The 52,882-nt window shown below is 67.6% G+C and carries 43 protein-coding genes, 3 tRNA genes and 1 pseudogene; 16 read left to right on the top strand and 31 right to left on the bottom strand.

The genetic code is table 11. The features are described from left to right. Positions 1-130 precede the first annotated feature (130 nt). The 4 genes from ACE3RX_RS03555 to ACE3RX_RS03540 all read right to left on the bottom strand — a co-directional run bounded on the left by ACE3RX_RS03555 (position 131) and on the right by ACE3RX_RS03540 (position 4,888). Positions 131-1,345, bottom strand: coding sequence for an RtcB family protein (locus tag ACE3RX_RS03555; protein ID WP_374480383.1), 1,215 nt, complete (start codon positions 1,343-1,345; stop codon positions 131-133). 27 nt (positions 1,346-1,372) lie between these two features. Then, positions 1,373-2,599 (bottom strand): hypothetical protein, encoded by a 1,227-nt coding sequence (locus tag ACE3RX_RS03550; protein ID WP_374480381.1) that lies wholly within the window; start codon positions 2,597-2,599, stop codon positions 1,373-1,375. A gap of 42 nt (positions 2,600-2,641) precedes the next feature. Then, positions 2,642-3,079 (bottom strand): hypothetical protein, encoded by a 438-nt coding sequence (locus tag ACE3RX_RS03545; RefSeq protein ID WP_374480379.1) that lies wholly within the window; start codon positions 3,077-3,079, stop codon positions 2,642-2,644. A 90-nt stretch (positions 3,080-3,169) separates the two neighbouring features. Beyond that, entirely contained in the window at positions 3,170-4,888 is a 1,719-nt protein-coding gene (locus tag ACE3RX_RS03540; RefSeq protein ID WP_374480377.1) for a methyl-accepting chemotaxis protein, read from the bottom strand. A 292-nt stretch (positions 4,889-5,180) separates the two neighbouring features. On the opposite strand from ACE3RX_RS03540, the gene ACE3RX_RS03535 reads away from it, so the two are divergent. Both ACE3RX_RS03535 and ACE3RX_RS03530 read left to right on the top strand, forming a co-directional pair. Continuing rightward, positions 5,181-7,868, top strand: coding sequence for a cation-translocating P-type ATPase (locus tag ACE3RX_RS03535; protein ID WP_374480375.1), 2,688 nt, complete (start codon positions 5,181-5,183; stop codon positions 7,866-7,868). Between the two features lie 97 nt (positions 7,869-7,965). Continuing rightward, positions 7,966-8,988, top strand: a complete 1,023-nt coding sequence (locus ACE3RX_RS03530; RefSeq protein WP_374480373.1) for a zinc-dependent alcohol dehydrogenase family protein — start codon at positions 7,966-7,968, stop codon at positions 8,986-8,988. 56 nt (positions 8,989-9,044) lie between these two features. Here ACE3RX_RS03530 and ACE3RX_RS03525 read toward each other — a convergent pair whose 3' ends face one another. Next, positions 9,045-9,974 (bottom strand): LysR family transcriptional regulator, encoded by a 930-nt coding sequence (locus ACE3RX_RS03525; protein ID WP_374480371.1) that lies wholly within the window; start codon positions 9,972-9,974, stop codon positions 9,045-9,047. Positions 9,975-10,092: 118 nt separating this feature from the next. On the opposite strand from ACE3RX_RS03525, the gene trxA reads away from it, so the two are divergent. Beyond that, entirely contained in the window at positions 10,093-10,419 is a 327-nt protein-coding gene (trxA, locus tag ACE3RX_RS03520) for a thioredoxin TrxA (protein ID WP_374480369.1), read from the top strand. 158 nt (positions 10,420-10,577) lie between these two features. Here the strand turns inward: trxA and ACE3RX_RS03515 are convergent, their stop codons facing one another. Together ACE3RX_RS03515 and ACE3RX_RS03510 are read right to left on the bottom strand one after the other, a co-directional pair. Beyond that, a complete protein-coding gene (locus ACE3RX_RS03515) occupies positions 10,578-10,820 on the bottom strand; it encodes a hypothetical protein (protein ID WP_374480368.1) in 243 nt (80 codons plus the stop codon). Positions 10,821-11,048: 228 nt separating this feature from the next. Continuing rightward, positions 11,049-11,933, bottom strand: a complete 885-nt coding sequence (locus tag ACE3RX_RS03510; RefSeq protein WP_374480366.1) for a tetratricopeptide repeat protein — start codon at positions 11,931-11,933, stop codon at positions 11,049-11,051. A gap of 349 nt (positions 11,934-12,282) precedes the next feature. Here ACE3RX_RS03510 and ACE3RX_RS03505 point away from each other — a divergent pair, with 349 nt between their 5' ends. From ACE3RX_RS03505 to ACE3RX_RS03495, 3 genes are all read left to right on the top strand, one after another. Then, positions 12,283-14,670 (top strand): penicillin-binding protein 1A, encoded by a 2,388-nt coding sequence (locus tag ACE3RX_RS03505; RefSeq protein WP_374480364.1) that lies wholly within the window; start codon positions 12,283-12,285, stop codon positions 14,668-14,670. Positions 14,671-14,675: 5 nt separating this feature from the next. Further along, positions 14,676-15,569: a ketopantoate reductase family protein gene (locus ACE3RX_RS03500; protein ID WP_374480362.1), complete on the top strand. Its 894-nt coding sequence runs from the start codon at positions 14,676-14,678 to the stop codon at positions 15,567-15,569. 178 nt (positions 15,570-15,747) lie between these two features. Then, positions 15,748-16,059, top strand: a complete 312-nt coding sequence (locus ACE3RX_RS03495; protein WP_374480360.1) for a BON domain-containing protein — start codon at positions 15,748-15,750, stop codon at positions 16,057-16,059. A gap of 453 nt (positions 16,060-16,512) precedes the next feature. On the opposite strand, the gene ACE3RX_RS03490 is transcribed toward ACE3RX_RS03495, so the two are convergent. The 3 genes from ACE3RX_RS03490 to ACE3RX_RS03480 are packed head-to-tail and all read right to left on the bottom strand — an operon-like array spanning position 16,513 to position 17,599. Further along, a complete protein-coding gene (locus ACE3RX_RS03490; protein WP_374480358.1) occupies positions 16,513-16,923 on the bottom strand; it encodes a response regulator in 411 nt (136 codons plus the stop codon). Positions 16,924-16,936: 13 nt separating this feature from the next. Beyond that, on the bottom strand, positions 16,937-17,200 hold the full coding sequence (locus ACE3RX_RS03485; protein ID WP_374480356.1) for a hypothetical protein: 264 nt from the start codon (positions 17,198-17,200) through the stop codon (positions 16,937-16,939). A gap of 60 nt (positions 17,201-17,260) precedes the next feature. Next, positions 17,261-17,599 (bottom strand): BON domain-containing protein, encoded by a 339-nt coding sequence (locus tag ACE3RX_RS03480; protein WP_374480354.1) that lies wholly within the window; start codon positions 17,597-17,599, stop codon positions 17,261-17,263. Between the two features lie 214 nt (positions 17,600-17,813). On the opposite strand from ACE3RX_RS03480, the gene ACE3RX_RS03475 reads away from it, so the two are divergent. Then, on the top strand, positions 17,814-18,449 hold the full coding sequence (locus ACE3RX_RS03475; RefSeq protein WP_374480352.1) for a response regulator: 636 nt from the start codon (positions 17,814-17,816) through the stop codon (positions 18,447-18,449). A 28-nt stretch (positions 18,450-18,477) separates the two neighbouring features. Here ACE3RX_RS03475 and ACE3RX_RS03470 read toward each other — a convergent pair whose 3' ends face one another. Beyond that, entirely contained in the window at positions 18,478-19,902 is a 1,425-nt protein-coding gene (locus tag ACE3RX_RS03470; RefSeq protein ID WP_374480350.1) for a CHASE3 domain-containing protein, read from the bottom strand. A 123-nt stretch (positions 19,903-20,025) separates the two neighbouring features. On the opposite strand from ACE3RX_RS03470, the gene ACE3RX_RS03465 reads away from it, so the two are divergent. Beyond that, on the top strand, positions 20,026-21,951 hold the full coding sequence (locus ACE3RX_RS03465; RefSeq protein ID WP_374480348.1) for an AsmA family protein: 1,926 nt from the start codon (positions 20,026-20,028) through the stop codon (positions 21,949-21,951). An 8-nt stretch (positions 21,952-21,959) separates the two neighbouring features. On the opposite strand, the gene ACE3RX_RS03460 is transcribed toward ACE3RX_RS03465, so the two are convergent. From ACE3RX_RS03460 to ACE3RX_RS03440, 5 genes are all read right to left on the bottom strand, one after another. Beyond that, positions 21,960-22,457, bottom strand: a complete 498-nt coding sequence (locus ACE3RX_RS03460) for an Lrp/AsnC family transcriptional regulator (protein WP_374480346.1) — start codon at positions 22,455-22,457, stop codon at positions 21,960-21,962. Beyond that, positions 22,454-22,945 (bottom strand): Lrp/AsnC family transcriptional regulator, encoded by a 492-nt coding sequence (locus ACE3RX_RS03455; RefSeq protein ID WP_374480344.1) that lies wholly within the window; start codon positions 22,943-22,945, stop codon positions 22,454-22,456. The genes ACE3RX_RS03460 and ACE3RX_RS03455 overlap by 4 nt, the downstream gene beginning before the upstream one ends. After that, complete coding sequence (locus ACE3RX_RS03450; RefSeq protein ID WP_374480342.1) at positions 22,942-23,931, bottom strand: Lrp/AsnC family transcriptional regulator; 990 nt, start codon at positions 23,929-23,931, stop codon at positions 22,942-22,944. The genes ACE3RX_RS03455 and ACE3RX_RS03450 overlap by 4 nt, the downstream gene beginning before the upstream one ends. A 141-nt stretch (positions 23,932-24,072) precedes the next feature. Beyond that, a complete protein-coding gene (locus ACE3RX_RS03445; protein WP_374480672.1) occupies positions 24,073-25,251 on the bottom strand; it encodes a cytochrome D1 domain-containing protein in 1,179 nt (392 codons plus the stop codon). 2 nt (positions 25,252-25,253) lie between these two features. Then, positions 25,254-25,601 carry a cytochrome c gene (locus ACE3RX_RS03440; protein WP_374480340.1) on the bottom strand — a complete coding sequence of 116 codons (348 nt, stop codon included), beginning with the start codon at positions 25,599-25,601 and terminating at the stop codon, positions 25,254-25,256. Positions 25,602-25,845: 244 nt separating this feature from the next. On the opposite strand from ACE3RX_RS03440, the gene ACE3RX_RS03435 reads away from it, so the two are divergent. Continuing rightward, positions 25,846-26,436: a YigZ family protein gene (locus ACE3RX_RS03435; RefSeq protein ID WP_374480338.1), complete on the top strand. Its 591-nt coding sequence runs from the start codon at positions 25,846-25,848 to the stop codon at positions 26,434-26,436. A gap of 80 nt (positions 26,437-26,516) precedes the next feature. Here ACE3RX_RS03435 and ACE3RX_RS03430 read toward each other — a convergent pair whose 3' ends face one another. Together ACE3RX_RS03430 and ACE3RX_RS03425 are read right to left on the bottom strand one after the other, a co-directional pair. After that, complete coding sequence (locus ACE3RX_RS03430) at positions 26,517-26,831, bottom strand: c-type cytochrome (RefSeq protein WP_374480336.1); 315 nt, start codon at positions 26,829-26,831, stop codon at positions 26,517-26,519. 62 nt (positions 26,832-26,893) lie between these two features. Next, a complete protein-coding gene (locus ACE3RX_RS03425) occupies positions 26,894-28,615 on the bottom strand; it encodes a cytochrome D1 domain-containing protein (protein ID WP_374480334.1) in 1,722 nt (573 codons plus the stop codon). A 152-nt stretch (positions 28,616-28,767) separates the two neighbouring features. On the opposite strand from ACE3RX_RS03425, the gene cobA reads away from it, so the two are divergent. The 6 genes from cobA (at position 28,768) to ACE3RX_RS03395 (ending at position 41,995) form a co-directional block, all read left to right on the top strand. Further along, positions 28,768-29,673, top strand: coding sequence for a uroporphyrinogen-III C-methyltransferase (gene cobA, locus ACE3RX_RS03420; protein ID WP_374480332.1), 906 nt, complete (start codon positions 28,768-28,770; stop codon positions 29,671-29,673). 288 nt (positions 29,674-29,961) lie between these two features. Then, on the top strand, positions 29,962-33,342 hold the full coding sequence (locus tag ACE3RX_RS03415; protein WP_374480330.1) for a DUF2126 domain-containing protein: 3,381 nt from the start codon (positions 29,962-29,964) through the stop codon (positions 33,340-33,342). Positions 33,343-33,481: 139 nt separating this feature from the next. After that, complete coding sequence (locus ACE3RX_RS03410) at positions 33,482-36,010, top strand: circularly permuted type 2 ATP-grasp protein (protein ID WP_374480328.1); 2,529 nt, start codon at positions 33,482-33,484, stop codon at positions 36,008-36,010. A 7-nt stretch (positions 36,011-36,017) separates the two neighbouring features. Beyond that, positions 36,018-36,935, top strand: coding sequence for a transglutaminase domain-containing protein (locus tag ACE3RX_RS03405; RefSeq protein WP_374480326.1), 918 nt, complete (start codon positions 36,018-36,020; stop codon positions 36,933-36,935). Between the two features lie 153 nt (positions 36,936-37,088). Next, on the top strand, positions 37,089-38,153 hold the full coding sequence (locus ACE3RX_RS03400; protein WP_374480324.1) for a diguanylate cyclase: 1,065 nt from the start codon (positions 37,089-37,091) through the stop codon (positions 38,151-38,153). Between the two features lie 53 nt (positions 38,154-38,206). Next, positions 38,207-41,995 carry a PAS-domain containing protein gene (locus ACE3RX_RS03395; protein WP_374480322.1) on the top strand — a complete coding sequence of 1,263 codons (3,789 nt, stop codon included), beginning with the start codon at positions 38,207-38,209 and terminating at the stop codon, positions 41,993-41,995. Between the two features lie 40 nt (positions 41,996-42,035). Here ACE3RX_RS03395 and ACE3RX_RS03390 read toward each other — a convergent pair whose 3' ends face one another. From ACE3RX_RS03390 to ACE3RX_RS03375, 4 genes are all read right to left on the bottom strand, one after another. Beyond that, complete coding sequence (locus ACE3RX_RS03390; RefSeq protein ID WP_374480320.1) at positions 42,036-43,268, bottom strand: DUF4382 domain-containing protein; 1,233 nt, start codon at positions 43,266-43,268, stop codon at positions 42,036-42,038. A gap of 87 nt (positions 43,269-43,355) precedes the next feature. Beyond that, positions 43,356-43,886 carry a YkgJ family cysteine cluster protein gene (locus ACE3RX_RS03385; protein WP_374480318.1) on the bottom strand — a complete coding sequence of 177 codons (531 nt, stop codon included), beginning with the start codon at positions 43,884-43,886 and terminating at the stop codon, positions 43,356-43,358. A gap of 128 nt (positions 43,887-44,014) precedes the next feature. Beyond that, entirely contained in the window at positions 44,015-44,491 is a 477-nt protein-coding gene (locus tag ACE3RX_RS03380; RefSeq protein ID WP_374480316.1) for a hypothetical protein, read from the bottom strand. A gap of 130 nt (positions 44,492-44,621) precedes the next feature. After that, positions 44,622-45,440 (bottom strand): alpha/beta fold hydrolase, encoded by an 819-nt coding sequence (locus ACE3RX_RS03375; RefSeq protein ID WP_374480314.1) that lies wholly within the window; start codon positions 45,438-45,440, stop codon positions 44,622-44,624. Positions 45,441-45,698: 258 nt separating this feature from the next. Here ACE3RX_RS03375 and ACE3RX_RS03370 point away from each other — a divergent pair, with 258 nt between their 5' ends. Further along, positions 45,699-47,339, top strand: a complete 1,641-nt coding sequence (locus tag ACE3RX_RS03370) for a SulP family inorganic anion transporter (protein ID WP_374480312.1) — start codon at positions 45,699-45,701, stop codon at positions 47,337-47,339. 51 nt (positions 47,340-47,390) lie between these two features. Here ACE3RX_RS03370 and ACE3RX_RS03365 read toward each other — a convergent pair. The 9 genes and pseudogenes from ACE3RX_RS03365 to ACE3RX_RS03325 form a co-directional block, all read right to left on the bottom strand. Then, positions 47,391-47,466: transfer RNA gene (locus tag ACE3RX_RS03365), tRNA-Lys, on the bottom strand. Between the two features lie 12 nt (positions 47,467-47,478). Continuing rightward, positions 47,479-47,554, bottom strand: a tRNA-Gly gene (locus tag ACE3RX_RS03360). Between the two features lie 9 nt (positions 47,555-47,563). Then, positions 47,564-47,639, bottom strand: a tRNA-Asn gene (locus ACE3RX_RS03355). Between the two features lie 129 nt (positions 47,640-47,768). Continuing rightward, on the bottom strand, positions 47,769-48,209 hold the full coding sequence (locus ACE3RX_RS03350) for a hemerythrin domain-containing protein (protein WP_374480310.1): 441 nt from the start codon (positions 48,207-48,209) through the stop codon (positions 47,769-47,771). A gap of 54 nt (positions 48,210-48,263) precedes the next feature. Then, positions 48,264-48,770 (bottom strand): flavin reductase, encoded by a 507-nt coding sequence (locus tag ACE3RX_RS03345; protein WP_374480308.1) that lies wholly within the window; start codon positions 48,768-48,770, stop codon positions 48,264-48,266. A 118-nt stretch (positions 48,771-48,888) separates the two neighbouring features. Next, positions 48,889-50,070 (bottom strand): OmpP1/FadL family transporter, encoded by a 1,182-nt coding sequence (locus ACE3RX_RS03340; RefSeq protein WP_374480306.1) that lies wholly within the window; start codon positions 50,068-50,070, stop codon positions 48,889-48,891. Positions 50,071-50,148: 78 nt separating this feature from the next. Beyond that, positions 50,149-51,378, bottom strand: a complete 1,230-nt coding sequence (locus tag ACE3RX_RS03335; RefSeq protein ID WP_374480304.1) for a styrene monooxygenase/indole monooxygenase family protein — start codon at positions 51,376-51,378, stop codon at positions 50,149-50,151. A gap of 160 nt (positions 51,379-51,538) precedes the next feature. Next, a complete protein-coding gene (locus ACE3RX_RS03330) occupies positions 51,539-52,516 on the bottom strand; it encodes an AraC family transcriptional regulator (protein ID WP_374480302.1) in 978 nt (325 codons plus the stop codon). 103 nt (positions 52,517-52,619) lie between these two features. Next, a pseudogene (locus ACE3RX_RS03325) lies at positions 52,620-52,882 on the bottom strand (4-hydroxy-2-oxovalerate aldolase); the annotation flags it as partial.

Raw genomic sequence — 52,882 nt, 5'->3', positions numbered from 1 at the left:
TTGCGGGGGCCATTGTGGGGCTATGGCCCGGTTGGGGTGTCTGGTCGTGGGGGGGCTATTACATCCCCCCCCGGGTCGGGCGGCCTCCCGTGGGGGCGAATGAATTCGCCCCCACAGAGCGGCTCCTCGCTCAGCCTTTCACGCACACCACCTGGCGCAGGGTGTGGACCACCTCCACCAGGTCGGACTGGGCGGCCATCACCGCGTCGATGTCCTTGTAGGCCATCGGGATCTCGTCGATCACATCCTTGTCCTTGCGGCACTCCACGCCTTCGGTGGCGCGCACCTGGTCGGCGACGGTGAAGCGCTTTTTGGCCTGGGTGCGGCTCATCGTGCGGCCGGCGCCGTGGCTGCAGGAGCAGAAAGCTTCCTCGTTGCCGAGGCCGCGCACGATGTAGCTGCGTGCGCCCATCGAGCCGGGGATGATGCCCAGCTGGCCCTTGTGGGCGGCGACGGCGCCCTTGCGGGTGACCAGCACCTCGCGGCCGAAATGGCTTTCCCGCTGCACGTAGTTGTGGTGGCAGTTCACCGCTTCCACGTCGGCGGTGAAGGGCTTCGGAATCTCCTTGCGGGCCGCGGCTACGACCGCCTGCATCATCAGAGCCCGGTTGCGGCGCGCGTAGTCCTGGGCCCAGCCGACCGCCTCCACGTAGTCGTCGAAATGGCGGCTGCCCTCGGTGAAGTAGGCCAGGTCCCGGTCCGGCAGGTTGGCGATGTGCTGGCGCATGTCTTCCTGGGCCAACTGGATGAACAGGTTGCCGATCGCGTTGCCGACACCCCGCGAGCCGGAATGCAGCATGAACCACACGTGGCCGGCCTCGTCCACGCAGACTTCGATGAAGTGGTTGCCGGTGCCCAGCGTGCCCAGATGCAGGCGGTTGTTGGTGCGCGCCAGCGTCGGGTACTTGGCGACGAGGCGGTCGAAGCCCCGGGCCAGTTCGCGCCACATGGCATCCACCGCCGGCGGAGCCTCCTGCCAGGCACCCGTGTCGCGCCGCCCGAAGGTCTTGCCGTGGGGCACTGCGGCCTCGATGGCGGAGCGCAGGCGGTGCAGGTTGTCCGGCAAGTCGGCGGCGGTCAGGCTGCTGCGCGCAGCGATCATGCCGCAGCCGATGTCCACGCCCACCGCCGCCGGAATGATCGCGCCGACGGTGGGGATCACGCTGCCTATCGTCGAGCCCTTGCCCAGGTGCACGTCGGGCATCACCGCCAGGTGCTTGAAGATGAAGGGCAGCTTGGCGGTGTTCATCAGCTGCTGGCGCGCCTCGTCCTCAACCGGGACGCCGCGTGTCCACAGCTTGATCGGCGCGCCGCCGGGGACGTCGAGAATGTCGTGGGGGCTCATGGCCGGATTATGGCCGGCCCCCGTCGATCAGAACACCACGTCGTAGGTGGCGGTCAGCAGCCGCGCGTTGCCGAAGCGGTTGAAGCCATCCACGGTGTAGTTGGGGCCGCTGCGGTCCTTCTGGAAGTCGAGCTGCACCTTGACGGCGCTGGAGGTGGTCAGGTCGTAGCGCAGGGTGAGGGACTCGGTGCGATGGGCTTCCTGGCCGTCCGGATCGGCGCCGGCGGAAATCTCGGCCTGGCTGCGGTAGTTGGACACAGTGACCATCGGCGTCCATTTGCCGAGGCGGTAGCCGACGCCGAGGATCTGCGCGCGGTCGGTGTAGCCCATCACGTCGTTGTGGGCGATGCGGATGAACTCGCTGCGCACCAGCACGTTCTCGTAATCGACGTTGAAGCTCACGCCGTAGATCTGCTGCTTGCCGGCCGGCGAGCTGAAGGACGTGTCGGCGTCGATGTAGCTGCCGAAGGTCGGCGAGCTGGGATCAGCGTCGAGGGAGCCGCTGACGTTCTTCTGGCGGACCTTGGACTGCAGATAGACGACGCGCGTCTCGAACCAGTCCTTGGTGAGGGTCAGGTCGCCGCCGACGATGTTGTCCCAGCGCACGTCGGTGCGGTTGTTGCGGCCGCGGTAGACCTTCCAGTAGCCGCTGCGGTCCTTGGCCTCGTAGCCGGCGAGCAGGTTGGCGTTGGCGTCCCAGCCGCTCCACTGGCCGCGGTAGGCCAGGTTGACGCCGTTGTAGTTGACCGCCTCCCAGCCGTACAGCTGCGGCGGCAGGTGGGTCCACGGCAGGGCCACGCCGATGTCCTGGGTGTCCGAGTAGTAGAACATCGGGATGCGCTTGCGGCCGGCCTGCAGCGTGAAGCTGTCGTTCACCTTGAAGCTGGCGTACAGCCATTCGAGGTTGATGGCCCCTTCACGGGCGCCGCGGGACACCAGTTGGCCGGTGACCGAGAAGCGCCGGTCGGGGAAGGTGGCGACGCCCTGCACGCCGACCTTGGAGTCGGGCTTCCACTGCACGCCGCCCTTGCCTTCATAGACGCCGCCCTGGGCGTAGTCGGAAATGAAAACTGGCTTCTTGAAGTCGCTGACGGTGCCCGGGGTGCCGCCCAGCATGTGGCCGAGGCCGAGGGTCATGAAACCGGAGCCGGCGAAGTCGACGCCGCCCACTTCGACGGCCGAGGCCGGCGCGCTTGCGCACAGCAGTGCCGCCACGGACAGGGCCGCGGCGCAGGGGATGTTACGGAAAGACATGGAACCTCCAGATGCGAATTCGGTAAGGGACGCGGCGCGGCCTCAGTGGACGGTCAGGACGACCTTGACGGTGGCGTCGGCAGCGGCCTTCTCGACGTAGCCGATGCCGCCGGGGGCGGCCGCGACGGCTTTCTTGACCGCCGCGCTGTTGGCCGCCTCGGGGGGCGGCGTGCCCTTGCCGGTGAAGGCCAGCTTGGACCAGTAGGCCTTGGCCTGGGCGGCGGACTTGCCGGTCATCTTGGTGTAGAACTCGTCGCGCAGCGGGCTCGCCTCGGGCTGGTCCTGCGGGGCGGCGGCAGCGCCGCCGGGCAGGCTGGCGGCCTTGCCGAGGAACACGTCGGCAACCTGCTCCTTGGTCATCGCATCGGGGCCGCCCTTGCCGACGATCACCACCATTTCGGCTGCGGCGCCGTGGGCGGCAAGAACGCCCAGCAGGCACAGGCCCGTCTGCAGCTTGCGCTGCAATCCGTCTAGAAACATGACACTCCCTTGTTTGCTTTGTTGTTGCCCGCGCGGGCGGGCTGGATGCTGAAATTGATGTTCTTCTGAGGCTGCCACCGCAGTCGCCTGTCAGCGGGGTGCCGCACTCCGGCTGGGCGCGCGATCCGGCTCGTACGCGGCGCCGCCGCTGAAACTGAAGCTGGCCATGATGTCGGTGAGCCGGCTGGTCACGTCGCGTAGTTCCTCGCCGATGGTGGCGGTGGTTTCGACCTTGGTGGCGCTCTCGCGCAGCGTCGAGAAGAGGGTCTCGGTGGTCGATTCGAGCAGCGAGAAGCGGTCGAGCTGCTGGTGGCTGGACGACGCGATGCCCTGGATGGCCTGCGCCGAATCGACCGCGTTGCTGGCCATGCCTTCGATGGAGCCGCTGGTCTTGTGCGCCTCGTCCTGGGTCAGGGCGACCTGCTGGACGACATTGTTCATCGTCTCCGTCACCTGCTGGACCTTGGTGGACAGCTGGTCGATGATCAGGCCGACCTCGCTGGCCGAGGTGGTGGTGCGTTCGGCCAGCTTGCGTACCTCGTCGGCCACCACCGCGAAGCCGCGTCCCTGCTCGCCGGCACGGGCCGCCTCAATGGCCGCGTTGAGGGCCAGCAGATTGGTCTGCGCGGCAATGTCCTTGATGGTGTTGACGATGGAATGGATCTGGCGGGCCGACGCTTCCAGTTCGAGGATCTCGCCGGCGGCCCGGCTGACCTGCTCGGTGGTCTGCTGCATCGAGTCAATGTTCTGGCGCACGCTGGCCAACCCGTCGCGGGACAGGGCTTCGACCACCGAGGCGCGTTCGGAGGCCTGACTGGCCTGGCTGCGCACTTCGGCGGAGATCTGGTGCAGCTGCAACATGGCGCCGGACACTTCGTCGGAGCGGCTGCCCTGCTGGCGGCTGACGCCAGAGATCTCGTTGGAAATTTTGGAAATCTGGTGGGCCGACTGGCCCATGTGGCGGCTGCACTCCTCGATCTCGCGCAGGATGCCGGCCAGCCGGTCGCGCATGGTCTTGATCGCGAACAGCAGGCTGCTGCGGTCGTCACGGCGGATCTGCACGTCCACGCCCAGCTGGCCTTCCGAGATGCGGCGGGCGATTTCCGCCGCGTAGGCGGGTTCGCCACCCATCTGGCGCAGGATACTGACCGTTACCAGGGCACCGAGGACCAGCACCGCCAGTGTCGCCGCGACGCCCACCCCGAGCATGCCCTGCTGGGCCAGTTCGGTGGATTGTTCCGCCGATTCGGTCTGGCTGGCGACATTGCGGGCGTTGATGTCCACCAGCTGCATCAGGTTTTTCTCGGCGGCCAGGTAAGGCTTCCGCTGGGCGCCGCCGAGCAGGTAGTACTTCTGGAACAGTTCCTTCTGGCGCGCCGCATCGTGGTTGGCAGCGAGGGCTCGGATCAGCTCGATGATGTCCTGGTCCACCTTCTTCCAGGCCGTCCATTCCTTCACGAAGGCCTGCCACAGGGCTTCTTCCTCTGCGCTGCGGGGAATCGCCTCGTAGCGTTTCCACACCCCTTCGACGGTGGCCCACAAGGCCTGCTTGTCGCGGGCGATGGCTTCGAACTGGTCTTGCGCGTCGGGATCGCTTTCCCACAGCGCGACTTCATACGTGCTCGACTTGAGTGCGACCTGGACTTCCCGCAGGCCCTGGATGGCGATGACTGCCGGCAGGCGTTTGCGGCCGAGCTCCTTGACGCCGCTGACCCCCTCGCGAATGCCCATCAGGCCGCTCAGGACGGCGATGACCAGGGCCACGATGGCCACGGCCCCGAGCGTCAGCAGTTTCTGACGCAGACTCATTCGTGCAAGCATCGTATTGTTCTTTCTATGTTGTCGGCGTGCCTGTCGCTACGTGGCGAATTCCTGTCCCCTACAGGAATCTGCGGCCGGATCACCTGCCGCAACGTCACTGCCCGGCGCTTTTTCGGCAGCGCAACTGCCACCTTTAGCATTTCCTTCATATTTATCGGAAATTCACGCGGCCCCGGAATATGCCCCAGGGCAGTCCTTGCGGTGTTGACGCAGGTCGTGTTGGCGGGATGCGGCCAGTCGTAAAGTAAGCGCTGGTCCGCTCCCGCCCGGTGCGCCTGCGATGAAGATCCATCAACTGTCCGTTTCCGATGCCCTCGCCAGCGTGCGCAGTGCGGCACAGGGGCTGGACGCGGCCGAGGCGGCGGCACGGCTGGCCGAATACGGCCCGAACCGGGTCGAGCCGCTGGCGGGCGAGCCGGCCTGGCTGCGCCTGCTGAAGGAATTCACGCACCTGTTCTCGATCATCCTGTGGGTCGCCGCTGGTCTGGCCTTCCTGGCCGACTGGTTCGACCCGAGCCAGGACATGGCCCGCGTCGGCTGGGCGGTGGTGATGGTGATCCTGGTGTCCGGGCTGTTCTCCTTCTGGCAGGAGCTGCGCGTCGAGCGCACGCTGGCGGCGCTGCAGGGCCTGTTGCCGCAGCAGGTGGACGTGCTGCGCGGCGGGCAGCTGGCCCGCGAGCCGGCCGAAAACCTGGTGCCCGGCGACGTGATCGTCCTCGCCCAAGGCGACAACGTGCCGGCCGACTGCCGCCTCATCGAAGCCTTCGGCCTGCGCCTCAACCGCGCCACGGTGACCGGCGAGTCGCGCCCGCGCAGCTGCGAGCCGGGGCCGTCCGCCGAGGAGCAGGCTTTCGACGCACGCAACATCCTGCTGGCCGTGACTTCCGTGGTGGCCGGGCAGGGGCGGGCGGTGGTCTATGCGACCGGCGCGCACACCGAGTTCGGGCGCATCGCCCACCTGACCCAGTCCGGTGCTGGCGGCGACTCCCCGCTGCGCCGGGAGATCGCCCGCCTCAGCCGCAGCATCGCGCTGCTGGCGCTGGCCATGGGAGCCGGCTTCTTCGCGGTTGGGCGCGTCACCGGCGTGCCTTTCTGGCGCGACACCATTCTGTCCCTCGGCATCATCATCGCGCTGGTGCCGGAAGGCCTGCTGCCGACGCTGACCTTGTCGCTGGTGCTGGCAGCCCAGCGCCTGGCGCGGCGCAATGTGCTGATCCGCCACCTGCCGTCAGTGGAAACGCTGGGTTCGGTGACGGTCATCTGCACCGACAAGACCGGCACCCTGACCGAGAACCGCATGCGGGTCGAGCGCCTGTACCTCGGTGGGCAGATCGTGCCGCTGGCTGGGCTGACGCCTGGACAGGTGGCGGAACATGCCTTGTTCTTCCGCGTGGCACGCTGGTGCAACGATCTGGGCGAAAGCCGCGCGGCGGGCACGCCGGCCTTCGATGGCGATCCGCTGGAGGTTGCGCTGGCCGAGCTTGCGGAACGCCACGCATCGCAGCCCGCGGCGCCGCCGCGCAGCGACGAATGGCCCTTCGACTCGGAGCGCATGCGCCAGTCGGTGCTGTTCGATGCGCCGGAAGGTTGCCTGCTGGTCTGCAAGGGGGCACTCGAAAGCGTGCTGCCGCGCTGTTCGATGATTCACACGGCCGCGGGCGGGCAGCCCCTCGACGATGCCGTCCGCGCCACCATCCAGCGCGCCCAGGAGGCCCTGGCCGGCGACGGCCTGCGGGTTATCGCGCTGGCCTTCCGCCGGCCGCCGGCGGATTGCCCGCGGGACGCGATGGAGAGCCAGCTCGTCTTTGCGGGCCTGGCTGGCATTGCCGATCCGCCACGGGCCGACGTGGACAGCGCCATCGCCACCTGCCACGCGGCGGGCATCAAGGTGATCATGGTGACCGGCGACCATCCGTCCACCGGCCTGGCCATCGCGCGGCGCATCGGCCTGGTGCGCGGCGATGCGCCGCGGGTGATCACCGGCGCCGAGCTGCGCCGCCTGCACCGGGCCCAGCTGCAGCTGGCCCTCGATGCGCCGGAGATCCTGTTCGCCCGCGTTGCCGCCGACCAGAAGCTGCGGATCGTCGAGGCTCTGAAGGCCAAGGGCCAGGTGGTGGCGGTGACCGGCGACGGCGTCAATGATGCGCCGGCCCTGCGCGCCGCCCACATTGGCATCGCCATGGGGCGCAGTGGGACCGACGTGGCCAAGGAGGCCGCCGACATGGTGCTGCTCGACGACCACTTCGCCAGCATCGTGAATGCCATCGAGGAAGGCCGTGCGGTGTTCCAGAACATCCGCAAGTTCCTCACCTACGTGCTGGTGCACAACGTGGCCGAGCTGGTGCCGACGCTGGCCTTCGCGCTGTTCCGCATCCCGCTGCCGTTGACGCCGGTGCAGGCGCTGGCGGTGGACATGGGGACCGACTCGCTGACCGCGCTGGGCCTTGGCGTCGAACGCGGCGACCCGCTGCTGATGCAGCGCCCGCCACGCACCCGCAGGGAACGTCTGCTGAGCCTGGCGGTGGCGCTGCGCGCCTACCTGTTCCTCGGCCTGTTCGAGGCGGCGGCGGTGCTGGCGGTGTTCTTCCAGGTCCTGCACAGCGGCGGGTGGACCTACGGCGTCGAACTGCCGGCGGGCAGCCTGCTGTATCGCCAGGCCACCACCGCCAGTCTGGCGGCCATCGTGCTGCTGCAGATCGTCAACGTCTTCCTGTGCCGCAGCGCGGTTCGTTCGGCGTGGGCCACCGGGCTCGGTGGCAACCCGCTGATCCTGGGGGGCGTGGCGCTGGAGATCGGCCTGCTGGCGCTGATCGCCTACACGCCGTGGGGCAACACGCTGTTCGGCACCGCGCCGTTGCCGTGGCCGGTGTGGCTGGATCTGCTGCCCTGGGCCGCCGGCATGCTGGTGGTGGAGGAGGTCCGCAAGTTCGTGGTCCGCCGCCGGCTGGCGGGGTGGGCGCGACGATGAGCGGAATCTCTGTGTGGGCGAATTCATTCGCCCCTACAGGCCCAGCCTACAGGCTGTCCGGCTCGTACATTCCCTTCACTATCCGGAGGTCATTGCCATGACTGATTCGATCCCCGCGACCATGCGTGCGATGGTCCTGCACCGTCCCGGCGAAGCGCTGCGTCTCGAGAGCCGCCCGGTGCCGCGTCCCGGTCCGGGGCAGATCCTGATCCGCGTGGAGGCCTGTGGCGTGTGTCGCACGGATTTGCACCTGATCGACGGCGAATTGCCGGAGCCGCGCCTGCCCATCGTGCCGGGCCACGAGATCGTCGGCCGGGCGGCGCTGACCGGCGACGGCGTGACGGGCTTCCAGGCGGGCCAAAGGGTCGGTGTGCCGTGGCTGGGGTGGACCTGCGGCACCTGCCGCTACTGCACCAGCGGCCGGGAGAACCTGTGCGACGCGGCGCGCTTCACCGGCTACCAGATCGATGGCGGCTACGCCGACTACACGGTGGCCGACGCCCGCTACTGCTTCCCGCTGGCCGACACGGCCGTGCTGCCGGCGGCGACCGACCTGGCGCCGCTGCTGTGCGCAGGCCTGATCGGCTATCGGGCGCTACGCCTTGCTGGCGACACGGAGAGGGTCGGTATTTACGGCTTCGGTGCGGCGGCCCACATCATCGCCCAGGTGGTCCGCCACCAGGGGCACCGGTTCTATGCCTTTACCCGCCCTGGCGACGTGGACAGCCAGGCCTTCGCGCGCCAGCTCGGCGCCAGCTGGGTCGGTGACGCGAGCCAGATGCCGCCGGAGCTGCTGGATTCGGCGTTGATCTTCGCGCCGGCCGGGCCGTTGGTGCCGGCGGCGCTGCGCCACCTGGAGAAGGGCGGCCGGCTGGTGTGTGCCGGCATCCACATGAGCGACATCCCGGGCTTTCCGTATGCCGACTTGTGGGGTGAGCGGATCATCCGCTCGGTGGCCAACCTGACCCGCCAGGACGGCCTCGAATTCCTCGAACTGGCGCCGCGCATCCCGGTTAAGACGGCGGTGACGGTGTTTCCGCTGGAGGAGGCCAACACGGCGCTGGAGCGCCTGCGCCGTGGCGAATTGCAGGGCGCCGCGGTGTTGTCGCCGGAGGGCTGAGGCGGAAGGGCCGGCCTGCTGCGTGGCGGGCGCCAGCCGTCGCGTTCCCCGCCGTTTCAGGGCCGGCGCAGCGTGGAGCGCAGCTGGATACCGTCGTGCTCGCCGAAGAGTTCGGCGATCCAGTCTACGAAGACGCGGATCTTGCCGGACAGGTGGCGGTTTTGCGGATAAACCAGGTTGAGCGGTACCGGCTCCGGAAACCAGTCGGCCATCACCAGTTCCAGGCTGCCGCGTTCCATCGCGTCTTTCAGCACAAAGGCTGGGATCTGAGCGATGCCCAGCCCGGCCTCGGCTGCCGCCACGTAGCTGTTCTCGTCGTCGAGGGCGATATGGCCTTCGAGGGACACCTGGATGCGCTGGCTGCCCTTGGCGAAGACCCAGTCGACGATTTTGCCGGTGCGCGGCAGGAAGTGGTTGATGCAGCGGTGCTGCGTCAGCTCGTCCGGATGGCGGGGCGTGCCGTGTCGGGCCAGGTAGGACGGCGCCGCGCAGGTCGCGAAGTAAAGCTCGCCGATGCGCCGTGCGACGAGGCTGGAATCCTCTAGCTCGCCGGTCCACAGCGCGCAGTCGATGCCTTCCTCGATCAGGTCGGCGCGGCGTTCGCTGCAGCCCAGCTCGAGCTCGATCTCCGGATAGCGTTCGAAGAAGCCGGGCAGCGCCGGCACGATCACCGAGCGTGCGATCAGCGTCGGCACGTTGACGCGCAGCTGCCCGCTTGGCGTGGCGTGGCGCTGGGCCAGGGATTCCTCGGTCTCGCGCACGGCGGCGAGGATCGCCACGCAGCGTTCGTAGTAGGCCGCGCCGTCCGGCGTCACGCTGATCTGGCGCGTCGTGCGGTTGAGCAGCTTGACGCCGAGGGCCGCTTCCAGCTTCTGGATCAGCGTCGTCGCTGTCGCCTTGGGCAGGCGCAGGCTGTCGGCGGCGCGGGTGATGCCGCCGCTTTCGACGACGCGAACGAAGACTTCCATCGCTTGTAGCTTGTTCATTGTTCGGTATTTTGAATGATCAATTCGGGTTTTGCCTGTTGAATCGATAAAACGCGAACAATAGACTGGGGGCCTTCCGGTTCAAGACACCGGTTTCCCCTCTTCAACGGAGTACAGCATGAGCGACGCAATCAAGCACGTTACCGATTCTTCCTTCGAAGCCGATGTTCTGCAGTCGGCAAAGCCGGTTCTGGTCGATTACTGGGCCGAATGGTGTGGCCCCTGCAAGATGATCGCCCCGGCGCTGGACGACGCGGCCGTGACCTTTGCCGACCGCCTCAACGTCGCCAAGATCAACATCGACGAAAACCAGCAGATTCCCAGCCAGTACGGCGTGCGCGGCATCCCGACGCTGATGCTGTTCAAGGAAGGCCAGGTCGTGGCGACCAAGGTCGGCGCGCTCTCCAAGTCCCAGCTGGCTGCCTTCATCGAAGCCAACCTGTAAGACTGGTTGACGGCGGGCGATGGCCCGCCGGTGGTGGCTATGCGCATCGGTGGCCGCCGGCAGCACAAAAAGCAAAGGCCCGTCGCAAGGACGGGCCTTTGTTCTTCCTGCGGGGCTTGTCGGGATGTTCTCCCGCAAGACCCGCGGCACAAGCTGTCTTACTTGGCAGCTTCGGCGGGAGCGGCAGCAGCGGGAGCAGCAGCTTCAGCCTTCTTCGCAGCAACCTTCTTGTGCTTCTTCTTGGCCGGGGCCTTCTTGGCCGGGGCCTTCTTGGCGGGCGCCGGGGCAGCAGCCGGAGCGGCGGCGGCAGCGTCGGCAGCCGGGGCGGCGGCGGGGGCTTCAGCCAGGGCGACGGAAGAGAAGGCAGCGGCGATAGCAAGAGCGACGAGCTTGTTGATCATGGAAGTTCTCCTTGAACGGTTGATCTTTTGTGGCACCGTCGAAATGCGGTGCCTGCCTGTTCAAACGCGCCCGGAAGGCTGGCGTTGACACGAATGTGGCCGTTTTTCCATTGAAATGGCAGATCGCGTCATAAGCCGGTCGCATGCCTCTCGGGGAAACGCTGGGCCGCTCCGGTTTCCTTGTCCCCCGTAGGGAGGCGGGCGGGGTGCGGCCTGGCCCGGTGGGAATCAGTTCCAGTCGCTGTCGCCGCCCGAGCTGTCGTCCCACGACGAATTGTCGGAAATCCCGAAGTCAGTGCCGCCCATGTCGTTGCGGTCCACCTCCGGCGTGCCCAGGTCCAGCGAGCCCAGGTTGCCGTTATCTGGAGAGCTGGCCGTGTCGCGCGGGGCGGGTTTGCCGTCCTTGTCGAGGAAGTGGTGCATCAGCGCCTGGCCGGCCACCATACCGGCACCGACCGCCGCGCCGGTGGCGAGGCCGCCCATCACCTGCGAGCCGAGTCCGGGCTGGCCGGGGGCCGGGGTGTTGCCGTAGCCGCCAGCATAGCCTCCACCACCATAGGGGGCGCCACCCGCGCCATACGGTTGCAAGCCGCCACCGCCGTAGGACGCACCGCCCATGGCAGGTTGCGCATTGCGTCGCGTCATGAAGCGGGCCACAAAGGCGATGAAGGCGATCAGCCCGACGCCGGTCAGCAGCAGCCCCCACGGGACGGAGGACTGGGCGACGGCGGGTGCGGCCGGCTGAAACGGGGCGGCGCTGGCGCCACCTCCCGTCCTCTTGTGGCTGCCGCCGAGGATGTTCTTCAGCTCCTGCACCGCCTGGGGCTTGGCGAAGGGCAGGCCGGGGGCCAGCTTCTCGGCGCTTTCCAGCTCGCTGGCGGCCTTGCCCAGCTGGCCTTGCTTGGCGAGCAGCTCGGCCTCCACGTAGTGGGCCTTGCCGCTGTTGGGGTGGGCCTGCAGGACTTCGCGCATCATCGACTGGGCTTCGTCCAGCTTGCCCGCTTCGGCGGCCTGGTAGACCTGGTGCAGGCTGGGTTCGGCGGCGAGGACGGTGCCACTCATGAAGGTGGTGGCGGCAAGCATCATCAGGCCGATCAGGGTTTTTCGGGACATCGAGGTTTCCTTCCTGTCGTTCCGGGTTCGCGGGGGCGCGGCGTGGCGCCCGAGGGCATCGTCGACCGACGGTGCCGTGCACGCCAGAAAATAGGGATGCGCCGCGCTGGACTCAAGATGGGTTTTGCAACAAAACATTTGTGCCCTGGCCGTTCCACTGGCTTGGCAACGACACCCCGTGGGGGCGAATTCATTCGCCCTCTGTCGGTTGAGCGCAGTCCGCGGGCGAATGCGTTCGTCCCCACAAGGCTGCTGTGCTGGCACATTTCCGCCACACATGGGCGGCGAGGGGCTGCCCGATCTGTGTTAAAACGCGTTCCACCGGAACACAGTCCGTGATTCGTCCCTGATGCCCTTACCCGCTCTTTCCGCCTTGCTGACGCAGCTCGCCGCCCGCGTCCGACCCCTCCTCGAACGTCTGCGCCACCCCACCCGCCGCGGCGTGTTGCTGGCCGTCGCCGCACCGCCGGCGCTGCTGCTGGCGTACGCGCTGATCCTGATTCCCTTCACGCCGGGCATCAGCGACATCCGCAAGGCGAAAGTGGAGCAGCCGGCGCGGGTGCTGTCGGCGGACGGCAAGGAGCTGGCGGTGTTCAAGTGGGCCAACCGCCAGTGGGTGGGGCTGGCCGACATCTCGCCGCAGGTCACCGCGGCGCTGATCTCCACTGAGGATCACCGCTTCTACGAACACCACGGTATCGACTTCTACCGCCTCGGCGGCGCTGCGCTGCGGACCTTCTCCGGCGACAAGCAGGGCGGCTCGACGCTGACCCAGCAGCTCGCCCGCAACCTGTTCCCGGACGATATCGGCCGCGCGCCGACGCTGACCCGCAAGCTGAAGGAAGCGATCACCGCGCTGAAGATCGAGGCCTTGTACTCCAAGGATGAGATCCTCGAGACCTATCTCAACACCGTGCCCTTCCTCTACAACGCGTGGGGCATCGAGATGGCGGCGCGGACCTACTTCGACAAGTCGGCCAAGAACCTCGACGTGCTGGAGAGCGCCACGCTGGTCGGCATGCTGAAGGGCAACAGCTACTACAACCCGGTGATCAACCCGGAGCGTGCGGCGACCCGCCGCAACACCGTGTTGGCACAGATGGCCAAGCACGGCAAGCTCGACGAGAACCGCCTGGCCGGGCTGCAGAAGAAACCCCTGCGCCTCGACTTCGAGCGCCAGCTGGAGGCGCCCGGCGCCGCGCCGCACCTCGCCCAGCAACTGCGCAAGTGGCTGATCGCCTGGGCCGATCGCAACGACTACAACGTCTACGCGGATGGCCTGGTGGTGCGCACCACCATCGATTCCCGCCTGCAGGCCCAGGCCAACCAGGCCGTGCAGCGCCGCGGCCGCCAGCTGCAGGCGCTGGCCGACCAGGCGTGGAGCGGCCGGCGTGGCTGGACCGGCAGCCCGGAACTGGTGGATGCTTTCATCAAGGAATCGAAGGAATTCCGCAGCGCGCTGGCCGCCGGCCAGACGCTGGAGGACGCCCTCAAGCGCCTGCGTGCCGACCGCGCCTTCATGGACGCGCTGCGCCGCGACAAGACCCGCGTACAGGTCGGCTTCATGGCCCTCGACCCGCGGGACGGCCAGGTGCGTGCCTGGGTTGGTAGCCGCGACTTCGTGCAGGACCCCTTCGACCACGTGGCCCAGGCGCGTCGCCAGCCCGGCTCGACCTTCAAGCCCTTTGTGTATGGCGCGGCCTTCGACAAGGGCATGAGCCCGGACGACACCATCGTCGACCAGGAGGTCGAGATTCCGCTACCCGGCGGCGAGGTGTGGCGGCCCAGCGACGACGGGGCGCCGAGCGGGCGGGCGATGAGCCTGCGCGATGGCCTGGCCTATTCGAAGAACACCATCACCGCCCAGCTCATGCAGAAGGTCGGCCCGGCCCGCGTCGCCAAGCTGGCCAAGGCGATGGGCGTGCGCCAGAGCCCGCTGGAAGAGGTGCCGTCGCTGGCTCTCGGCACCAGCCCGGTGACGCTGAAGGAAATGGTCACCGCCTACGGCAGCATCGCCAACGGCGGCAGCTTCATCGAGCCGATGCTGGTGATCCGCGTCGAGGACAGCAAAGGCAAGGTGTTGGAGGAGTTTGCGCCGGCCAAGCCGCAGGAGGTGTTGCCGCCGGCCACCGCCTACACCTTGATCGACGTGATGCGCGGCGTGGTGAACCGTGGCACCGGCGTCGGCATCCGCAACCAGTTCGGCATCCGCGCCGACGTGGCCGGCAAGACCGGCACCACCCAGGACAACACCGACGGCTGGTTCATTCTGATGCACCCGCAGCTGGTGGCTGGAGCCTGGGTCGGCTTCAACGACAACCGGGTGACGCTGCGCAGCGACTACTGGGGGCAGGGCGCCCACAGTGCGTTGCCGATCGTCGGCGACACCTTCAGCTACGCGCTGCGCACCCGCCTCATCGATCCCAAGGAGCGCTTCGAGTCGAAGGCCCAGCCGGGCCTGTTGGCGCGCGCCTGGGAGTGGCTGTCGACGGGGCTGCGTGACTGGTGGCAGGGCTTGTTTAAGCCGTCTGAGCCAGCGCCTGAGGCGCCAACCCGACGCATCAAGCCGGTCGAGCCTGAGGCGCCGCCGCCGGTGCCTGTGGTGCCTGGGCCCGATGAGCCGCTGCCGGTCCCGGCGCTGCCGGAGCCGTCGCCGGATAGCGCACCGCCCGCGCCTCCGGCCGACACGCCGCCGCAGCCGACGGTGCCCGTGCTCGATCCGTCATCGGGGCACTGAGCGGCATGGGAACATTCCGCCCACTCCGTTTTCCCATCGCGATCATCGGCGCCGGTGCGCTGGGCCTGCACTTCGCGGCCCGCCTGGCTGCGCAGGGCCCGGTCGCCGTCATCGCCCGCAACCCAGAGCGGGCGGCCGTGCTGCGGGTCGGCGTGGCCATCGGCGCGCAGCGTTACGTGCCGGACGTTTTCGCGCCGGAGGACGCGCCCGACGCCGACTGGGTGCTGGTCCTCGTCAAGGCCGCCGACACTGCGGACGCAGCTCGTACGGCGCAGGCGATGGCGCCGCGCGGCGTGCTGTCCCTGCAGAACGGCTTGATCGGCGACATGCTGGCCGCCGGTTGCGGCGCCATCCCCGTCGACCAGGGCATCACCACCGAAGGCGCTTTCCGCGACGGTGCCTGCGTGGTGCCGTCCGGCGCGGGGGAAACCCTGGTGCCGCCGGGCTTCGAGGCCGTCGCGGCGGCCTTGGCGGCAGCCGGCTTCCGCACCCGCGTCGAGCCGGACATCGCCGCGGCGCGGCTCGCCAAGCTGCTGGTGAATGTGGCCATCAATCCGCTGGCGGCCCTGTTCCGGGTGCCCAACGGGGCGCTGCTGGAGGTACCCCACCGGGGGCTGCTCGATGCGCTGGTGGAGGAGGCCTGGCCGGTGCTGCGTGCTGCTGGCCTGCAAGTCGATGCCGACGCAGCGCGGGCGCGGGTGCACGCCGTGGCGCTAGCCACCGCCGGTAACAGGGCCAGCATGCTGCAGGACGTGCTGGCCGGCCGGCGCACCGAGATCGACGCGATCACCGGCACGCTGCTGGACATGGCGGCCGCGCAGGGCGCCGAGCTGCCGACGCACCGGGCGGTGTTCACGCTGGTGAAGCGCCTCGAAGGCTGCCCGTCGGTCTCCTCCTGAGACTCGCTTATCGCGGCCGGCCGCCGCGCAGGCAGGATTTCTCCTACAGCGTTATCGGCTGCGTCGGACAGGGCACCGCCATGCCGGGGGCCTATATTCAAGTCACCCTGACCGACATCGCGCGCCGGCTACATCCGGTTCCCGGCGTTCCGCGATGCCGCACTCCAAGGAGGCAGCAATGAAGCACACCATCGCCACGCTTGCACTGTCCGGCCTGCTGGGTATTACCGCCGTGGGTTGTGCGGTGACGCGCGAACAATCCACCGTCGGTGAATACCTGGACGACGCGACGATCACCACCCGCGTCAAGGCCAAGTTCGCCGAGGATCCGAAGGTGAGCGGCATGGCCATCGGCGTGGAAACCCTGAAGGGTGTGGTCCAACTGTCCGGCTTCGCCAAATCCGCGGCCGAGAAGGGCCGTGCCGAAGAGATCGCCCGCACGACGGCCAGCGTGAAGGGCGTGATCAACGATATCGTCATCAAGCCCTGACGGTTCCGGGGGCGGCCTGGCCGCCCCGGGGGCGAGGACGGTACGAGGCGCCAGCGTCCGATGAGTCGCTGGCGTTTTTTTGTGGACAGGGCGTACGGCGACGAAAGAGTGGAGGCGAATTTGTGTCGTGGGGGCGAATTTAATACGCCCCCCGAGGGGGAAACCCGGCCCAGGGGGGAAGTAATAACCCCCCCCCCCATATGGGGCGGGATTTTTGGGGTGGGGGGGGCTTTTTCAGGCGCCCGCTGTCGGCACCCCCCCGCCCTGGGGCTAATCAATTCGCCCCCACAGAGATGGGCCAGAGATGGGCTCCGTTCCGCTGTGGGGGCGGATCTGCATTTGTTTGAGCGGAGACGCGGGAATGCGCTCCGCAGGCGAAGACAATCGCCGCCACGAGGGGGGATTCACAGGGCTGAGGCATGCCCCCCTCAGGCCGGCACATCCCCGTATCGATCAGCCAGGGTGGCCGCCAGACTCGTCGGTGGTGGCGTGGACGTAGGCGAGCAGTTCGTCGAGCTGGAAGGATTTGTCGAAGAAGGCCTGCGCGCCGAGCATGCGGCAGCGTTCGCGGACGATGGGATGAGTGTGGTTGGAGAAGACCACCGCCCGCGGCGTGGCCGCGCAAGGCGGCATGTCCTGGAGGGCGGCGAGAACCTTCAGTCCGGTGCCGCCCTGCAGTTCCAGGTCGATGATTGCCAGGTCGGGGTGAAGCTGGCGCAGGAGCTCGATGGCCGCCGCCTCGTTGTCGGCGGCGCCGACGATCTCGACGCCGCCGGCATCCGCCAGCATCTCGGCGAGCAGGTCGCGCAGGGCGAGCGAATCCTCGATCAGCACGATCCGCACGGGATGGTGGGCGCTGGCCATGTCGCGGGCCCGGCTAGTAGAGGGGAAGGGCTGCGGGCGGGGGGCATTCCTGCAGCACGCCCAGCGCCGAGGGGCCGAGCACGCGGTACACCTCTTCGAGGCTGCGCACGCAGGGGGCGGGCCGGCTGGTGGCGGACACATGGCGGGTGGTGCCGAACAGCATTCCGCCGCACAGCAGCAGGCTGCCGAGCAGGCAGGCATGCACGGTCCAGTCCCATTCGCCGGGCGGAGCCCAGGTGTGGCTGCGCTCGAGGCGTGGGAAAGTGGCGTGGGTCATGGTCGTCTCCTGGGGGTTCGGGACGGGTGCTGCGGCGGCCGGGTTGGCCGGCCGCCGTGTTTAACGCTGGATGATGATGTCGTTCCTGACGTCCTTTACGCCCTGGGTCGTCCGGGCGATTTCCTCGGCGCGCATCTTCTCCTTCGCCGACGGGGTGAAGCCGGACAGCTGGACGACGCCGTTGTGGGTCTCGACGCCGATGGCGGTGACCCGCACGGTCTTGTCTTCGGCGTGGCGGGCCTTCACGTTGGCGGTGATCGAGGCGTCGTCGATGAACTGGGCGGCGGCGGACTTGTCGGTCTCGTGGGGCACCGGCTGGGGCTCGGCAGCCTGGGCGAGGCCGGCGGCCGCCAGGCTCAGGGTGGTGGCGACGAGCAGTCGGGTGAAGGGCTTGTGCATGGTGGTTCTCCTTGAGGCGGTTGTCGGTATGCCGGGGCGCGGCGCATGCCGCGCTTCCATGCTTCCCACTCTATGCGGCGGGCGGGCGGCGGGCTGTCCGACAAGGGCGGAACCGCGTGTAGGACTGCGCTGGCAGGAATGTCGGACTCCACGGGCTTTGCCGCCGGAGCCGGCTGGCTACAATGAAGACTGTTGAACGTGCGGAAAGGACTCCATGCTGCGTCTGGCCATCGTCGATGATCACGGCATCGTGCGTGCCGGTTTCCGGGAAATGCTGGTGGATGAGCTGGGCATCCGCATCGCGTTCGAGGCGGCTTCCGGCGAGGAGGCGCTGGACAAGCTGCGCGAGCAGGCCTGCGACGTGCTGTTGCTCGACCTGTCCCTGCCGGGGCAGAGCGGCATCGATGTGCTGCGGATCGTGCGCCAGCGCTATGCCGACCTGAAGGTGCTGGTGCTCAGTGGCTTTCCGGAAGAGCGCTACGCGCTACCGATGCTCCGCCACGGGGCAAACGGCTACCTGTGCAAGGATTGCGAGCGGGACGAGCTGCTGAAGGCCATCCAGACGGTGGCGCGGGGGCGGCGCTACATCTCGGGCCGCACCGCCGAACTGCTCGCCGACGACCTGGCCGGGGAGTCTGCCGCGCCGGCCCACGAGAGCCTGTCGGAGCGGGAGCTGCAGGTCTTCCTGCGGCTGGCCCGCGGCGAATCGGTATCGGGCATCGCCGAGGCGCTGAACCTGAGCGTGAAGACGGTCAGCACCTATCGCTCGCGCCTACTCGAAAAACTGGCCCTGGCCAGCAATGCGGAACTGGCTGCCTACGCCCTGCAGCACGGCCTGATGGTGGCCTGACGGGCCGCGGCGGCGGCATGCGGCCGTATCAGGCCGGGCGGGGCTGCAGCGGCATGCTGGCCTCTATCGTGCAGCCCTTGCCGGGTGCCGCCGTCACCGTCAGCCGGCCGCCAAACATCTGCACCCGGTGCTGCATGCCGGCCAGGCCGTGGCGGCTGAGCATCGGCGAGTCGGCATCGAAGCCGACGCCGTCGTCGCGGATCCACAGCTGCAGCTCGCCGTCGGCCAGGTCGAGACCGAGTTCCACGTGGCTGGCGTGGGCGTACTTGCGGATGTTGGTGAAGGCTTCCTGTGCGATGCGGAACACCGCCAGGGCCTGGTCCTCGGTGGGCTCCGGGTCGCTTCCGGGCAGAAGCAGCTCGACCGGGACCTCGCGGCTGAAGTCGTCGGCGAGGGCGCGCAGGGCCTCCACCAGGCCGAGCCCCTGCAGCAGCGGTGGGCGCAGGTCGTCGATGAGGCGCCGCTTGAGGGTGATGCCGGAGCCGATGGTATCGATGAGGCGCTTGAAGCGGTCGCGGATGTCCTGCCCGGTGCCCGGGCCGAGGCTGCGCAGCAGCCAGGCTGCGTCCATGCGGGCGGCGGTGAGGAGGGCGCCCAGCTCGTCGTGGAGCTCGCGCGCCAGCCGGCCACGCTCCGCCTCGCGGGCGTTGGTGAGGTAGCTGGCCAGGTCGCTCAGTTCGCGGGTGCGCTGGCTGACCGTCGATTCGAGCCGGCTGTTCTCGTCGGCCAGCAATGTCGCGACGCGGGCGCGCAGGTGGGCCCGCTGCTGCTGGACGCCGAACAGCACGATGAGCAGCCCGAGGGCGCCGACGGCGAGGGCCGTGACGGCCGTCTGCATGTGCTGCAGGCGCTGCAGGGAGTCGCGGGTCAGCTGCGCGTTGCTGGCCGCGCGGCGCTCGTGCAGCGCGGTGATCGACAGGCGGATCTGGTCCATGAAGGCCTTGCCGGGGCCGGCCTGCTCCGGGCTGCCGCTGTCCTCGATGTCGCCGGAGGCAACGGCCCGGGCCAGGTGCCGGCGCTTGAGGGTGACCAGTTTCTTGAGCACCTCGAACTCGTCGCGGTCGGCGCTGCCAGCCGGAAAGTCCTCTTCCATGGCGGCCAGCAAGTGCCCGACACGGGCTTCGCTGTCCCGGTAGGGTTCCAGATAGTCGTTATTGTGGGTCAGTATGTAGCCGCGCACGCTGCTTTCCGCGTCCACCACGGTCAGCAGCAGGGCGTCCAGGCGGTCCAGCCGGGCGCGGTTGTCCTGCACGGTATGGACGGCTTCCAGGCCCAGGCGGGAGTTGTCCCGGCTCGTCGCCAGCAGGGTCAGCACGATGGCGCAGCCGGCGAGCAGCAGCACGTAGGGCCAGTAGCGCAGCGCGCGCAGGTGCGCACGGAGGTCGGCGAAACGGGATTTTCCGCTGGAAAGGGGATTGGGCATGCTGTCCACGGCCGGCTGGAGGAGGCGCATGGCGGGCTTTCCCGCCATGCTGTGCGTGGCTGTCGGACAGCGGTGGCGGCGTGACGGTTCCTGCCGCGCCGTCGTGGTGCCAGGCTTGGCGTGGTTGGCCGGAGCAGGACGGAAGGAGTTGCGATGAAGGATGCAGGACGTGAGGATCCGCCACCGCGCCAGCGGCGTCGCTGGCGCGTGCTCGTGGTGTTGGCCCTGGCGGTGCTGGGGGGGCTCCTGTTCGACTGGAACATGCTGCGCGGGCCGCTCGGCGAGATGGTGTCGGCCCGCCTGGAGCGGGGCTTCCGCATCGCCGGGCCGCTGGACGTGCAGCTGTGGAGCCTGACGCCGTCGCTGTCGGCTGGCGACGTGCAACTCGACAACGCGAGCTGGGGCAAGGCGCCGCAGCTCCTGACGGTGCGGGAGCTGACGGTCAGCGTGGACCTCATCCGCCTGCTGCGCGGCGAACTGGTGCTGCCGCGGCTGGAGATCGACGGACCGCGCCTGCAGCTGGAGGAGGATGAGCACGGGCAGGGCAACTGGCTGCTCGGCGCCCATGCCGAGGCCGCCCCGGTCGCACCGCGGTTGCGCGTCGGCACCTTGCTGGTCCGCGATGGCGAGGTGTCGGCCAATCTGCCGTCACGCCAGACCGACCTGCAGCTGAGCATCGCCTCCGACGTGGTGGCCCGCCGGGTGCGCTTCGGCCTGGCCGGCCACTGGCGCGGCCAGGCTGTGCAGGCCGACGGCCAGGCCGGCAGCCTGCTGGACCTGGAACGCGCCGACCAGCCCTACCCGGTCGAAGCCAAAGGCACGGTGGGGGCGACCCGCTTCACGCTCAATGGCCGGGTCGCCAACCTGCTGGCGCTGGCCGGGCTGGATGTGGATTTCAGCCTGTCTGGGCGCAGCCTGGCGGAGCTGTATTCACCCACCGGGGTGCCGCTGCCTGCCACGCCGCCGTTCCGGCTGGCAGCGCGCCTGTTCCATCAGGAGCAGACCTGGACTTTCCGTGACATCGATGGGCGCGTCGGGCGCACCGACATGGCCGGCACGCTGAACATCAATCGCCGCGCGCCGCGCCAGCTGATCGCCGGTACGCTGCGTTTCCGCCGCCTGGACTTGGCCGACCTGTCCGGCTTCATCGGCGCCCGCCGCGAATCCGGGCAGGCCGTCGCGCCGCGGCCGGGCAAGGTTCTGCCGTCACGGCCGCTGGGCCTGGAGAAGATTGCCGCGGCGGACGTGGACGTGGAATTTGTCGCCGACGAGATCCGCAACAGCGGCCTGCCCCTCGATACGGCGGCGGGCCGGCTGCGCATCGATGACCGTCTGGTCAGCCTGTCGCCCCTCAAGCTGGGGCTTGCCCACGGCCGGGTGGACGGCTCGCTCGAGCTCGACACCCGTCAGGCCGTGCCGGCGGCCCGCCTCGACATGCAGGCGGCGCGCCTGCGCCTGCGCGACCTGATGCCGGCGGAGGATACCCGCAAGCTCACCACCGGCCTGCTCGGCGGGCGGGCCAAGTTGGCCATGCGCGGCGTGTCGGTGGCCGAGTTGCTGGGCAGCGCCGACGGGGAGGCGGCTGTCGTGATGAACGGTGGCAGCACCAGCCTGCTGCTGGTCCGCCTGGCCAACCTGGATGTGGCCAACGGGCTGATGGCCTGGCTGGCCGGTGGGCAGCGGGAGGACATTCGTTGCGTGATCGGCGACTTCCGCGCCCAGGCCGGCGTGCTGAAGACCCAGAACCTGTTGATGGACAGCCAGCGCATGCTGATCCGCGGCGAGGGCACGATCAGCCTGCGTGACGAGGCCCTCGACCTGCGCCTGCGCGCCGCCGGCAAGGACGGCAGCCTGCTGGCCCTGCGCGGGCCGTTGAAGGTGGAGGGCAGCTTCGCCGCGCCGTCGGTGGTGCCGGAGCCGCTGCCGCTGGGCGGCCGCATCGCGGCCAGCGTGGGGCTCGGCCTGGTGTTGCCCCCGCTGGCCCTGCTGCCCCTCGTGCAGATTGGCGATGGCGGCACCGGCGACAGCCCCTGCGGGACGATGCTCGCGCGGGTCGGCGCGAAAGTGCGCCAGCCCTGACGGCCGCTTCAGCCGTCGCCGCCGATGCGCAGCCCGGTCTTCTTGAGGATGGCGGTGGAGAACAGCACGTCGCGGGCGCGGCAGGCATCACCGAGCAGCGCGGCGATCTCCTCCACGTGGGCCAGCACGGTGTCGCGGTCGCGCCCGTGCACCATCGCGAACAGGTTGTAGGGCCAGTCGGGCAGGGCGCGGGGGCGCTCGTAGCAGTGGGTCACGAAGTCGAGGTGGCCGACGGCTTCGCCCAGCTCGCCGATGTGGGCGTCGTCCACGTCCCACACCGACATGCCGTTGGCGGTGTAGCCGAGGGCGTAGTGGTTGGGCACCGCGCCGATGCGGCGGATGCGGCCGCCCTGCAGCATGGCGGCGAGGCGCGTCTTGACTAGCGCCGCGTCGACGCCGAGCTCTTCCGCCAGCGCGTCGTAGGGGCGGGGCACCAGCGGCAGGCCGGCCTGGGTGGCGATGATCAGGCGGCGCTCGAAATCGTCCGGCGGTAGCGTGTCCGTCATGCCTTCAGCCTCATGTCCACGAAGAACTCCCGCAGTTTGGGAAAGGCGAACACCGGCAGGCCGGTGGCGGCCTCGATGCGCGCCGTGGCGGCGGCGATGCCGTCCGGCGTCTCGGTGGCAAGCACGAACCACATGTTGAGGCGGTGCTCGCGCCGGTAGTTGTGGGCCACCTCGGGCAGCGCGTTGACCGCCGCGGCGACCTCGTCGAAGCGCTCTTCCGGCACGGCCAGCGCGGCCAGCACGAAGCGGCCGCCGAGGCGTTCGATCTGGAACATGGGCCCGAAGCGGGTCAGTACGCGGGCGTCGAGCAGGCGCTGCAGGCGGGCGATGAGGTCGGCCTCGGTGGTGCCGAGCTGGGCGGCGACTTCCCGGTAGGGCTCGTCACTGATCGGAAAGCCGCCCTGCAGTGCGTTGATGATGCGCCGGTCGAGCTCGTCGAGGACGGCCGGTGGCGGGCGGCGGGATGGGGCGCTCGAAGGGGCGTTCATGCGGCGGCGAGCCCCTGCGGCCCTTGGTAGCGGGCGCCGCACTGCTTGTAGCAGTCGGTGGAGAACAGCACCGCATGCGGGAAGGCGGCCAGGCCGACGGCGTCGGCCAGCTCGGCGCGGCGCGCTTCGACGGCGGGGCGGGATTGGCCGTGGATCATGCAGAACAGGTTGTAGGGCCAGTCGGGGGCGGTGCGCCGACGGTAGCACAGGCTGACCCCGTCCTGGCCGGCGAGGGCATGGCCGAGGGCGCTGACCTGCGCTTCCGGCACCGCCCACACGCACATCGCGTTGGCCTGCCAGCCCAGGTCCCGGTGCCGCACGACGACGCCGAAGCGGCGCAGCGTGCCGTCGGCGAGCCAGCGTTTGAGCGTGGCGAGCACGGCGTCTTCGCCGAGGCCGGCGGCGTGGCCGAGGGCGCGGAACGGCCGGGCGACCCACGGCAGACCGTCGTGCAGGGCGTCCACCAGGCGCCAGTCGGCGTCGCTCAGCGGCTGGCGCGGGCCGGCGGATGTCGCGTGGCGGGTGCGCCGGCCGTTGGCCAGGTCGAAGCCCAGGTCGATGTGGAATTCCTCGAGCAGCGGCAGGGCGATCGGCGGGCAGCCGGTGGCGGCGCCCATCTCGTCCAGCAGCGCGGCCAGCGCGGCCTCGTCGTGGGCGCTGGCGACAAACCACAGGTTGTAGCAGTGCTCGCGCCGGTAGTTGTGATTGACGCCGGCGAAGGCGCTGACGATGCGTGCCACGCGGGGCAGTTCGTCGACCGGCACGGCCATCGCGGCGAGGGTGCTGGCGCCCAGTCGGCGTGGCGCGAAGACTGCGCCGACCCGACTGATCTTGCCGGCGTTGCGCAGACAGGCCAGGCGCGCCATGGTCTCTTCGGCGCTGCAGCCGACCTGGGCGCCGACCGCCGCCCAGGGTTCCGGGGCGAGCGGAAAGCCGCGCTGGAAGTCGTTGAGGAGCTGGAAGTCACGCGGGTCGGCGGCGATCATGGCCAGGCTCCTTTCATGGAGGGATTCCCTGTGGGGGCGAATTCATTCGCCCACGGACTTTGGTAAGCCGACCGAGGGCGAATGAATTCGCCCCTACAGGGTGGTGACCAATGTCCGCCGAAGTACGAGGGCTGCTTCATCTCAGAAACCGATCCGCTGTGCACGCGACGTGAAGAAAATGCCCGACGGCGCGTCGGCCGGCAGTTCCTTGCGTACCGCGAAGCTGGCGGTGTCCACCACCGTGACCCGGTTGCTGTCCCGCGAGGACAGCCACACTTCCTCGCCGCGCGGCGTGAATTCCAGGTGCAGCACCGCCTTGCCGGGGCTGAAGGTGTGGATCACGCGCTTTTCGACGGTGTCGATGACCTGCACCCACTCGTTGTCGGGGAAGGCGAAGTTCACCCACACCTGGCGGCCGTCCGGGCGCGCCATCACGAACACCGGCTGGCCCTTGACCGGGATGCGTGCCGTTTCCTGCCAGCTGCGGGCGTCGGCGACCAGCACCTCGTGGTGGCCAACGGCGGGCAGCCAGGCCTGCCCGGCGGCCAGGGACCAGCCGCGCAGGTGGGGCATCTTGAAGACCGGCAGCTTCTCCTCGCCGCGGCCGTAGCCGGACAGGATCTTGCGGCTGCCGGCTTCCGGGTGCCACAGGTCGAGCAGGGAGATGCCGTCCTCGCCGAACAGGCCGGCCAGGAAGTAGCGCCCATCGGGCGTGACCAGGCCGTCGTAGGGCTGCTTGCCGGCCGGGTAGCGGGTGGTGACCGGCTTGCGCGGGTCGCTGAAGTCGCTGACCCAGATCTCGTTGGCGTCGAACAGGGCGTAGGCGAAACGCTGGCCCGGCACGTCGGCCAACCCGACGACGCGGGAGAACTTGCCCGGCGCGTATTCGGCGGGGACCTCGGCGAGCAGTTCCAGCGTGTCGGCGTCGAAAGCCTTGATGCCGCCCGGCTCGTAGTTCTGGGCGACGATCAGGCGGCCGTCCTGGGACACTGAGCCGCCGATGGAATTGCCGGCCTGGATAATGCGCTTGGCGATGCGGCGGGTCAGCAGGTCCACCTTGGTCAGCCCGCCGTCGCGGCCGAACACGTAGGCGTAGCGGCTGTCGCGGGAGAACGCCACGTGGGCGTGGGACAGGTCGCCGAGGCCGTCCACGCTGCCGAGGCTGCTGTCGTGGCTGTGTTCGACGATCTGCACGCGGCCGGCGGCACGCTCGATGACCACGCCGAGGTCGCCGGTGCCGCGCAGTTCGGCGGGGGCGCTGGCACAGGCGCTAAGGGCAAGCGCGGCCGCGAGGGTGCTGAGGGAGGTGAGGAGGCGCATGGTCATTGCAGGCTCGGGAAGCCTTCCTTAAGGCGGGCGACGATCCAGCCAGCCTCGGCCTCGTCCATGAAGCGGTTCCAACCGGGCATCGCGGTGCCGGGGCGGCCGTTCAGGATGGTGGCGACCAGGGCTTCATCGGGCAGTTCGGCTAGCCGTTCCGGCAGCAGGGCCGGACCGAGGCCGCCAGCCAGGCGCATGCCGTGGCAGGAGCCGCAGTCCTGGCGGACCATGTGTACCAGCGTCTGCTGGCGCTCCGGCGTCGGTGCCGGCTCGGCGGCGGGGGCGGCGCTCACCGCCAGGGCGGTCAGGCCGAGCAGCACGGCCACGTGGATCAACAACGAGCGGTCCATCGCAGAACTCCTTTTGACGACGCCCTCACAGTAGGTTGACCCGCCGGCAGGGTCATTGATGGGCATCAAGAAGGCCGGGCCGGTGGAGTTGGGGTGAGGCGCTTGAACGAGTGCTCGGGGGGATTTTGGTGGGGGCGAATTCATTCGCCCCCACAGGGACATTCTCCAGGGGGGGCCAGGGTCTTCCCCAGCCCGGGCTGGCTTGGCCTTATCCTTGCGCCCTCGTCCCCGCACCCCTTGTCCGATGCCCCAGACCCTCGCTGCCGCAGCCCATAGCGAACTGCTGATCAAGAAGAGCCGCTTCCTCGGCTGTGTGCAGCCGATGGCCGACCGCGCCGAGGCCCAGCGCCTGGTGGCGGCGCTGAAGGCGCAGCATCCGGGGGCGGCCCACGTGTGCTGGGCCTTGCTGGCGGGTGGGCAGTCGGCCGCGGTGGACGATGGGGAGCCGAGCGGCACGGCCGGGCGGCCGATGCTCGACGTGTTGCGCCATCAAGATCTGGAAGGTGTGCTGGCTACGGTGGTGCGCTACTACGGGGGCGTCAAGCTGGGGGCCGGCGGCCTGGTGCGGGCTTATACGGACAGCGTGGCACAGGCGTTGCTGGCGGCGGAGAAGGTGGCCATCGTGCGCAGCACCGTGCTGCGCTGCGCGGTGCCCTATGCGCAGGAGGGCCTGGTGCGGCGGGCACTGGACGGCGCCGGGGCAGTGCTGCAGGGCGTGAGCCACGGCGAGCAGGTGGAATTCGCCTTCAGCCTGCCTGTGGATGCGGCGGCGGAGCTGGTGGCTCGTCTCGACGAGGCCTGCCACGGGCGCTTGGTGTGGCTGGGGGAGGATTAGGAGTACGAACCGCGAATGAATGAGGGGGACGCATGCATGCGTCCCCCTCGCATAACCTCATCCCCAGGTTACGAGACTGCTCAGCCCTTCAGGATCCAGCCCAGCACGTCCTTCAGCTCGGCGTCGCTGATCTTCTCGGCCGGGTTGGGGGGCATCGGGATCTGGCCCCAGTTGCCGGCGCCGCCCTTGCGGACCTTGTCGGTGAGCTTGGCGACGGCGTCACCCTGGCCCTTGTACTTCGCGGCGACGTCCTTGAAGGCCGGACCGACCAGCTTCTTGTCCATCGAATGGCAGGCCAGGCAGCCGGCCTTCTGGGCCGATGCGGCCGGGTCGGCGAAGACGCTGCCGCTGGCGGCGGTAGCCATCAGGGCGAGCAGCAGGAAGCGTTTCTTCATTTCTTGTCTCCTTGGCGAAGGCACCGCCCCTCGGATGCTCCGGGGGCGGTGAGGCACGATGCTCAGTAGATGTCGTGCTGCGTGTTGTAGAGGTTGAAGTGGCCGGTCGGCGTGACGATGCGCGGATCCTTGATGACGTTCTTCAGCTTCAAGGTCTTGTCATCCACGACGACGATCGCCGATTCCTTGTTCTTGGCGCTCCACACCGAGAACCACACTTCGTCGCCCGCCTTGTTGTACTCGGGCTGGACCACGCGCTTGGCGCCGTCGTCCTTCAGGCCGGCCCACTCGCCGATCGGCAGCGTCTTGTAGCCGGCGGCCAGGTTGTTGACGTCATACACCACGATGGACTGGGAAATCGCCGGATCCGGGTTCAGCGGGGCGTCGGAGTACAGGTGCTTGGACTTCGGATGGCTCTTGATGAACAGCGCGCCTCCGCCCGGGCCCTTCAGCGATTCGACCATCTTCCAAGCGTACTGCGGGTGCTTGGCCGGGTCGGTGCCGATCAGCGCGATGGTGTCGTCGCCGAGGTGACCGGTGGACCACACCGGACCGTACTTAGGATGGATGAAGTTGGCGCCGCGGCCCGGGTGCGGGATCTTGCCCACGTCGATGAGGCCGGCCAGCTTGCCGTCCTTCATGTCGATGGCGCCGATCTTGTTGGACTGGTTGGCTGCCACCATGAAGTAGCGCTTGCTGCTGTCCAGGCCGCCGTCATGCAGGAACTTGGCGACCGGAATTTCCTTGGTGGAGATGGTGTTGAGGTCGGTGTAGTTGACCAGCAGGGTCTTGCCGGTTTCCTTCACATTGACCAGGAACTCGGGCTTGTAGTGGGACGCCACGATGGAGGCGACGCGCGGCTCCGGGTGGTATTCCTGGTCGCCGACGGTCATGCCGCGGGTGGCCATGATCTTCAGCGGCTCGAGGGTGTCGCCGTTCATGATCACGTACTGGGGCGGCCAGTAGGAGCCGGCGATGGCCAGCTTGTCTTCGTAGCCCTTGAACTTGGAGGTCTCGACGGAGCGGGCCTCGAGGCCGGTGCGGATCTCGGCGACGTTGTCCGGCTTCTCCATCCACAGGTCGATCATGTTGATCTTGGCGTCGCGGCCGATCACGAACAGGTAGCGGCCGGAGGCGGACACGCGGGAGATATGCACCGCGTAGCCGGTCTTGACCACGTTGATGATCTTCTTGGTGTCGCCGTCGATGAGCGCAATCTCACCCGTGTCGCGCAGGGTGGTCGAGAAGATGTTCTCGATGTTGTAGTTGTTCATCTTCTTCTTCGGCCGCTGCTCGGGCGGCACGATGACCTTCCAGGTCGCCTTCATTTCCTTCAGGCCGTATTCCGGCGGCTGCGGAGGCGTCTGCTGGACGTAGCGGGCCATCAGGTCGACGGTGTCGTCGTCGAATTCACCGGAGGTGCCCCAGTTGGGCATGCCGGCGGGAGAGCCGTACTTGATGAAGACCTTCAGGTAGTCGGTGCCGGCGGCGAGGGTCTTCTCCGGCGTCAGCGGCTTGCCGGTGGCGCCCTTGCGCAGCACGCCGTGACAGCCGGCGCAGCGTTCGAAGTAGATCTGGCGTGCCTTGTCGAATTCCGCCTTGGTCATCGGCGGGGCCTTCGGGTTGATGTCCTGGTACATCTCCACATTGGCCAGCGGTGATCCGGCCGCCTGGTACTTGGCAGCGGGATCGTTCGTCGATGTCTTCGGCTCTTCGGCGAAGGCTTGCGACAGGGCCAGCGGCAGCAAGGCCGCGGCGATCGCTCCGGTTTTCCACATACTCATCGTGCATCTCCCTTTATGAACCCAACGAGCGGCCTATCCCGCTTGCGGCGAAGAGTGCGCTTCGGGGGTATTCCCCTTCCTTGACTCGGGTCAAGTTCGAAAAAGGTAGTCGGCTGATAGATTGCGGTCGTCATGATTCCGGGAGTTCCGCCATGCCTCCGTCCGCCACCGCCAGCTTCGGCCTGCCTGCCGCCGGCACCCTGCGTGCCTTTGTCGATCAGCTTGTCGGTGGCCGCGGCAGCGCCCCGGCCGAGACCTTCAAGCCGCTTGCCAGCGGTATCCGCCCGCCGGGGCGGGTGGCGCTGGTCGGCGCCGGGCCCGGCGACCCCGAGCTGCTGACGCTGCGCGCTGCGCGGCTGATCGGCGAGGCCGATGCGTTGGTCGTGGATCACCTGGTTGGTGATGGCGTGCTGGACTTCGCCCGGCCCGACGCGGAGCGCATCTATGTCGGCAAGGAGGCCGGTCATCACACCTTGCCGCAGGAAGACATCAACCGTCTGCTCGTCGAACTGGCCCGTGACGGCCGTCGGGTGGTCCGCCTGAAGGGTGGCGACCCCTTCATCTTCGGGCGCGGGGGCGAGGAGTTGGAAGAGCTGCTGGCCGCCGGCATCCCCTTCGAGGTGGTGCCGGGCGTCACCGCCGCCTGCGGCGTGGCGGCCTACGCCGGTATTCCGCTGACTCACCGTGATTACGCCCAGTCGGTGGTGTTTGCCACCGGTCACCGCCGTGCTGGGGAATCGGCGCTCGACTGGACGGCGCTGGCGCGCCCGCACCAGACCGCGGTGATCTACATGGGCGTTGGCATGTTGCTGTCCCACTGCGCGGCGCTGATCGCCCACGGCCGCGCCCCGCAGACCCCGGCGGCGCTGGTCGAGAACGGCACCACGCCGCGCCAGCGCATCGTCACCGGAACCCTCGAGACCTTGCCGGACAAGGCCACCCTGGCCGGCATCCGCCCGCCGGCGCTGCTGATCGTCGGCGAGGTGGTCAGCCTGGCTGGCAAGCTCGCCTGGTTCGACGGCGCGGCCGCAGGGGCTGGGGCGGCGGTGATGGCGTAGCCCTGCGGGGCTGGTTTCTGGGGAATCCGTGGGGGCGAATGAATTCGCCCCCACGGATTCTTGTGGGATATGCACATCATTGGTGCATATTCCGGTGTTCATTGTGGTGCATGGCGTACGGCATGCTGTCTGGCCGGTAGGCCCGATCCCTCTTTTGATACTCCCAAAGCCCTTCTTTGGCGCCGGATTGCAACATCCGAGCAATGGGCGCGGCGTAAACCGCTTGGCGTGAAGTTTGCTACGTCAAGCAATGATTCTGAAAACCGCGCCCCAAGAACGGAGTATCCAGTGACCATCCATGTCGCCCTCAATCACCTGACCTCCTACAAGTACGACCGGCCGATCAATGTCGGCCCGCAAGTCGTCCGTCTGCGGCCCGCTCCCCACAGCCGCACGCGCATCCTGTCCTACTCCCTGAAGGTGCTGCCCAAGCCCCATTTCATCAACTGGCAGCAGGACCCGCAGTCCAACTACCTGGCGCGCCTGGTCTTCCCGGAGAAGGTCACCGAGTTCAGCGTGGAGGTGGATCTGGTTGCCGAGATGTCGGTGATCAACCCGTTCGACTTCTTCCTGGAGCCGGAGGCCGAGAACTTCCCGTTCGAATACGCCGGCGCCCTCAGCCACGAGCTGGCCCCGTACCGTCTGAAGGACGAGGCCACGCCGGAGTTCAAGAAGTACCTGGACGGCATCTCCCGCGACAAGACCCGGGTGGTGGACTTTCTGGTCAAGCTCAACGCCGACCTGCAGCAGCACATCGGCTACGTGATCCGCATGGAACCGGGCGTGCAGACGCCGGAAGAGACGCTGACCAAGCGTACCGGCTCGTGCCGCGATTCGGCCTGGCTGCTGGTCCAGCTGCTGCGCCACCTGGGCCTGGCGGCGCGCTTCGTGTCCGGCTACCTGATCCAGCTGAAGGCCGACGTGAAATCCCTCGACGGCCCGTCCGGCACCGAGGTGGACTTCACCGACCTGCACGCGTGGACCGAGGTCTACCTGCCCGGCGCCGGCTGGGTCGGCCTCGATCCGACCTCGGGCCTGTTCGCCGGCGAAGGCCACATCCCGCTGGCCGCCTCTCCCGACCCGTCGTCGGCAGCGCCGATCTCCGGCCTCATCGACGAGTGCGAGTGCGAGTTCGAGCACCTCATGAAGGTCACCCGCGTGAAGGAAGCGCCGCGGGTCACCAAGCCCTACACCGAGGAGCAGTGGGCCGAGATCGAGGCCCTCGGCCATCGCATCGACGCCGACCTCGACGCCAACGACATGCGCCTGACGATGGGCGGCGAGCCGACCTTCGTGTCCATTGACGATCCGGACGGTGCCGAGTGGAACACCGAGGCGATGGGCCCGACCAAGCGCATCCGCGCCGAAGATCTCTACCATCGCCTGCGCGAGAAGTACGGCCCCAATGGCCTGGCCCACTTCGGCCAGGGCAAGTGGTATCCGGGCGAGCAGCTGCCGCGCTGGTCGCTGACCTGCTTCTGGCGCAAGGACGGCGAGCCGATCTGGACCAACCCGGACCTGATCGCCGACGCCTCCGCCCCGGGCGAAGTGGATGCTGCCCAGGCCAATGCCTTCCTCGCCGGCATCGCCGAACGGCTGGCGCTGGACCCGCGGCGGGTCTTCCCGGCCTACGAGGACGCCTTCTACTACCTTTGGCGGGAACGCCGTCTGCCGGGCAACGTGGATCCCTTCGACGCGCGCCTCGACGACCCGCTGGAGCGCGACCGCATCCGCCGCGTCTATGAACATGGCCTGCCCAACCCGGTCGGCTACGTGCTGCCGGTCAGCCTCAACAGCTACACCGGCGACTGGCAGACCGGCCCGTGGTTCCTGCGCGATGAACGCTGCTACCTGATCCCCGGCGACTCGCCGCTGGGCTACCGCTTGCCGCTGGATTCCCAGCCGTGGGTGGCGAAGGGCGACTACCCCTACGTCAATCCGCCCGACCACCACCAGGTTTTCCCGCCGCTGCCCGAGTACGCCGCGATCCGCCGCCAGCTGCCGGGCGGCCAGACCGCCGTGCTCAACGCGCTGAAGGACGGCGAGGCCGGCTTCGGCTCGTCCGCCGCCGCGCGTGCCGCCGCTGCGCTGAAGGCCGCCCGCGACGCCGAGAAGCTGAGCCCCACCGACCGCCAGCCGGAGCCCTTCAAGTCCGCCGACTGGATCGTCCGCACCGCCATGTGCGCCGAGCCGCGAAACGGCACGATGCACATCTTCATGCCGCCGCTGGCCAGCCTCGAGAAGTACCTGGAACTGGTCGCCGCCATCGAGGCGACCGCCGAGGCCCTCGGCACGCCGGTGGTCATCGAGGGCTACGAGCCGCCATCCGACCCGCGCCTGACCCACTTCCGCATCACCCCCGACCCCGGCGTGATCGAGGTGAACATCCACCCGTCGCGCAACTGGGAAGAGCTGGTGGACCGCACCACCCACCTCTACGAGGCGGCTCACTACTCGCGCCTGACCACCGAGAAGTTCATGGTGGACGGTCGCCATACCGGCACCGGCGGCGGCAACCACTTCGTGCTCGGCGGCGCCACTCCGGCTGATTCGCCCTTCCTGCGCCGGCCGGACCTGCTGCGCAGCCTGATTTCCTACTGGCACAACCATCCGAGCCTGTCCTACCTGTTCTCCGGCCTGTTCATCGGCCCGACCAGTCAGGCGCCGCGCATCGACGAGGCGCGCAACGACTCGGTGTACGAAATCGAGACGGCCTTCCGCCAGTTCCCGAAGGTCGGCGAGGAGGTGCCGCCGTGGCTGATCGACCGCCTGCTGCGCAACCTGCTCATCGACGTGACCGGCAACACCCACCGTTCCGAGTTCTGCATCGACAAGCTGTACTCGCCGGACGGCCCCACTGGCCGCCTCGGCCTGCTCGAACTGCGCGCCTTCGAGATGCCGCCCCACGCGCGCATGTCGCTGGCCCAGCAACTGCTGCTGCGCGGCCTGCTGGCACGCTTCTGGGACAAGCCCTATGCGCCGGAGCGCCTGGTGCGCTGGGGTACCGAGCTGCATGACCGCTTCCTGCTGCCGCACTTCGTTGAGCAGGACTTCAACGACGTGATCGAGGACATGCAGGGTCACGGCCTCGATTTCAAGCCGGAGTGGTTCGCGCCGCACATGGAGTTCCGCTTCCCGAAGATCGGCGACTTCGCGGTGCGCGGCATCGACGTGGAGCTGCGCGGTGCCCTCGAGCCCTGGCACGTCATGGGCGAAGAAGGGGCGATCGGCGGCACCGTGCGTTTCGTCGATTCGTCGGTCGAGCGCCTGCAGGTGAAGGTTTCCGGCATGTCCGACGACCGCTTCCTGCTGGCGGTCAATGGCCGCACGATCCCGCTGCAGCCCACCGGCACCGTCGGCGAGCACGTCGCCGGTGTGCGCTACCGGGCCTGGCAGCCGCCGTCCTGCCTGCATCCGACCATTCCGTCCCACGCGCCGCTGGTCTTCGACCTGGTCGATACCTGGACCGGCCGCTCCCTTGGTGGTTGCCAGTACCATGTGTCGCACCCGGGTGGTCGCAGCTTCGAGACCTTCCCGATCAACGCCTTCGAGGCCGAGAGCCGCCGCCTGGCGCGCTTCTTCCGCATGGGCCACACGCCGGGCGAACCGGCGGTGCAGGTCTCGCCGGTGGAGAAGGAGTTCCCGTTCACGCTGGATCTGCGGCGCTGACGGCAATGCCGGCCTCCCCGGGGGCCGGCCTTGGCTGGGGGCTCCTCCCTCCCGGGAAGCCCCTGCGCTTAACCAAAATCAACAACTTCCGTGCCGTCTGCGGCACGGTCGTGCGTGCGGTGTGTGCTAGTTTCGCAAGATGCCCAGCTCCATCCTTGCCCATTACCCCTATCGACCCGACAGCTACGACGAGCTGTTCGGTGAGGAAGGGGTGCGCCCGCACTGGCAGGAATTCCTCGATCACATCGACGAATCCAGCGCCGATACCCTGAAGGTGCGTGCCGCCCAGCTTTCCCGTGGCATCCAGCAGAACGGTGTCACCTACAACGTGTATGCGGACCCCCGTGGTGCCGACCGCCCGTGGTCGGTGGACCTGCTGCCACTGATCTTGCCCGCCGACGAATGGCGCGGCATCTCGGCGGCGATCACGCAGCGGGCGCGCCTGCTCAATGCGCTGCTCAGTGATCTCTACGGTGCCCAGACGACCCTCTCCGAAGGCCTGCTGCCGCCTGAACTGGTGTATGGCCACAAGGGCTTCCTGTGGCCGTGCTCCGGCCTCAAGCCGCCTGGCGGCGCCTACCTGCACCTGTACGCCGCCGACCTGGCCCGCTCGCCGGACGGCCGCTGGTGGGTCATCGCCGACCGTACCCAGAGCCCGTCGGGCGCCGGTTACGCGCTGGAGAACCGCCAGCTGGTGTCGCGGGCCTTCCCCGACCTGTTCCGCGACCTGCAGGTACGCAGCCTGTCGGGCTTCTTCCGCGGCCTGCAGCGCAGCCTGGCCAGCCAGGCGCCGACCGACGGCGAGCCGCCGCTGACGGTGCTGCTGACGCCCGGCCCTTTCAACGAAACCTATTTCGAGCACGTCTATCTGGCCCGCAACATGGGCTTCCCGCTGGTCGAGGGGCAGGACCTGACGGTGCGCAACGACACGGTCTTCCTCAAGACGGTGTCCGGCCTCAAGCGCGTGCACGCGATCCTGCGCCGCCTTGATGACGACTTCTGCGACCCGGTCGAGCTGCGCGCTGACTCCGCCCTCGGTGTGCCGGGCCTGCTCGGCGCGGTGCGTGCCGGCAAGGTGCTGGTGGCCAATGCATTGGGCAGTGGCTTGCTCGAATCGGCCGCGCTGCCGGGTTTCCTGCCCGGCATCTGCCGCCACCTGCTCGGCGAGGAGCTGGCGATGCCGTCGGTGGCCACCTGGTGGTGCGGCGAGGAGCCGGCCCGCAAGGAGGTGCTGGAGAACCTGCGCAGCCTGGTCATCAAGCCCACCTTCCCGGGTGGTTCCAGCGAGGTGATTTTCGGCGACCAGCTCGGCGAGGACCAGTTCGACGAGGTGGCCCGGCGCATCGAGGCCGAGCCGTCGGCCTTCGTCGCCCAGGAGCTGGTCAAGCTGTCCCGCGCGCCGGCCTGGGGCGGCGGCCAGCGCCGCAAGCTGCTGACCCGCTCGATGGGCCTGCGGGTCTACGCGGCGATCACGCCGGAAGGCTACAACGTGCTGCCCGGCGGGCTGGCACGGGTCGCCGGGGTGGACAACACGCGCATCCTGACCATGCAGAAGGGCGGCAGCAGCAAGGACACCTGGGTGCTGTCCGACGGCCCGGTGGCCAGCTTCAGCCTGCTCAACAACAACATCCGCGTCAGTGACCTGATCGAGGAAACCGGCACCCTGTCGTCGCGCCTGGCCGAGAACCTGTTCTGGTTCGGGCGCTACGGCGAGCGCTGCGACTCCGTTGCCCGGCTGGCCCGGCTGGCCTTGTCGCGGCTGTCGGAGGGGCGGCGCTCGGAGCGTGCCGGTGCCCTGACGATCATGCTCGAACTGGCGGCGGGCGCGGGCTTGGTGGAGTCCCGGGTGGGGAACCTGCCGATCGCCAAGGCCGAGCTGGACCTGTTCCGCGCGGTGCTCGACCGTCGGTCCGACAGCGGCCTGGCGGCCAACCTGCAGCGCCTGACCTGGTGCGCCACTCAGGCCCGCGAGCACCTGTCCCTCGACCACTGGCACGCCCTCAAGCGCCTGTCCGCCGAGCTGGAGGAGGCCCGCGCGACCGTCACCGACGTATCGGCGCTGCTCGAATTCCTCGACGGTGCGCTGACCACCTTTGTGTCCCTGTCCGGATTCGCGATGGACAACATGACCCGCGACACCGGCTGGCGCCTGCACATCGTCGGCCGCCGCGTCGAGCGCCTGGACAACCTGGCGCGCACGCTGGCGCGCTTCCTGCGCAGCTACGGCGACATCAACGGCGCGTTGCAGCGTGAGCTGGCGGTGGAGGCGCTGCTCGAGTTGTGCGACTCGATCATCACCTACCGTACCCGCTACCGCGCCCAGCCCGAGTTACTGCCGGCGCTGCACATGCTGACCACCGACGACGCCAACCCCCATGCGCTGGCCTTCCAGGTGCGGATGGTCAGCAATTACCTGGCCCGCTTCGAGGCCGACGAGAAAGTGGATCTCGGCGTGGCCGAGCTGGAAGCGAGCTTCGCCGCGATCCGCAGCTTCCCGTGGGGACGCCTCGAGGCGGTCTGCCCGGCCCTCGAGCGGGTGGATGCGAGCCAGCAGCTCGCGGCACTCTTCGATCGCCTGGGCGCTGCCGGCCGTACGCTGTCGGATCGCCTGGCGATGCGCTTCTTCAGCCACGTTGGCCAGACTGGCCAGGCCACCTTTGCCGCCTGAAGGCTCCATGACCCGGTCCGCCGCCTACACCATCCTCCACGAAACCGAATACGCCCCCTGCGGCGTGCCGGTGTCCCTGGCCCAGCACCTGCTGCACCTGATTCCCCGCGAACTGCCGTGGCAGAGCCGGGAGTCCGGACGCATCGTCATCGAGCCGGATCTGGCCCACCTCAGCGAGGGCGAGGACGCCTTCGGCAACCCGGTGGCCTGGCTGTCCCTCGACACGCCCCACGACGGCCTGCTGGTGCGCGCCGAAAGCCACGTCACGGTGAGCAGCCGGGTGCTGCCCGACTCCGATGAATCGCCGCCGTGGGAAAGCGTGCGCGACAGCCTGCGCTATCACCCGGAGCCGCGCTGCGCGGATTCCCTCGATGCGCTGCGCTACCTGTACGCCTCGCCGCGGGTGCCCTGCAGCGCTGCGCTGGCGGCCTTCGCCCGCGAAGCCTTCCGGCCCGGCGAGCCGCTGCTGGCCGGCGCTCAGGCGCTGATGGAGGTGATCTTCAAGACCTTCACCTTCGACGCCAAGGCCACCGAGGTGAACACCCCGGTCCACGAGGTGCTCCAGCGCAAGCGCGGCGTGTGCCAGGACTTCGCCCATCTGATGATCGCCGCGCTGCGCTCGGTTGGCCTGCCGGCCCGCTACATGTCCGGCTACCTGCTCACCGACCCGCCGCCGGGCAAGCCGCGGCTGGTCGGTGCCGATGCCTCCCACGCCTGGGTGGCGGTGTGGTGCCCGACGAACGGCTGGGTCGAGTATGACCCGACCAACGGCATCCAGCCCGACCTGCGCCACGTGACCCTCGGCTGGGGGCGTGATTTCCAGGATGTGTCGCCATTGCGTGGGGTGATCCTCGGTGGCCTGGCCCAGGCGCCGGAAGTGCGCGTCACCGTGATGCCGGACGCCGAGCGGGCCGAGCCTGCCTGATCGCGGTGGTGGTCGAGTACTGAGGCAGTGCATCGGTGGCGGTGGCCGATGCAGTCAGACTGGGCGAATGAATTTGTCCTCACGGCATCCGGAATCGCCATGGTCATGCCGGGAGCGGCGGCTTCCGCTACGATATGACAGACACCGAGCCAGATGAGACCTCCTGTCGTGGATGCCCAGAATCCGGACCCCGCCGAGCCCCTGCAACGCCTGCTGGTGGTTGATGACGACCCCAGCATGGTGCGCCTGCTGAGCCGCCTGCTGGTAGGCATGGCGCGCATCCACTTCGCCACCAGCGGCGAGGATGCGCTGCTGCAGATCCGCCAGAACCCGCCGGACCTGGTGCTGCTCGATGCCGAGATGCCCGGCCTGGGCGGCTACGAGACCTGCCGCCAGCTCAAGGCCGACCCGGCGCTGGCCCATGTGCCGGTGATCTTCGTCACGGCCCACACCGACACCGCCTCGGAAACCCATGCCCTGACGATCGGCGCAGTGGATTTCATTCCCAAGCCGCTCAACCCGCCGGTTGTCCAGGCGCGGGTTCGCACCCACCTGGCCCTCAAGCGCCAGAGCGACGAACTGCGCCGCCTGACCGCCACCGATGCGCTGACCGGCATCGCCAACCGGCGCGCCTTCGACGAAGGCCTGCAGCTGGAATGGCGGCGCGCCATGCGCAGCCGCGCACCCTTGTCGCTGCTGATGGTGGACGTGGATTACTTCAAGCGCTTCAACGACACCTACGGCCATCCGGCCGGCGATGCCTGCCTGCGCACGGTGGCCCGCGTGCTGGTGCAGACCGCCCGGCGGGCCGGCGACCTGGTGGCGCGCTACGGCGGCGAGGAGTTCGCGTTATTGCTGCCGGCTACCGCCGCCTTCGATGCCTTCCACCTCGGCGAGAGCCTGTGCCAGGGCGTTGCGGCGCTGGGGGTTCCCCATGCCGCGTCATCGGCCGCGGCGCATGTCAGCATCAGTGTCGGGGTCGCCACGCTGGCGCTGCCCTGTGAAGGCGTCGAGCCGCCCCGCGGGGCCTGCCATGACTGCGACCAGGCGCCGCGTTGCCTGGCGGGTCCGGAGGCCTTGCTGGCCCTTGCCGACGAGGCGCTGTATGCGGCCAAGGCCATGGGCCGCGCGCGCGTGGTGGACCGGATCGGCATCGTTGCACCGGGCCACGATGCCGACCACCTGTTCGAGCCGCGTGACGGCGGAGCGCCATGCTGAGATCATGGACGGCGTGATCGTCGGCTCGTCGCGCCTTTCCTTTCCGGAGCACCATGCCCGCCTGGCTCTATTCCTTCCGTGCCCGTCTGACCCTGCTGTTCGGCGGTTTGTCCCTGGCCGTTGCGCTGGGGCACAACCTCTATCTCGAGCAGCTCACCACCGCGGCCCTGACCCGCGAGCGGGGCGCTGCGCTGCGCGACCTGGCCCACGCGATCGCCGTCCAGCTGGATAGCAACGTGCAGGAGCGGGCGCGGGAGATCACCCTGCTGGCCCAGTCGCCGGCGCTGACCCGCGGCAGCCTCGGGGCGACCGAATTGCGCGGCGTGCTGGAGCGCATGAAGCACTCCCATCCCCAGTACGCCTGGATCGGGGTTGCCGGATCTGACGGCCTGGTCCTCAATTCTGCCGACGGTGTGCTGGTCGGCGCTAAGGTGCAGGAACGTCCGTGGTTCATCGAGGGCCAGAAGCGTCCCTACATCGGCGATGTCCACGAAGCCGTGCTGCTGGCCAAGCACTTGCCTCGGCCGAGTTCCGGCGAGCCCTTGCGCTTCGTCGACTTCGCGTCGCCGATTTATGACGAGCAGGGCGGTTGGCGCGGCATCCTGGCCAGCCACTCCCACTGGAGCTGGGTCGAGCACATCATTGCGACGGCCCTGCCGGCGGAGGCGCTCGGCGACCAGGTCGAGGTGTATGTTCTCAACCGCAGCAATGCGGTGCTCTACCCGTACAAGGCCGTCGGTAGCGGTGAAGTGCCGCTGGAGTTGCCGCGGGATGTGGGCTACGCGCAGGTGGCGTGGGGCCAGGAAGGGCAGTTCTTCACCGCGGCGGCGCGGCTGCCGAGTTCCGCAGCGGCGGCCCTCGGCTGGCGGATCGTGGTGCGAATGCCGGTGGACAAGGCCTTCGCGCCAATTGCCGCCCTGCGCCAGACCCAGCTGCTGCTGGCCGTACTGACCACGCTGATTCTCGGGGCCGTTGCCTTCCTGTTCGCCCGCCGTCTCAGCAAGCCCCTCGAACAACTGGCGGAAGCCGCCCACCGGGTGCAGCAGGGCGCCGAAGAGCGGCTGCCCGAGGTCCGCTCGCGTACTACCGAAGTCCGGGATCTTGCCGCCGCGCTGCAGGCCATGACCCACAGTCTGCTGGCCCGGCGGGAAGCCCTCCGCGAGGCGGCGGCGGGGCTGGAGACGCGGGTTGCCGAACGGACCGGGGAGCTGGAGGCGGCGCGTAACCGCTTCCGCAGCTTCATCCGACATGCCCCGATTGCCATCGGCGTGATCGAGGACGAGCGGATCACCATGCGCAACGAGCAGTTCGTGCGCTTGTTCGGTTATACCGAGAGCCAGCTGCGCAGCCTCGACGACTGGTGGCGCCACGCGGTGCCCGCCCCCGATTACCAGGCCTGGGCCAAGGCGAAGTGGGCGGCCGCCGTGCAGCAGGGCCTGGTGGAGCAGTGCGCTACCACGTCGCTGGAGATCCGCGTGCGTTGCCAGGACGGCAGCGAGCGCGACGTGGAGATGTCGGGCGTGTCGCTGGACGGGGTCTTTTTGGCGACCTTCTTCGACGTGACCGACCTGAAGCGCATCCAGCAGGATCTGGAAGCGGCGAATGGCGAACTGCGCGTGCGCAGCCTCGAGACGGAAAACGCCAACCGCAACCTGGAGCGGCAGACCAGCCTGCTGCGCGGGGTGATCGAGAGCATCCCCTTCGGCCTCGTCGTCTATGACGAGCAGCGCAACCTGGTGCTGCACAACCGCCTCTTCATGGTGCTGCTCGACTACCCGCCGGAACTGTGCGGGCGCGCTGGCGTGCGTTTCGACGATTTCGTGCGCTTCAACGTGGCCCGCGGCGACCACGGCGACGCGAGCGCAGAACAGGTCCTGGCGGGCTTCGTGAAGGCCATGGAGGACGCCAAGCCGGTGGCCTTCGAGCGCACCCAGTTCAATGGCGTGACGCTGAAGATCCAGGGCACGCCGCTGCCCGACGGGTGGACGCTGCTGACCTACACCGACATCAGCAGCCACCGGGAAGCCGAACGGGTGTTGCAGGAGGCGCGCCACCAGGCCGAGAGCGCCAACCAGGCGAAGAGCGATTTCCTCGCCAACATGAGCCACGAGATCCGCACCCCGCTCAACGCCATCGTCGGTACCGTGCAGGTGCTGGCGCGCGGCCGCCTCGACGCCGAGCAACGCCACCTGGTGCATACCGTGCAGACCGCCAGCCGCGGCTTAGTGGCGGTCATCAACGACATCCTCGACTTCTCCAAGATCGAGGCCGGCCACTTCGAGTTGGCGCCGGAACCCTTCGTGCTGGCCAACGTGATGAGCCACCTGGTGGACGTGCTGACCGCTTCGGCCGCCGCCAAGCGGCTGAGCCTGCGCCTCGAGCCGCTGCCGGCCGATGTGCACGCGCTGGTCGGAGATGCCCAGCGCCTGGCGCAGATACTGCACAACCTGGCCGGCAACGCGATCAAGTTCACCCCCGCCGGCGAGGTGGCGCTGGCGGTGCAGGTCGTAGGTGGGGATGCTGACGCGGTCCGCCTGCGCTTCTCGGTGCGGGATACCGGCATCGGCATCGCCCCCGACAAGATCACTCGCCTGTTCGATGCCTTCGTGCAGGCCGATGCGTCCACCAGCCGCCGCTTTGGAGGTACCGGCCTGGGCCTGGCGATCTGCCGCCAGCTGGTCGGCCTGATGGGGGGCGAAATCGGCGTGAACAGCAAGCTTGGCGAGGGCAGCGAATTCTGGTTCGAGCTTTCCTTCGAGCGGGCCGACATGGCGGAGGTGCTGGAAGTCCACGCCGCCGGGGGCGGGGACCGTGCCCGCCTGGTCGGTATCCGCGTGCTGGTGGTCGACGACAGCGCCGTCAATCAGGACGTGGCCCGCCGGCTGCTGGAGTTCGAAGGGGCAACGGTGGAGCTGATGGACAACGGCGAAGCCGCCGTCGCGTCGCTACGCCTCGAGCCTGGGGCCTTCGACCTGGTTCTGATGGACGTGCAGATGCCGGTCATGGACGGCCTGGAGGCCACCCGGCGGATCCGCGGTGAGCTGGGGCTCGTTGAGCTGCCGATCATCGCCCTCACTGCCGGCGTGTTGCCCAGCCAGCGTGAACGGGCTTTCGCGGCCGGGATGTCGGGCTTCCTGACCAAGCCCTTCGAGCTGGATACGATGGTTGCGACGATTCTGCGCCATGTCGGTGACAAGGCACGCCGCGCCCGGTTGCTGCCTACGCCCAGTGTCCTGCCGGCGAGCGGCGAAGCCTTCCCGGCCATCCCGGGAATTGACGCCGAGGAAGCCAGGGAGCGCTTTCTGGATGATCGCACCCTGTTCCTGCGGGCCCTGCGCGGCCTGCGCGACGAGTTCTCAGAAGTGGCCGCCCAGATGCGCGCCGATCTGGCCGGCGAGGGCAGGGAGGCGGCGGCCCAGCGGGCCCACAAGCTGAAGGGTCTGGCCGGCAATGTTGCTGCCGGCGAAGTGTTCGGACTCGCCGGCCGCCTGGAAGCCGCGTTTGCCGGCGCATCCGATACCGACCCGGCGCCGTTGCTCGATGCGCTGGAGACGGTGATGGCAAGGTTGCGGGCTGACCTGGCGCCCTTGCTGGATGCCCCGGCGCAGGCTGCCGACGAGGCGGAGAAGCCTCCCGCCGAGCTTGATCGCGCCGCGCTGGAGGCCCTGCTTGCCGCACTGGCGGAGCAGGACGTGGACGCCCTGCGGATCTTCGAGGGCCTCCGTGCCGGCCTGGCCGCCCGCTTCGGGGCCGACGAGGCCGACGCGCTCGGGCAGCTCATCGACACCCTGCATTTTGCCGCTGCAGAGGCGCGGCTACGGGGTCGTTACGCGGAGTTGTGAAAACGCGGGGCGGGCCGTAGTGGCGCCCACCCCGGCGTGGTCAGGGCACCAGTATCAGGTTCTTGACCGTGGTGCTGCCTGGTGCGCCAAGGATGACCCCCGGTGCGGTGCTCTGACCGGTGTAGCCGTTGGCCGTTGCGGTCACGTTGTAGGCGCCGGGCGCCACCGCATCCGTCGTGAAGCTCAGCGCGTTGCCGCCTGCATAGGTGGCTTTCAGCGGAGCTGCCAGCGGCAGGGTCAGGTTGTAGCCGGCGGACAGCGGATCGACCGCGGTCCACGCCACATCGAGGATCTGGCCGGAGGTGAGTGCCTGCCGCACTGATACCTGTGCGTCGGTGAGCGCGACGGCGCTGGCGTTGGTGACCATGCCGGCCAGGCCGGCGCTATTCGACGCGGGTGGATTGATCGGCGCTGTGAGCGGATTGACCGGCGTGGTGCCGGTGGCGAGGGACACGGGTACGCCGGTGACCGCCGCGGTGGTCAGGTTCTGGCCGCTCAGTACGACGGTGTAGTTGCCGCCTTCGGGCAGGTAGGCCAGCGTGAATTTGCCGGTCGTCGCATCCGGTACGGTGGCCCGCAGGTTGTTGTCCGGGTCGCGGGTGGAGACCACCATGCCCGGTGCGAGGTCCGGATTCACATAGCCGACGATGGCTGTCGTCAGGCGCTTTATGACTGCCACCACTGGCTTCAGGTTGTACTGGCCGGAATTGCCGGCTTTCACGACCGATTTGCAGGCGTCGAAGTCGAGCACCATGTCGGCGAGTTGGTTGCCAGTCACGTCGAACTTGGCCTGCAGCTTGAAGCCACTCTGCTGGCCGCTGGGTGTAGTCAGCGCGATCTCGTTGTTCGATCCAGCCGGAACAATGGCGTTGGCCAGTGGATTGGCGGGCGTCGGGTTGGCCGGGTTGTCGGCTAGCAGCAGGCGCACCTGCTGGTAGGTTCCGGCGGGCAGGGGCAGGGAACCCAGTTCCTGCAGCACCCCATTGGTCAGCCCGAGCAGGTCGATGCGCTGGGGCGGAATGTTGAGCTCGCTCCAGCCCGCGTCATCGGCGCCAGCGGCGGCGCTCTGGTGGACGCGAATCTTGGTGACGGTCACATAGACGTGCTGGTAGCCGCAGGACGGTGCGTCGGTCATCGCCAGTCGCAGCGTGCCGGTGTCCGTGCTCGAACCGCCACCTCCACCGCCACATGCGGCAAGCCCCGAGGCGATGAGCCCCAGTCCGAACCATTTGACAGCCTTGCGCCCGGTAAAGGCGTGTGGATGCTGCGACATGATGTCCCCTTTCAGATACGTTGTTTTTCGATTCTAGTGAGGGGTTCCGTTAGAGGAAGTAAGTGTCGGTAAGCAAATGTGCAGGGGTTAGCAGGGGGCTGCGTTATCCGTTGTCTGCTGCCACTCGGTGAACCATGCAGTCAGCGCTCGACTTTCACCGAGCTTGGCGAGGCGCTGGTCGATGGCATCGTGGTTGCCCCACACCACATCGTCGAGCCGGCCTTCGGCCACGTGGGCTTCGATGTCATGGCAGTACAGGCCCTTGTCCCGCTGCGCGTAGAAGCCGTAGCTGCGGCAGGCTACCGGGCGATGGACGTAGACGAGGCAGGCGTCGGTCGCGGGGTCGAGAAGCGGGCAGGTGACGGGGCGCGCCGGAGAGGTGCCGAGGGTGGCCATCGCAGCGGTGATGTCTTGCAGGCGCTGGGGCGACAGCGCGGCGAGGCCTTCCTGCAGCAGGGTCCATTCGGCAGCGGTGAGTTGCGGCACGTCGGCGAGGCGTCGGCAGCAGGTCGCGCAACCTTTGGCACATAGCCAGTCCGGGTGAACGGCACGGATGTCGGCGACGCGGAAGTCGATGTCGGAATGGAGCTGGACAAGTCCAGGGCGATCGGCGGGCATGGGCGAGGCGGGTGTCGACGGCGGGACGTTATTCTTGCACAGGCCCTGACGCGGCTAACGATGAGGCCGCAATCTCCGGTTGGTGGCGATTCATTCGTCCGCTGCCGCGCGGGATCCCCCATTGCCGCCTAGCAGCCCAGCTCCCGGTAACGCTTGCGCAGTGCGAAGAGACGTTGCTGAACGGCGGCAAGTTCGGCTCCGCTGACTTGCAGTTCCTGGCGTTCGAGAGGTGGTATGTGGGTGTCGAGACGCCGGCATTCCTGCTGGGCGTCAGGGTTGAGCTTGGAGCGGCGTTCGAAGGTAGCGTATTGCCTGCGATCCATGCCGCTGAGCGGCTTGAGGGCGTCGGACAGTTGCTCCTTGAACTGTTCGCGCTGGACGTCGTGTCCGATTCGTTCCTTGCCGGACAGCTTGCTCACGCCTCGGGTCGGCTCCACGTCGATGCGCTGGGCGCCGAGGCAGGGTGAGTCGGAATAGACCGTCTTGCTGCCCTCGTCGCACTTGAAGATCGTGCGGGATGGTGGCGGCAGCGGCGGAGGCGACATCTGGGAGGCGGCGCTCAGGCTGATGAGGCTGAGCAGCAGGGTGAGGGTGGCACGCGACACAGGAGGGGATTCCGTGGGTTCGAAGGGGGCAGTTTATGAGGCTGCCCTCGCATCGCCCACGGATTAGTCCACTTGCGACCCCGGCAAAAGCGCATTGAGTTCAGACGTCGACCACGCCGCTCCGCCGGGCTTACGGCAGCGCCGCGATGAAGTCCGCCACCAGGGTGACGATGGTCTCCGGCTTTTCCCGGTGCGGCATGTGGAAGGTGTCCGGGATGATCTCGACCTGGGCAGGGCCGCTGCTCAGTTCGCCGATCAGTTCGGGGTGGCGGGTCGAGCCGTACTCGTCGTGGAGGCCGTGGATGGCCAGCAGCGGACAGTTCACCTTCGGCAGCACAGGGTGCAGGGACCAGTCGGAGAAAGCGGGGGCGAGCCAGGTCTCGGTCCAGGCGTCGAGCACCCAGCGGGCCTTGTCCCCGTGGTATTTACGCAGGCGATCCACCTGCTTGTCGTCCTTGAACTGTTCCTTGGCGGTGAGGATGCCTTCGACCGTGCGGTCTTCCAGGAAGGCCTGGGCGGCGATGGTGATGACGGCCTTGCAGTCATCGGGGAACTGGGCCGCGCAATTGACGGCCATGCCGCCGCCGACGCTGTGCCCAAGGATGATGAAGCCCGTGAAGCCGTAGTGGCGGCGCACGGCGGCGAAGTAGCTGCGCGCTTCGTCGGCGATGAAGTCGAGGTTCAGCGTGTCGTTCCGCGGGTCGGAGCGGCCGAAGCCCAGGCGGTCGTAGGCGATCACGCGGCGGCCGGTGGCGGCGCAGAGTTCAGCCGGGAAGTCGCGCCACAGTTCGACGCAACCGAGGGAGTCGTGTAACAGGACGATGGGGTCGGCCGGCAGTGCGCCGGTTTCCGTGTCAGCTGGCGTCCAGACGCGGGTGAACAGGCGGCCGCGGGGATGGTCGACCCAGATGTCCTGGACCATACTGGAGGAGGCGTCGAGTTCGGGCATGGGTGCTGCTCCTTTGGCGTATTGGGGCGGGCCGCTCCGGGCGCCGGATCCGCATTGCCTGAAGATCCGGAATGCCGTGCTGTGAGCGTCGCGTCTTTGTCTTTGTATAACGTTGACGTTAACGTAAGAATACGGAATCGGTAAATCCCCCTAGGGATAACCCTAGCGGCTGCGCAAAGGAATGCGAGGCACCCCGCTGGCCGGGCGGATTGCGCATAATCTTTCCATCCCGTGCCGAGTTGCCAGGTCTCGTCTGCCATGTCGCCTCTTCGTGCGCTGCCCGCCGCTCCCAGCTTGCCATGGGGCGATATTCTCGCCGGCTTGTCGGTGGCGGGTGTGTTGTTGCCGGAATCGGTGGCCTATGCGGCCATTGCCGGCGTCTCGCCGTCCCATGCGCTGCTGGCCGCGCTGCTCGGCCTGATCGTCTATCCGCTGTTCGGCACCAGCCGTTTCGCGATCGTCGCGCCGACCTCGTCCGCCGCGGCGATCTTCGCCACCGCGGTGGCGGTGGGTGGGCCGGAGATGGGCTACGCGCTGGTGCTGCTGACCGGTGGGCTGTTCGTGATGGCGGGCCTGCTGCATACCGGTTCCATTGGCGCCTTCATCTCGCGGCCGGTGCTGCGCGGCTTCGCGTGGGGGCTGGCGGTGACCATCGTGCTCAAGCAACTGCCGCATCTGGCCGGGGTGCAGGTGCCGGGACGAGATGCGTGGCAACTGGTGGCGGGGCTGCTCGATGTGGCGGACGCGATCCACTGGCCCAGCGTCGGGCTAGGGGCTTTCGCGCTCTTGCTGTGGCTGGCTGTGCATCACGGCTTGAGGCGAGTGGTCTTCCTGCCCCAGTCGCTGGTGGTGCTGGCGCTGGGCATCGCGGCGTCAGCAAGCTTCGACCTGGGCGGGCGTGGTATTGCCCTGGTGGGGCATATCGAGTGGCGCAGCTTGGCCCTGGAGATGCCGTCCCTGAGTGCCGAGCGCTGGCTGCGAATGGCGGAATGGGCGCCGGCGTTGCTGCTGATCCTGTTCGCCGAGTCCTGGGGCTCCGTGCGTTCGTTGGCTTTGCAGAAAGGCGACACGCTGAATGCCGACCGGGAGCTGTTGGCTATCGGCGCCAGCAACCTGCTGAGCGGCATCCTGCAGGGCTTGCCGGTGGGCGCGGGTTTCTCGGCGGCAGCCGCCAATTATTCGGCGGGGGCGCGTAGCAAGGCGGCCGGGCTGGCGGCTGCGCTGACCCTCGGTTTGTTGCTGTGGCACGCCCGCGATGCGTTGGGCCTGCTGCCGCTGCCGGTGCTGGCGGCGGTGATGATCGGCATCCTGTCCCACAATCTGTGGCCGAAAGCGGTGATCACCGGCTTGCGGCTGGGCGGCGATGCCTGGTTGGCGGTGATGGCGGCGGTGGCGGTGCTGGCGTTTGGAGTGTTGTTCGGCATGTTGCTGGCTGTCGGCTCGTCCCTGTTGCTGGCGATTCATCGCTTCGCGCAGCCGGTGGTGGTGGAGCTGGGGCAGTTGCCAGGCACCCGTGATTATCAGGACTGTCAGCGCCATGCTGAGGCGCTCCGCATGCCGGGCTTGCTTATCCTGCGGGTGGATGAACCGTTGTTCTTCGCCAACGCCGAGCAGGCTTTCCAGTCGGTGCGTTCGATGGCCCTTGAGCGGCGGCCGGGCGTGGTGGTGTTGAGCCTGGAGATGTGCGATGACCTGGACGTGACGGCCAGCGAAGCGCTCGCCGAGTTGGCCGCCAACCTGCGTAGCGCCGGCATTGAACTGGCTCTCGCCCGCGTAAAGGACCGCATCCGCGACGCGTTGGCCCGCGCAGGCCTGATTGGTGAAACCGACCACGCCATCGCCGCCTATTGGAGCGTGGATGACGCCGTACAGGCTACGCAGTCGCGGCTGGGCGTTTGAAGACCGGAAATGACAAAGGCCACCCGAAGGTGGCCTTTACCGGCAATACTGTGGTGGGTTGTGAGTGACTCGAACACTCGACCTACGGATTAAGAGTCCGCTGCTCTACCAACTGAGCTAACAACCCACTTCTTCAAACTGGAGCGGCAGAAGAGTCTCGAACTCTCGACCTCAACCTTGGCAAGGTTGCGCTCTACCAACTGAGCTACTGCCGCATTGAATTCTGGCTCCTCGACCTGGGCTCGAACCAGGGACCTACGGATTAACAGTCCGGCGCTCTACCGACTGAGCTATCGAGGAATAGTTTTTTCGCTTTCGGATCAACCGTTCAGCGAGTTGATAATTCTAACACCCATTTGATGCTTTTGTGAACATGCGGAGTTGTCCGACCCTCCTGGCGCCGTGTAAACCGGGGCGCTTCGCTCTGTTCTACACCGTCTCCATGCGGCGGAATACCAGAGGCCGCCCGTTGTGGCTGCGTTTCACGAGCCAGGTGGCAAGGGCGGAATCCATGTAATCCGCATGCCCTGGAAACCAGTCCACAAGTGCCTGGGCATAGGCGCGGGCGACATCGTATCGGCCCTGCGCCACAACCTCCCGTACGTCATAGGCGGAGCTCAGCACCTTTTCATGTTCCTCGATATGGCACTCGCCGCCGCCAGGAAAGTCCGGAGCGTTCAGCCAGCCGTTTTCCTGGGTGAAATGGGCTTCGGCGTGCTGAATGAAGGCTTCCAGGGCCGCCGGGATGTCGGCATCACTGGCTTCTTGCAGTGCGTGCACGCATTCGACGAATTCCCGATGGGTGTCGTCGATGGCTTTGTGTCCCAGCAGGTAGCGATCGCTCCAGGTGAATTCCGGAATCGTGGTCATCAGCGTGTCTCCTTGTTGCTGTTCGATATCTCTTGTGGTTGGGGCGGGCACGACTCAGCCGATGGCTGAAGCCAGGGCGGGCAGGCCGATTGCATGGTACTCACGTCCGAAATAGGTCAGTCCTGCGGCGGAATTCCCTATTTTGACTGCCTGGACTTCGCAGATAAACAGATCGTGGGAGCCCAAGGACTGTTGCTGCGTGATTCGGCAGTCAAAGCTGACCAGAGCCCCGCTCAGGGCCGGACTGCCGGTCAGAAGGTGTTCATGGGCGACCTGGGTCAGGCGTTCCGGCATCGTCACATTGCGGTCGGCAAAGAGTCGGGCCACTTCCTGCTGTTCGGCTGCCAGTACATTGACGCAAAGCACGCCGTTGCCGCTGAAAATGGCATGAGCGTAGGACGAGCGGTTGATGCAGGTGAGCAGGGTGGGGGGCTGATCGGTCACGCTGCAGACTGCCGTGGCGGTCATGCCGGCAAAGCCCTTTGGGCCATCGGTGGTGATGACATTGACGGCGCCGGTCAGGCGGGCCATGCCATCGCGAAAAAGGTCGATGCTGACCATGGAGGTTTCCTTTTCTGAGCGTACTCGGACAGAGGCTGCCAAGCGCGGCAGCGCCGTCCTGACAGGGCGGAGCCGGGTTGGCTCCACCCTTGTTACGGTCGTTCTGTTGCGGGTTGCATCACCACTTGAAAGCCATGGCGGCGCCGACCCAGTGCTGGGACATATCGACATTTACCCCGTTGCTCGGCCCGCTGCCGCGGACTTCGGAGCCGAAGGCCCGGGCATACATGACGGATACCTCCGTGTCCTTGCTGAGGGCATACGTGCCGCCCAGGGTGAAGTGATCCTGGGGCGTGACGGGGGCCAGATAGTCGAGGGTGGCGCTTTCCCGGCTGACGATCTGCTGGCCATGGCTGACCCCGGTGCGCAAGGTCAGGGCAGGCGTGGCTTGCCAGGATACACCGGCGCGGGTCACCGTCTGGCTGCGCCAGCCGAAGCCGGGCTCGCTGGCGGTCAGCGCGTTGGCCAGGGAGTCCAGGTCGCCCCAATTCACGCGCATCACGTCGGCTGCCACCACGATGCTCGCTGTCGGGCGCCAGGCCACACCGATCCCGTAACGTTCCGGAATATCGAACTCACCGTGACGGGCCAGCAGGTTGCTGTACTTTTTGAGTTTGCCCATGCTGATGCGGGACGAGTACATCGCGCCCAAGGTGATCTGCTCGCTCACCTGGCCAGACCAGCCCAGCTTGAAGCCGACCCCGGTAGAGGAGTCGGCCCCCGGACTTTCCACACCGAGGGCATCGGGCACACCGTCAACCTTGAAGCGCTGATAGGCAAAATCCGCCGAGACGCCGAGTGCATAGCCCGGCGCAAGCTGAATGGCATAGGTCGGTGACGCGATGATCTGGGTCAGCTTGGCACTGTCCTTGTCACGGCCACCCAGCAGTGGCGTGTCATACACGGTACTCACGCCGTTGCCATAGACCGAGATCCCGATGGATCGGTGGTCGTCGATGACCCGGTTATAGCCCAGTTCAGGCACGGGGATGGCTTTGACGCCGTCCCCGTTGAACTCGGTGCCGCCAAAGCTGGACTTGGGGTCCACGATCACCACGGACAGTCCCAGATCGAGGCGATTACCCACAAATGCCATGCCGGCCGGGTTGTTGGCGGCGGCGAGGGCATCCTGGGGCAGGGCAATGGATGCGCCGCCCATGCCCATGGCCTTGATGCCATAGCCGTGGGGCATTGGGCCGTTGGTCGCATGGGCGGACGAAAAGAGGGCGAGGGCCGCGACTGCGGTGCCCACGCGTACGCAAGCAGGACAGGAAAGGCGTCGGGTTGGGGGGTAGGTCATGTTGGGCTCCGGAATGCGTTTGTTCTTGCCAGTGTGTTGGCCGCCGGCGGTTGGAGGCTGGCCGGCGATGGTCGGAGTTCAGGCGGCCAGTGCCATTTCTTCGATGAGTCGACCGGTTGCTTCCGGGTCGTAGAACCAGGTGGACAGGCTCTTGGGATCGTTAAAGGCGTCGGCGAATTTATGGGCCAGTGCGCTGTTCTGGCAGCAGGTGCCCAGGAACTGCATGACATGGGGCGGAGGCGGAACGAGCATGCTGTTGGTGAAGCGCGCGGACCATTGAGCGTAGTCCCAGTACTGTTCTGCGAGGGCTTCCATCCAGGCGCGGTCGAAGCCGGCCTGGCCGCGGTTCACAATGGCCTCGAGATACATGCTGGCGCCCTTGGAGGCGTTGTTCGAACCCTGGCCGGTCATCGGGTCATTCAGCACCAGTACGTCGCCGAGGCCGAGCACTGTCCGGCCGGAGGGCAGTACGCCGATCGCGTTGCGCACGGTGGGCGTCACGCGGCCAAACAGGATGCCGTTGTCGTCGGTCAGGCGGATGTCCTTGAAGCGCGGAGCTTCCCACGGGAAGAATTCGGCAATCAGGGCCTTGGTCATGGCGAGGTGGTCGGCCGGGGTTTTCACGGCATCCCAACGGTCCATCGGGCCGCCGATCACGCATTCGATGTTGATGATGTCGCAGGGGCCGGTGTGGGTCAGGGCGGGGAAATGCACCAGTTCGCCGACGCCGGGGTTGATGTTGATGTTCAGGGCCGTGAAGTCTTCCCGCGGCACCATGCCATGGACGTAGGTGAGGGCGATGGCGCGCTGCGGGCGGTCGAAGGTGCATCGGGCGCTGTCCCGCTCGAAGAGCTTGCCCAGTTCGCCCTTGCCGGTCGCCACGAGCACCAGGTCCGAGGTGTCCACCAGACGTTCCAGCTCGGCCATGTCCACGTCGCCGATCACCAGGTCGCCACCGAGGCGTTCGAATTCGTCCATCCAGCGCGGCATCTTGAGCCGTTGGTCCACCGACTGGCCACTGGCCGACATGCGTGAGCGGAAATCCAGCATGGGGCCGGTTTCCGCATTGCCGGCGCGGATGTGGGCGCCTTCGATCGGCGGGCATTCCGCGTCCCAGAAGGCAATTCCCAATTCCCTTTCGTGGCTCAGCGCCATGTCGTACATGGACTGACTGGAAAGAACCTTGCCCTTCGCAATTTCCTCGCCAGTGCGGTTGGATATGATCTTTACCGTATACCCTTTATTAAGGAGTCCAATACCCAGCTGAAGCCCAGCCTGGCCTGCTCCGACAATAGTGATATTGCGCATGTTCGCTTGCTCCGATTCTGAAGTCTGTTGGGGCCTATTCGTCTAGGCGATGTCAATTTCGGGCAAGTACAATCTATTGGCTATGCGCTTATTGCAGGATGTGTGCAGTGAGTGCAATTTGCACTTATTTGTCGGAATTGAGACAAAAAGAAATATTCACTCATGGAACGCGCTTGAGGGTGTCGCTGGGCGACTCTCCGTAGCGCTTCCGGTATTCGGCGGCAAAACGGCCCAGTTCGAAAAAGCCCCAGCGCGTGGCCACGCTGGTCACGTTCCGGAGCCTGCTGGTATCCAGCAATTCCTGGCGGACCTTTTCCATACGCAAGTCCCTGAGGTAGCGCATGGGGCTGACGCCGCGAAACTTCCGGAAACTGTTGTACAGCGTGCGCAGGCTGATTCCCGTCAATTCGGCCAGCTGTTCGTTGGTAATGGCGGAGTCCAGGTGGGCGCGCATGTAGTCTTCCGCGACCTTGAGATGCCGGGGAAGGACTTCGGGCTCTGGTTTTCCTAAACTCTCGCTGAGGCTGTTGCCCTGCCAGACCAGCAGGCCCGACATGATCAGCTGCTCGAATTGCGCGCGCATCAACGGGTGCGCCACCAGTTCGGGGTTCTGCTGCAGGCTGCGGAGAAGTTGGCGGATGGTCGTTTCCCAGGCCTGTCCGCCGCCGCTTCGGGTATCCAGGTCCGTGTCGAATTGCAGCGCCTGGCGTAATGGCCGGCCAAGGAGGTTGGACGCATGGCGTTCCATGGCTTCACGCTCAATCCGGACGACCAGCTTCGAACAGTTTGAGCTCCAGTTCATGGAAAAGGACTGTCCCGGACAGTGGATTGTTCCACTTCCGGGCTGGCTTAATCGGGCTTGATCGCCGGACTCTATTCTGTCTTCGCCACGCAATGGCAATTGCACGAGAAAGAAGCCGTCGAGTTCCTGGGGCGCCACATGGACATTCGCGCCGTAACTCATGATGCTGAAACTCATTGCCGGCGTCCGCAAATAGCGGTGCTGATAGTTCAATTGCCCACGCCGATCCACCAGGGAAAGGCGGTGGTCACAGAATATCCCCGAGACCAATACCCGGGCCTCATCGAGATCCCTTGATTGCAGGAGCTCCAGAGCTGTCAGGCGATTGTTCTGCATTGCACACCCCGAGCAAAATGACAGCGACCCACTTTATCTTTCAGGCTGCCGGCTTGTCTTCAATGTCTCAGCTTAAATCGTCGGCAGCGGTGAAAGGAACTGATCAAATCGGATTGGCTGCAATAATCCCCCGCTCGCGGGCCATCGTGATGGCCGTATCTTCGATCATGTCCTCCTGCCCGCCGACCATGCCGCGACGGCCCAGTTCGACGAGGATGTCGCGCGCCGGCACGCCGTACTTCTTGGACGCGCGCTTGGCGAACAGGAGGAAGGAGCCATACACGCCGGCGTAGCCAAGGGTCAGCGCATCCCGGTCGATGCGGATCGGGAAGTCCATGATCGGCACCACCAGGTCTTCGGCGACGT

Origin of the sequence: Zoogloea sp., assembly GCF_041914405.1 — a bacterium.
Classification (GTDB): Bacteria; Pseudomonadota; Gammaproteobacteria; order Burkholderiales; family Rhodocyclaceae; genus Zoogloea.
Note: the sequence above shows the minus strand (reverse complement) of the source record. Positions and strands in the feature narration are given on the sequence as shown.

Coding starts and splice junctions, on each gene's coding strand:
- ACE3RX_RS03555 (WP_374480383.1), bottom strand. CDS start 1,345: ATGAGCCCCCACGACATTCTCGACGTCCCCGGCGGCGCGCCGATCAAG.
- ACE3RX_RS03550 (WP_374480381.1), bottom strand. CDS start 2,599: ATGTCTTTCCGTAACATCCCCTGCGCCGCGGCCCTGTCCGTGGCGGCA.
- ACE3RX_RS03545 (WP_374480379.1), bottom strand. CDS start 3,079: ATGTTTCTAGACGGATTGCAGCGCAAGCTGCAGACGGGCCTGTGCCTG.
- ACE3RX_RS03540 (WP_374480377.1), bottom strand. CDS start 4,888: ATGAGTCTGCGTCAGAAACTGCTGACGCTCGGGGCCGTGGCCATCGTG.
- ACE3RX_RS03535 (WP_374480375.1), top strand. CDS start 5,181: ATGAAGATCCATCAACTGTCCGTTTCCGATGCCCTCGCCAGCGTGCGC.
- ACE3RX_RS03530 (WP_374480373.1), top strand. CDS start 7,966: ATGACTGATTCGATCCCCGCGACCATGCGTGCGATGGTCCTGCACCGT.
- ACE3RX_RS03525 (WP_374480371.1), bottom strand. CDS start 9,974: ATGAACAAGCTACAAGCGATGGAAGTCTTCGTTCGCGTCGTCGAAAGC.
- trxA (WP_374480369.1), top strand. CDS start 10,093: ATGAGCGACGCAATCAAGCACGTTACCGATTCTTCCTTCGAAGCCGAT.
- ACE3RX_RS03515 (WP_374480368.1), bottom strand. CDS start 10,820: ATGATCAACAAGCTCGTCGCTCTTGCTATCGCCGCTGCCTTCTCTTCC.
- ACE3RX_RS03510 (WP_374480366.1), bottom strand. CDS start 11,933: ATGTCCCGAAAAACCCTGATCGGCCTGATGATGCTTGCCGCCACCACC.
- ACE3RX_RS03505 (WP_374480364.1), top strand. CDS start 12,283: ATGCCCTTACCCGCTCTTTCCGCCTTGCTGACGCAGCTCGCCGCCCGC.
- ACE3RX_RS03500 (WP_374480362.1), top strand. CDS start 14,676: ATGGGAACATTCCGCCCACTCCGTTTTCCCATCGCGATCATCGGCGCC.
- ACE3RX_RS03495 (WP_374480360.1), top strand. CDS start 15,748: ATGAAGCACACCATCGCCACGCTTGCACTGTCCGGCCTGCTGGGTATT.
- ACE3RX_RS03490 (WP_374480358.1), bottom strand. CDS start 16,923: ATGGCCAGCGCCCACCATCCCGTGCGGATCGTGCTGATCGAGGATTCG.
- ACE3RX_RS03485 (WP_374480356.1), bottom strand. CDS start 17,200: ATGACCCACGCCACTTTCCCACGCCTCGAGCGCAGCCACACCTGGGCT.
- ACE3RX_RS03480 (WP_374480354.1), bottom strand. CDS start 17,599: ATGCACAAGCCCTTCACCCGACTGCTCGTCGCCACCACCCTGAGCCTG.
- ACE3RX_RS03475 (WP_374480352.1), top strand. CDS start 17,814: ATGCTGCGTCTGGCCATCGTCGATGATCACGGCATCGTGCGTGCCGGT.
- ACE3RX_RS03470 (WP_374480350.1), bottom strand. CDS start 19,902: ATGCGCCTCCTCCAGCCGGCCGTGGACAGCATGCCCAATCCCCTTTCC.
- ACE3RX_RS03465 (WP_374480348.1), top strand. CDS start 20,026: ATGAAGGATGCAGGACGTGAGGATCCGCCACCGCGCCAGCGGCGTCGC.
- ACE3RX_RS03460 (WP_374480346.1), bottom strand. CDS start 22,457: ATGACGGACACGCTACCGCCGGACGATTTCGAGCGCCGCCTGATCATC.
- ACE3RX_RS03455 (WP_374480344.1), bottom strand. CDS start 22,945: ATGAACGCCCCTTCGAGCGCCCCATCCCGCCGCCCGCCACCGGCCGTC.
- ACE3RX_RS03450 (WP_374480342.1), bottom strand. CDS start 23,931: ATGATCGCCGCCGACCCGCGTGACTTCCAGCTCCTCAACGACTTCCAG.
- ACE3RX_RS03445 (WP_374480672.1), bottom strand. CDS start 25,251: ATGCGCCTCCTCACCTCCCTCAGCACCCTCGCGGCCGCGCTTGCCCTT.
- ACE3RX_RS03440 (WP_374480340.1), bottom strand. CDS start 25,601: ATGGACCGCTCGTTGTTGATCCACGTGGCCGTGCTGCTCGGCCTGACC.
- ACE3RX_RS03435 (WP_374480338.1), top strand. CDS start 25,846: ATGCCCCAGACCCTCGCTGCCGCAGCCCATAGCGAACTGCTGATCAAG.
- ACE3RX_RS03430 (WP_374480336.1), bottom strand. CDS start 26,831: ATGAAGAAACGCTTCCTGCTGCTCGCCCTGATGGCTACCGCCGCCAGC.
- ACE3RX_RS03425 (WP_374480334.1), bottom strand. CDS start 28,615: ATGAGTATGTGGAAAACCGGAGCGATCGCCGCGGCCTTGCTGCCGCTG.
- cobA (WP_374480332.1), top strand. CDS start 28,768: ATGCCTCCGTCCGCCACCGCCAGCTTCGGCCTGCCTGCCGCCGGCACC.
- ACE3RX_RS03410 (WP_374480328.1), top strand. CDS start 33,482: ATGCCCAGCTCCATCCTTGCCCATTACCCCTATCGACCCGACAGCTAC.
- ACE3RX_RS03405 (WP_374480326.1), top strand. CDS start 36,018: ATGACCCGGTCCGCCGCCTACACCATCCTCCACGAAACCGAATACGCC.
- ACE3RX_RS03400 (WP_374480324.1), top strand. CDS start 37,089: ATGAGACCTCCTGTCGTGGATGCCCAGAATCCGGACCCCGCCGAGCCC.
- ACE3RX_RS03395 (WP_374480322.1), top strand. CDS start 38,207: ATGCCCGCCTGGCTCTATTCCTTCCGTGCCCGTCTGACCCTGCTGTTC.
- ACE3RX_RS03390 (WP_374480320.1), bottom strand. CDS start 43,268: ATGTCGCAGCATCCACACGCCTTTACCGGGCGCAAGGCTGTCAAATGG.
- ACE3RX_RS03385 (WP_374480318.1), bottom strand. CDS start 43,886: ATGCCCGCCGATCGCCCTGGACTTGTCCAGCTCCATTCCGACATCGAC.
- ACE3RX_RS03375 (WP_374480314.1), bottom strand. CDS start 45,440: ATGCCCGAACTCGACGCCTCCTCCAGTATGGTCCAGGACATCTGGGTC.
- ACE3RX_RS03370 (WP_374480312.1), top strand. CDS start 45,699: ATGTCGCCTCTTCGTGCGCTGCCCGCCGCTCCCAGCTTGCCATGGGGC.
- ACE3RX_RS03350 (WP_374480310.1), bottom strand. CDS start 48,209: ATGACCACGATTCCGGAATTCACCTGGAGCGATCGCTACCTGCTGGGA.
- ACE3RX_RS03345 (WP_374480308.1), bottom strand. CDS start 48,770: ATGGTCAGCATCGACCTTTTTCGCGATGGCATGGCCCGCCTGACCGGC.
- ACE3RX_RS03340 (WP_374480306.1), bottom strand. CDS start 50,070: ATGACCTACCCCCCAACCCGACGCCTTTCCTGTCCTGCTTGCGTACGC.
- ACE3RX_RS03335 (WP_374480304.1), bottom strand. CDS start 51,378: ATGCGCAATATCACTATTGTCGGAGCAGGCCAGGCTGGGCTTCAGCTG.
- ACE3RX_RS03330 (WP_374480302.1), bottom strand. CDS start 52,516: ATGCAGAACAATCGCCTGACAGCTCTGGAGCTCCTGCAATCAAGGGAT.